Genomic DNA, 57,671 nt, shown 5'->3' on the forward strand with positions numbered 1-57,671 from the left:
TAATTAGATGGCTTTTGTATGTTACTCTATCGTTTCAACTTCACGTGGATTTTTCATCTCTTCCACATATACAACTCTAAATCCGTGATCTTCTAAATCTTTCAATAATGTCTCTAATTCACCGTCGTTAAACTCTTCTCCTAATGTAAACATAATTCTACGAACTAATAAGGCATCATTATCAAAAGTCATCAAACTTTGAATACCAGTGTATTTCTTTAAAACTGTCGATAACTTTTGGATTGCTCCATTATAGTCTTGCGTTCCAATCATGACAGAGTATTTACTAGAGTGAACGCCCCATGCATCCTCTAATAACTCAAAAACTTTTTTATGCGTTAAAATTCCAAGGAAAACCCCTTTTTCGTCAACTACTGATAAATAAGGCAATTTTTTTATTGTAAAAAATACTTTAAAGAAAGAAGAATCTTCTCTCACAAATCCCTCTTTATCGTTTAATAATTGCATTACACTCTCGTCAAGTGATCCTTTATATTCTAAAATATCTACTTTATATATATTCCCTAAAAATTTCTCTTTTTTTTCATCTAAAACTGGTACACAGCGATACCCCGTTTTATTTAAATGCTCTAACGCTTCCCCTATCGTAATCGAACTTGAGCACAGTAAAACTTCCCTTTTTGGCACGTAATTCCCTTTAATCCTCATAAAAAGCCTCCTTATGTTAAAATACTTTCTGTGCCATAACTATATTATATTTTCAGAAAAAAATAAATAATTATTTTATTTTTCTGAAAATTATTCATTTTCTTGTCATAATTTATTCATGAATCCTTCACTTGCACTTTCTTCCGCATCCAAAACCCTCCCTCTGAATTCTGAATCACTTCATTGTATCATTGTACGGACCTAATTGTTTTTTAGAAAAGTAATAATTTGTCTCCTTACTTTTCATTAACATATTTCCTTTTATAATTAAAAAATAGGTAGCTATTAGAAAGTAGATCACCCCAAATAACCAATCCAAATTTGTAGCCAGATTGTGTAAAAGAATATACCTCATATATACATAACCAATTGGAACATGTAGTAATACAACCGCACCTAATCCCGGATTATATATTGTTTTAGCTTTTATATTCGCAAAAATACCATGCCATATGAATTGAAAAAATCCCATTAAAATAGGTGCCAACCCAAGCCATATTATATTTTGAAAAAAAACCGGGAGTAAATAAAAAACATACGCAATCAAAATATTTATTACCATAGCAGATTGCGTATTTAATGGATAGCGGTCTGGTATATCACTTTTAAATATAACTACATTAAACAGACCAGCAAAATAACCTGGCCAACGATACTCTTCAAATTGATGCACTAAAATGGCCACAAAACTTAACCCTAACAGTACTTTTATTTCACTCATTTCTCCCAAATTCGCGACTAAAGAAACAACGACAACAATAGCGACAACTAACCCTATATCACACCAATGCTTTCTAAAGAAACTAGCCACCTCTATCACCCACTATCTCAATTTTTATAAAAATAGCGTTCAAATAGGAAATCAATCTGTTTTTCTACAGATGGTACTTTTATATCTGCCCCTGATTCGAGAATTGGCATCATTAATGTGGGAAGAAAAATGGATCCAAATATTTGCACCGTCATCATCATTAAAATTTCCTGATCCGTTTCATTTGTTATCTCGCTCAAAATATTCTTCACTTTACTGAAACCTAGCCTCTTCAAAAAATCCCCATATTCGTATTGAGATGTAAATACCGTAGTTCCCATTGCAATAATCTTCCTAACTAACTCCGGATATTGCCGAATTACTAGTACATAATCCAATAAAAATATTTTTAATCTTTCTTTTGCTGGCACTGTAATATTATCTAAAATAGAAAAAGTGCCTTGAAAGCTAATTAATAAAACTCTAATCGCCTCACTAATTAACTTTTCTTTTGAACCAAAATGGTAATTTACTAGCGCTATATTTATATCTAACAATGTTGCAATTTTCCTTATCGTTACTTTTTCAAAACCTTCTTTTTTAATTAATTCCAATGTTGTATTTAAAATCTTTTTTTTCGTTGATACGTTTTCATTCCCTCCCAATTTATCTCCCCCTCTAGAATGTATCAGTTAAACAACGATTTAAACATCGTTTAATTTTATGGTATCACTTTCCAATTGTAAAAATCTATTTAATACTTTCGACATTTCCCTACATTCTCTTCATTCCACACAAAAAATAGATTTCTAAATACAATTTAAAATTATCCATATGCCCATACATGAAGAAAAATATATTGTAACTTGCTCCAAAAACGGCTAAAATAAGAATAAGAATTTTCTGGATATTCCAAGAGTAGGTGGTTTATATGTCCTTATTACGCTCACATATATGTAAATTTATAATTGGTGTTATTGTTATTTTTGCCATAAGTCCTATTCCAGCTCTTTTTATTACACACAATTACTCTTATCAAAATGGATTTATTAGCATTTTTCAAAACTTCGCACAGCTTTCTTCTATATCAATTCCAAAGGTTGATTGGATGCATGAATCTATCTTTTTCTCAGCAAATCAAATGATACATACTTCTAATCATTCAACACCATTATTCCCTTACATATGGGAAATATATTTTATATCGATTGTTCGTTTTACTTTTACCCTTGCGATCGGATTTTTCATAAGTTTGGGTATCGGCCATTTATTTTTCAAAGTACCTAACTCGTTTAAAAAGTTTACTACTGTATTGAATTGGATACCTTACTCTTTTTGCACTGTAGTATTTCAATGTTCAGTCTTATTACTACTTCTATACGTCGCACAATTTATAAACCTTCCTTACTACTCATCTTTTATCATCGTATGTAGTACTTCCATGATTATCGTTATGCAAGCAGTAAAAAAATGGATTCCTTTCTTGAAAAACACAAATGAATATGAAATAAAACATGATTCTTTTCTTGTGGATACATTGTTTTTGGCGCTTACTTCGAACCATAAATCAATTTTAGGTTCCATCATTCTTTCATTCGTTTTTATGGAATGCGTTTTTCATGCAAGTGGACTGTTACAATTTATCGTTCAATTTGGCGGAAATTCACCCATAATTGTTACAATCGGCTTATTACTACTCTATATCCCATATAGCATACTTTCTTTCCTTCAAACACTATGGACCACAAACTACTCCAAGCAACAGTCATACACTTTAACGAGAAGCGTTCCAAAACCTTAATTGAAATAACCCTCTATAATCTAAAAGTAGGGGGTTATTCCTTTTGTATAGCGGACAAAATAACAGCAAATTCAAAAACTATTACAGAAACATACCAATATTTGCCCTTTTCCTTTGACTATTCTTTTCATTTAGATTTATTATAAAAGTATAACATAATTGCAGGAGGTGACATCTTTATTCCAAACCTTGGAATGGAGAACACACTTGGACATATTAAATATTTTTCTCATCTTTGTACTTATTCTTATTTCTGGCTTTTTCGTTGCATCAGAATTCGCTGTTGTAAAAGTACGAAAAAGTCGAATTGACCAACTTGCAAATGAAGGTAATAAACAAGCTTTAGCTGCAAGAAGCGTCCTATCTAATTTAGATGTTTATTTATCAGCTTGTCAGCTCGGAATTACAATCACTTCTTTAGGGCTTGGTTGGCTTGGTGAACCGACTGTGGAACATATACTACGACCGCTCTTTGAAAAAATTAATATTACTGGAACAATGGCTAACACTTTATCTTTTGTTATTGCTTTTAGTGTTATTACATTTTTCCACGTTGTATTAGGTGAGTTAGTTCCAAAGTCTTTTGCAATTCAAAAAGCAGAAGCAATCACACTCAAATTTGCAAGACCTCTTATTTTATTTGATAAAATTATGTATCCATTTATTTGGTTACTCAATAGTGCAGCTATATTTTTCACAAAACTACTCGGATTAGAACCTGCCAAAGAAAATGAACTTGCTCATTCTGAAGAGGAATTGCGACTCATTTTAGGTGAAAGTTTTAAAAGCGGTGAAATAAACCAAACCGAATATAAATATGTAAATAACATTTTTGAATTTGATGATCGAGTTGCGAAAGAAATAATGGTTCCTCGTACCGAAATGATTTGCTTATCTACTGAAAATACGTTAGAAGAAAATATGGATATCGTCGCAACTGAAAAATATACACGCTATCCAATCATTGAAAAAGATAAAGATGATATCATCGGGATGATTAATACGAAAGAAGTATTCCATGATCAAACGAAAGGTATTTATAAACCACTTGAATCTTATATACATCCTGTTTTAACAGTATTTGAAACAGTTCCAATTCGTAAAACGTTAGTCCATCTTCAAAAAAATCGCGTTCAGATGGCAATCGTTATGGATGAATATGGTGGCACTGCCGGACTTTTAACGATGGAAGATATTCTTGAAGAAATCATTGGAGAAATTCAAGATGAATTCGATGCGGATGAATCACCTATGATTGAAAAGCGTACACCTAAGCTTACTGTTTTAGATGGAAAGGTGCTCATTTCTGAAGTAAATGATATGTTTGGCCTACATATTGATGATAGTGATTTAGATACAATTGGAGGATGGCTTCTCTCTCAAGCAGTTGACTTAAATATTGAAGCTGGTTATTCCATTGAATATGCTGGTTTTCAATTTAAAGTATTAGAACTTGATGGACATCAAGTCAAAAAAGTTGCTGTACATAAACTAGATATTAAAAAGGAGCTATAAAGTGACTGTTTTATTAACAATTTGTATCATTGCCTGTTTCCTTGTTTCATTTCTCGCCTTTATTTATCCCATTATCCCTGGCATACTTGCTGTCTGGGCTGGATATTTAATTTACCATTTCGGTATAAATGGAGGAGAATTAACAACTTCTTTTTGGATTATTCAAGTCATTTTCACTCTTTTCATTTTCGTTGCTGATTTTATTGCAAATGGATATTTCTTAAAAAAATACGGTAGTTCTAAATGGGGCGAACGTGTCGGAATGATTTCTATCATTGTCGGATCGTTCTTCTTCCCACCATTCGGACTTATTATCATACCGTTTTTATCAGTATTTATAACAGAACTAGTGCATAAAAAAGCGCCAAAAGATGCCTTTCTAGTTGGAGTCGCTACTGTAGTTGGTTTTTTAAGCAGTACAGTAGCGAAAGCAATTCTCCAAATCATTATGATTGTCATCTTCTTGTGTTATATCATATTTTAACCATCCCGACTTCGGGATGGTTTTTTAATATGCAATACCTACTCGACTATTTTCATATATGTTTTTCTTACATAGATCCCATGCAAAGTGTGCTGTATCACCCACTGTAATTTTTGATCCACCTTCTGGCAATATATCTTTTTCAGTTCGATATACCTCTGTCGCCTCACCGTCTATTAAATGTGTCGGACAAACAACTGTCCAACATAAATTATTACTATTACTTAGTACCTTATATGCAGCCAAATGATCTTCTGCTGCTGTTGTCGTTTTCCTTTTTGATTCCGTTGATTGGAAACGATATAAATTTAGATCCGTTCTTGCTTGTAAAATACCAGCCGTTCCTATTGTTATGATCTTATGAACCCCTTCTTCTTCCATTTGCTTAATAATTTGTGGCATACTCTTCGCTAATGTTCCATTTTGATCCGTTCCAAGTGCACTAATTACTATATCGCTTCCTTCTATCGCTTTTTTTATATCATTTTCGTTCAATACATTGCCTTCTATCACTCGTAACCTTTCATGTTGTATTTCTATTCTATTAAAATCACGCGCTAATGCAGTCACTTCAGCTGAATCCTTTAATGCTAAATTAATTATGTTTGAACCTACTCGTCCTGTTGCTCCCAATATACATACTTTCATTTGTTTTCCCCCTCTTTCATTCTCTTTCTATTTTTCAATAATATCAATCAATTTACAACAAAAAAGCTTCCTCATATATGAGAGGAAGCTTTATTATTACTTTATTTTTTCTCTTTAGAATCAGTAGACTTCTCGGTTCCGCTTGTTTCTTTATCCTTTTTATCCTCTTGTTGTGTTGTTGTGTCGTCTTCTTTCTTCTTGTCTTCACCTTTACTACAACCTACCATTAATAAAGAACTTGCAAGTGCCATAGCAGTTAATGATTTAACCCATTTGTTCATTTGCGTTTCCTCCCTGTGATAGAATATGTACAACCTCATATTACTCTCTATTTTTAAAGGAGAGATTGAAAAACAGTAAATATACGGTAAATTTTTGTAAATCTTCTGATAACAAAAACTAATTTAAATTTACATATTTCATTTCCAATCGATACACAATAAAACTAATTTTTTTCTCTAAATGGACATAAAAAAACTAAGGCGCATACCATTCCGCCTTAGTTTCTCATGCAAACTTTTCATTTTCATATAGATGTGTAATCTTATATTCCTTCTTCATAACATATTGCCACACACTATAAGCGTAACGGTTCATTTTCAGGAAACAATTTTCCAAAAATGAGCGGAACTCCGGATTAGCAACTTCCACTGCAACTTGAGCAAACTTTAGAGCTAATCGTTTTAAGTGCGCAATATAACATGTTGCAATATGAATATCCCCTGTATATTTACTAACTGTTTCCTTTTCCATTTCATGCAAACCAAACTCCGTTGTTTCACAGGTTATATGTTGCACATTCTCTCCTTCTTGAAAATTTACTTGTTCATTATATGCTTGTAACATATATGGTAAATGGTGCTGTAATAGATTTTTTAATTCTTCGTCTCTGACCTTTCCAGCATACTCTCCAACCTTGTATATTAGCATATAACTATATCTCATTAACTCTTTCATACAATCCATGAAAGTGCCTCCCTTCTCTAGGGTCTATATGTTATAAATATGATGCTAAAACATTTGCTATTCTTGCTAAAAACCAATCCCATCTACTAATTTTCTCAAAATCTTCTTCAGAAAATCGTTTTGATTTATGAAAGTCTACCTTTAATCGACTCCATACTTCATCAACAACTGTTTTATCATATATGATACAGTTAGACTCACAATTTAAATAAAAACTTCTATTATCAAAATTCGCTGTCCCAATATCAACAATTTCTCCATCAATGATTGTTACTTTCCCATGAAAAAATCCATTTCGATATTGATAAATCTCCGCTCCAGCATGTAACATATCTTTCAAATATGGATAGGCAGCTTGTTTTAACAATATGGCATCACTTTTAAATGGCACGAGAATTTTCACATTAACACCACGATTTAATGCAGCTTTTAACTCTTTCACCATTTCTTTACTTGGTACAAAATATGGTGTAGCGATAATTAAAGACTTTTTAGCCTTTTTTAAAAGTGCCCCATACTTTTCCCATAAGCCTTTTCCATTTGAAAATAAATATTGATATTTTACATTCCCTAATGTCGGTATACTTTCATGTATAGGCATTTTTTCTCCTGTATCTTCTTTCCAATCTTCGGCGAACTTTCTTTCCATATCCGCTGCACCCTCACCATGGATGCGCACGTGATAATCACGCCATGGCCCAAACTTCGGATCTTGTCCAAGGTACTCCTTTCCGATATTAAAACCACCGACGTATGATACCTTTCCATCTATCGTAACAATACGTCTATGATTTCGTTGATGCAAAGAATAGAAAACATTTTTCAGTTTCGGTTTTTTACTAAATGTAAACTTCACACCGTTTTCCTTTAATCGGCTAATTACCTTTTTCTTCAGCTTATATCCACCTATCCGATCGACTGACAATTTCACTTCTACTCCACTAGATGCTTTTTTCTCTAATAACTGTAAAAACTCTTCGCTTATTTCATCTTTTCCTACAATATAAAAATGGATATATATATACTTTTCTGCTTCGTTTATATCCTCAAATAATTTTCTATATAACTCTTCACCGTTCGTATATAGTTGAAATTCACCTAATCGAACTTGTCCTAATTCATATTCACTAGCCATTTCGTTCCCCATTTCCACATCGATGTTCATCCAAATGAATACACCTATTAAACAAAGGATTATAGCGAAAAAGTGCTTCATGGATAAATTCCTTTCTCCACTTACTGTTATTTCTATATCTTCCCTTTTTTATTACATTATCATTCAAGAAAATATGTCATTGCATGATATATGTCCATATCAAACAATAGCTCATTTGCATATTGTATGTTGTATCTTAAAATAAAAGGAGGAAATAACAATGGGCTTCGCACATGGTAATGGATTTGCGCTATTAGTCGTATTATTTATCCTCTTAATCATCGTCGGTGCTGCTTGCTTCTGCTAAGTAGCTACTGTCATATGATATGTGGATGAAAAAACTATAAAAGCGGACACCTATTTTTAGGTGTCCGCTTTTCATTTTAAAACCATTTCCGCCTGCTATTGTAACTTAAATGGCTAAACATTTATCTCAAAAGGTTAACAATGTAGCTACTTTCTTACTCTCTGCCTTACGTATATGACGCTGCTCTGCACGTAACACTGCAATACGATGTAATTCTTTCTCTTCTTCTGTTTCAGGGATAACACGCGGTACTGGAACTGGATTATTTCCCTTACTAAGTGCAACAAAAGTAACGAATGACGTTGCCGCTATACGCTTCTCACCTGAAATTAAATCTTCAGCCACTACCTTCACAAACACTTCCATCGAAGTTCTTCCCGTCCAAATTACGAAAGATTCATAACTAACACAATCTGAAGAACGAACAGGATGTAAGAAATCAACCCAGTCCATAGATGCTGTGACACATTCCTTTCTCGAATGTCTGGATGCTGAAATAGAAGCAACCATATCCATCTCCGCTAATATCTTCCCACCAAATAGCGTGTTATGATCATTTAAATCTGTTGGGAATACCCGGCTCGTTTTGAACACCCTTGACTCATTGGCTGTTTTCCCCTTTACTTCTGTCATTGTTATCACCCCTTTAATGATCTATCCCTAATATTTCAATAATCCCTATACCAAATGAACTACACATTTAATATTAGCAACATTCAGAACTTTTAGTCCACAAAAAAGAACCGATTTTATCAATCGGCTCCTCTAAATACATATTGTTCTTTCGGCTGTTCAACTTTATTCCATTTTGTTACTTCTAATACAGGAATATTCGCATGAAACGGCTGATAAAACTCAGTAGTTATCTCTCCTTCTACTTGAATCCAGTCATCATTATTCCACTCTACGCCTTCTGGTTTTTTCACTAACATACCATATACACCAGAATCCGCTACACAGTGTATAATACCGAAACGGAATAAGAAATATTGTTCTTTTTTAGAAGAATCATCTCTAAAAACAAACCCTTTAAAAGATAATTTTTTCCCAGTAAACTCGCCAGGATAATTATAAATTGTTTCCATACCCTTTAGGAAGTCTTCATCTTTCAAATTAATATTGTCTTTCGTAACAAACTCTTTCTTCCCTTTTTCCATTACACCGCGGTATCCTTCTTTCCCGTAATAAATGCTCGTATCAGGTCTTAGAAATTGTCTTGTCATAAATGGATCCTTACTTTCTGCTTGTGCAACAGGAAAATGAAATCCTTTCGCCTTAACAATATCTGAATCTAACGTTGCAATCGGGAAAAATAAGCCTGAGATAATTGGAAAACAAAACAAGGAGTACGAAAATGCTTTTTTCCACCATGTATTCTCATCTTTTGAATGATCATGTCCGCAATGGCTATGGTCACAACTGCAATCATTTTTCTCTTTTTCCTTTTGGTGCTCTTTTTGGAAAACGACGATAATTTGTACAATCGTTAAGAAACCTAAAATAATTGCTGCTGTTGTTGATAAATAGGCATACTTCATATTGATATACTTCGTAATGTTACCGGAAATATGAAGCTGCGCAATTAATATTGTAAAACCTAATAATATATATGCTCGAAACATAACCTACCACCCCATCGCATAAATGAGTAGTGAGCTTGCATAAACAACAAGAGTAACTGTAACTATAACAACAATTACAAATTTAGTTTTAAATGTCGCAAGCATCATAAACATATTTTTAATATCCACCATCGGTCCGTAAACGAGGAACGCGACAAGTGAAGCTGTTGAAAACGTACTTTGGAACGAAGAAGCGATAAATGCATCTGCCTCTGAACAAAGTGATAATATATAAGCAAGTCCCATCATAACAGCTGATGAAGAAAACGGACCTTGTCCAATAGCAAGAAGTGTTGAAGTTTGTACAAACGTTTGTACCGCTGCTGCAATTAACGCACCTAGTACTAAATATTTTCCCATTGAGAAGAATTCCTCAACAGCGTGTGTACATACATCCCACATTTTTTTACGCAGTGGACGCTTATTATTCACTTCTGGGAAGTGATCATCTCTTAATTGATGTTCTTTAAACATAAAGGATAATATAATTCCAACGATAATGGCTACGATAATCGCTACAATAGAACGATACCATACCATGTGCATACTACTCCCAAAGGCAACGTATGTTGCAAATAAAACAACTGGATTAATAATTGGACCAGTTAACATAAATGCAATCCCTGCGTATGGTGGAACGCCTTTTCCGATTAATCGTCTTACAATCGGAACAATTCCACATTCACAACCTGGAAACAACATGCCTAAAAAAGTAGCTAATAAAACAGACAGAAATCGGTTCTTCGGCATCCATTTAGCCACCATATCTTCTGTCACGAACATTTGAATGAATCCTGAAATAAATACACCAATTAGCACAAACGGAAGTGCTTCGATCAATATGGAGATAAAAATTGTATTCATTTGCAGGAATGCTTTCGGTAATTGAAACAATTCCATGATGTATTTCCTCCAACTTTTCATTAACAATATGTAATTTTAACCCCATTTCATTAATTGGACAAGGATTATATGGCATACATAGCCTTTATATACATTACATTGTACAAGTTATATTCTATTCAAAATTTGAGATTTCATAGCAAAAAAGCTGCTCTAGCGTAGTTATATAACTATGCTAGAGCAGCTTTTTTATCGTTAAAAGTAACGTTTCTTCCAAAAAACAAAAGCTAACGTGAAAGATAGTGTTACACATATGATGAGTACAATTACAAAACCGTGGGCTTCCCCTTCAAACGGAACCTTTACGTTCATTCCAAAGAAACTAGAAACCATCGTCGGTAAAGATAAAATGATTGTAATTGACGTTAACAGTTTCATAACACTATTTAAATTATTTGATATAACGGAGCTAAAAGTATTCATCATTCCACTTAAAATGTGACTATATATTTCCGCCATTTCAATAGCCTGCTTATTTTCAATTAATACATCTTCTAATAAATCTTGATCGTCTTCATACATTTTTAAAAATGTACTATTACGCATTAACTTTTGAATTACAATTTTATTAGCCTTTAATGACGTTGTAAAGTATACTAAACTTTTCTCAAGGCCTAATAATGTGAAGATCTCTTTATTTTTCATTGACTGATTTAATTGATGCTCTAAATCAATTGTTTTTCGATTTATTTGCTTTAAGTATCTTAAATAATAAGTAGAAATCGTATATAAGAGCTGAAGTGCAAAGCGCGTCTTTTTAAACGTATAAAATTCTTTAATACGTTGATTAATAAAACGTTCAAAAATTGGATTCTCTTCTAAGCAGATTGTAACAAAACAATCCGGCATCACAATCATACCTATTGGAATCGTGTCATAAATCGAATTTCCTTCTTCGTCATGTCTAACTGTCGGAATATCCACGATAATTAAAGTATTATTGTCTTCCTTTTCAATACGAGAGCGTTCTTCATCATCCAAAGGGTCTTTAATGAAATCTAAGTCTACATTTAAAGTTTGTACTAGATATTGAATTTCTTCTTCTGTTGGATGAAGTACATTAATCCAGCACCCCTTTTGCATTTCCTCAATCTCTTGTAGTTTTCCGTTTCGGTCTGTTAAATATATATTTAACATACTATCACCCCGATTCTTTTTACATGTAGGAATCTACCTCTCTTAAATCACAGTTTTTAAACCGCCATTCTCAGCATATGAAACATACGTTTAAATTTCAATAGAAAAATTATTTTGAAAACGTTTTTATAGGAAAAATATTATAAAGTGAAACTTTAATCAGTGGGTGGCTTCATCCCCCACTGATTATTAGCCCTCACAAATCGGGCTTTTACGGGCTACCCGCCCCCAACCAAACTTCTTTTCTTTCACTGAATTTTGAGGTGAGGGTCTCACTGCCCGTTAAAGCGGGATAAACATAGAAAAAGACAGAGTGCTCTCTGCCTTAAAAGCTTATGTTGCCTTTATAACATATTTAGAAAGCATCCACAAGTTAAACCCGACTGAAATCGTATAGCCAGCGTATGTTGAAATGATAAAACTTACATAATCGAAATACGGAAGCAATACAATATTTAAAACTATCTTCACAATAATTCCAATCACTAGTCCTAGCACCGTCTTCTGCTGTTGATTGATTCCTTGTAGCATAGCAGCCGTTACTGTAAAAAGAGAAAATAATATGCAAGCAGGAGCATAATACTGTAAAATGATTCTCCCCATCTCTGGATCATTTCCAGCACCGAATAAAAGAGTATATACAGGCTTGGCTAACACCATCATTCCAATTGCCGCCGGTACCGTAATCGCTACTACTAATACATTTGTTCTCGTAAAATGTTTGTACAATAGCTTCGTATTTCCTGCTGTGTAAGCTTTCGTCATCTCTGGTACGAGAGACATACTAAAAGCTGTCGCAACGGATACCGGGATAAGCACAACCATTTGAACAAGACCAATTATCGCATTAATTTTTTCCGCTTCTCCTTGCATATACCCTATTTGTATAAGTAGTTTATTAATTGTAAATGTATCAATCGTCTGATACAACGGAATTGCTAAGCCCACCACAACAAAAGGAATAGAATATGTAAAGAGCTCCTTATAAAGCGAGAAAAAAGATTTCGTTGTTTGTGGTATACTTGCCATTTCTTTTTTCTTTAAGTGCCTTCTCCTTCTCATATAATACGCACTTAAAACAGTTAATCCACCTACCGCTCCCATAAAGGCACCAAATGTTGAAATACCAACTGCTAGCGAGACAGATGCTTTTAAAATATATAAAACGACAAAGCTTCCTATTAAAATGGTTAAAACCCGAAAAAATTGCTCTACAACGACACTTAATGCAGAAGGCCCCATCGATTGGAATCCTTGAAAGAAGCCCCTTAATAAACTCATTACTGGCACAAGTATTAACGCAAAACTTACAATTCGAATATTAGTAGTAACCGCTCCTACACTATTCCCCGTTTGATCATTCCCATCGATGACAAGCTTAGCTAAATGCGGAGCTAGCATATATAACGTAAAACACGAAATGACTCCCATTATAAACATAAACACGATTCCACTTTTCAACACTCTCTTAACCGTATGATAATCATTCAGTTGATCATATTTTGATACCATTTTTGAAACTGCAAGTGGTAATCCCATTGTCGCAATGCTGAGCATAATGGTATAGGGACGATATGCATACGTGTATAAAACATACCCACTCGTACCGACCATTGCTGTAAATGGTATAACATATATAAATCCTAACATTTTTGATATCATCGTTGCCATCGTTAAAAATATCGTTCCACGTATAAACGGTGACCCTTTCATCACATTCCTCCGCTACGCTTTATTATTACACATTATGGACAACTCCTTTTTTTTAGAACCGGAAACAAATAAAAAAGCCAATGAAAAATCATTGACTTTAACGCGCAGCTTTTTTCTTTTTGAAATACTTTAAACCAAAGTATAGAGCAATAAAAAGAACAGCTCCTATAATTATGTAATGTGTGTAATCAGATGCATACTCTTTAATTTGTCGCCAATTCCCACCAAGTTTTTCACCTAAGTATATAAATAGAATTGACCACGGAATGATCGCTACAACCGTATAAAGTGTAAATAGTTTTAATGGCATCTTAGCTAGTCCTGCTGGAATAGAGATCGCATGACGTACTACTGGGATAAAGCGCGCAGAAAATATTACGCCTGCTCCATAACGTTTAAACCAACCTTCTGCTATGTCTAAATGATGTTTATTAATAAGTAGATATTTCCCGTATTTCTCTACAACCGGACGCCCTCCGTAGTATCCAAGCCAGTATAAAAAGATTTGTGCTAAAGTACCACCAATCGTTCCGGCGATAACTGCACCAACAAAACTAATTTTACCATTCGCTACTAAAAAGCCAGCATACGAAAGTACAATTTCACTTGGGATTACTTCAATCATTAAAGCAAGAGCTACTCCAAAGTAACCTAAGCTTGCAAAAAATTGCAATAACTGATCTATTATGTTTGCTAACATGTTCTTTTTTATCTCCTTTTTTCTTCACATACCATCCCATTATTACATAAAGGCTGCAATCTGCCAATATCTTCATTTTAACAATATGTACAATTCAAGCAGGATTAATCTATTAATTTCTCTTTCTGTGGGTCTTTCATGTAGGCAAACATCTCTTTAATTTGGTCTTCTGTATTTCTAGCAATTGATAAATTAGGCAATTCATTTTCACAAAAAAACTCCACCTCTTCTGTTTCAATGCTAGTTTTCTTTTCTCCACCAATAATCTCGCATCCAATGAAAATCTTATATACATGCGTCGCCGATGGAGATGGTTGATGTTTTTCTTTATCAAATATAGCTAGTAACTTAAAATGATCTACCTCATAACCAGTCTCTTCGAAAACTTCTTTTGCTGCAACTTCGGTTGGCGTATAACCGACATCAGCCCATCCACCTGGCAATGCCCATTTCCCATCGCTTTTTTCTTTCACAAATAATAACTTTTCATTTTGAAAAACAACCGCTCTTATATCAACTTTAGGTGTTTGATAGCCTGTCTCACTTGCAAATAATTTCTCTACGACTTCCCAATCTGTTTTCGTGTAATGTGACATCATTGAAATAGAAATATCTCGTAATTGCTGGAAACGCTCAATATCATACACATCCTTAGAATACGTTAAACCCGCTTGAGCTATAGATTGTATTTGTTTTACCCAATCAATCCATTTAATCGTCATATATCCGCATCCCCATTCTCTATCAAATATATTACTTCATTTTTATTGATACATCTTTATTATACAAAAAAAAGAGATTGATAACGTTTCAATCTCTTTCAAAATTAATCCAATTCATGTAAGTGGTCTTGTATATACTTTCTTCTCTTATTTATATATTCATAAATCATATCAGCCTCTTGATCAAATGTTTCTAATTTTTCTTTCATGTATGGATCTTGTAGTAAATATGGACGAATCAATTCACACAACCCTTCTACTTTCGGCCTCATAAACGAAACTGTAAATTGATCTTCTAATATTTCTTCTAAAATACTTCGATACTGCTTTCTAAATACAGGTATGTCTAGCAATCTTGCACTTAACGTATTATACCCTTGAATGCGAATATATTCATGATTAAGTGGTCTTCCTTGTACATCTCGCCCCCAAGTCGCATCATAATCCCACGGTATAACTTCAAATAAATTTGTTTCATCGTTATGATATAGTGCGTAGTTATGAACGAAACCATCAAAGTTTTGTGTAAAAATAACTCCTGCTAACCATCTTAAATATTTATCGACATGTAGAAACTTCCCAATCTCTTTTTCATAGGCTTCCCTCGTCAAAGTATTCGCTTGAAATACAAATTCACTCAGTTGTTCTTCACTATTTTTATTCGAATATTTAAATTCATAACCCGTAAAGAGCTCTGTCTTAACATCTTTATCTCGTTCACTCATTAATGAAAAATTCGCATCATCATCTATCGCATAATAAATAGAACCACTCGGTAATCCTCTATTTTTCAAAAAATTTTCATCAACCGATTCTAACTGTAAATACACACCTTGAATTTGACCATTAATTTTTATAAATACATGTTGTGATTTTGGCGAAAGTACACCAATATCATGAAAAAAATCTAAAGATAATTTATTTCGTATGAGAGACGGATCCATAAACTCCGAATTCAAATGAAACTCTTTCGCACCTTGAAATTTTTTAGGCTTATAAAACATAACATGATAAGACTTTTTCTCAAATTCGCGAATATGAGCTCCTCGGTATACGATATCAATATCATACTTCTTTTTTCCATAAGTTAATTTTGCTGGCACTGGACTATCTGACCAAATGTCCTTTTTCAATTCCACTAAGTACATTGGATGAACAAAAAAATCATATGAAGGCAGCATGTTTTCTCATCCCTTCTCAGTTCTCTTCATTCAATGTATGCGCCTTGTCTTGTCCATACATCCGCAATCATCTATTTATATAAAATTACACTCTTGTCCTGTTCAGAAAGATGCCTACATACATATCATGTTAAGGAAAAAGAATACCTTTTCACTTTAATACATGATAAGGAGGATTTCTATGAAACGTGATATTAGAAAAGCTGTCGAAGAAATCAAAAGTGCTGGGATGGAGGATTTCTTACACCAAGATCCAAGTACTTTTGAATGCGATGATGATAAATTCACTCATCATCATTGTACAACTGGATGTAAATGTACAACTGGGGGTAAATGTCCAAGAACAAGATGTACTCGCGTGAAACATTGTACGTTCGTTACAAAATGTACGCATGTAAAAAAATGGACATTTGTTACGAAATGTACACGTGTACGTGTTCAAAAATGGACGTTCGTTACGAAAGTCACGCGTAGAAAAGAATGCGTATTAGTTACAAAACGTACTCGCAGAAAACATTGTACATTCATTACAAAATGCATACGCTTTGAAAAGAAATTTTTCTGGACAAAACGAAGTTTCTGTAAAAAATGCGAATTCTTCCCTAACAGACACGGTCACTCTTGCGATGATTCATGTGATCATGGTAAAGACTGTCACGATAGCGGACACAAATGGAATGATTGCAAAGGCGGACATAAATTCCCATCTTGCAAAAATAAGAAATTCGATCACTTCTGGTATAAAAAACGTAACTGCTAGTTTTTATACCACCCAAAAAAGGCCGTTTTGCGGCCTTTTTTACATTTATTGAAAGTGACTTATATCTGCAAATTGTTTCACTTTACCAATACCCTCTTCAAATTCTATTATGCTCAAACTGGCACTATGCATAAATGGATCATCCCACACATTTTCTATTTCAATTCCCGCGAAATGCCCTACAAGTAATTTTGCTGCTGCCGCATGAGAAACAATCAATATGTTTTGTCCTTTATGCCTCTCTAAAAGAAGCTGCATCCCTTCAATTACTCTTTCATAAACGGCCTCGAAATTTTCGCCTGATGTTGACTGAAAAAGATGTGGCTCATTCCAAAATAGATGTACTTCTTCTGGAAATTGCTTTTCTATATCCGCGATTGTTTGTCCTTCCCATATACCCATGTTGATTTCATAGAAATGCTCATCCGCTATAATGGGTATATCACGTTCCCCTTTTATTAACTCTGCCGTATGAAGTGTTCTTTCGCTCGGACTACTATAGATCGCATGGATTGGTAAATCTTTCATTCGATTCCCTAATTGTTTCGCCTGAACTATACCATTTTCAGTTAAAGCAGAATTTTTTCGTCCCTGCATTCGCTTCGCTACATTCCACTCTGTTTCACCATGCCTTGTTACATATATAGTTGTTTTCATTTCTTACTCCCCCTTACCATGTTGGTCGTAATTCCCACGGTTCAACTCTCCCTACAATCCACTCCGCTCGTTTACTTTCAATCCCTTTTATAACTCCATCAGCTATCTCTTCATGCGTAAGCCATCTTCCATATGTATCTTCTAAAATAAAACCTAAAATAATTCTATAATAAATACATCGCGTACTTCCTATTTTTTGTGCAGGCATACGTGATGCTTTACTACCTAAAATATGAAATAAACTATATGTTTTAGACGACAAATCTAGTTCTTTACAAATATTTGATAGTGCATGCTTTGCACTTGTGTGTACCCATGCAACAACTAATGTGATCGGGCCATTTTTCTTAATTGTACTTTTAATAGCTAGCTTTACATCTTCATCCTTATGATAATCTAACGAAAGGCATGTAATATTTTCTGGTGCAAAACTCATTCTCTTAACATTTTCTAAATTCACTTCATCTCGCCCGATAATAGAAACATAAAATCCTTTCTCACAAAGCCACATAGAAACTTTCTTTAGCATTCCTGTTCCACCAATTACAAGTGCATGCAAATGCTATCCCTCCCTAATAAAATGTCATATGAGGTTTCTCATCCCTATAATAATTTAAACGGTCTTGCAGTGTCCCTGAGTGAAACTCAAATTTATGACCGTCAGGATCAACAAAGTATATAGATTCACAATCTCTGATATCACGTTCTCTTCCTTGTAAAATATGAACATCATTTTCTTCTAATCGCTGTATTAAACATTTAAAGTCTTCTCGTTCAACAGAAAATGCAATGTGCGTATAGGATTGATGAATCTCATTTCTCGGAATATGCGTCTCTTCATTAAGCGCTATCCATACTCCACATATGTTAAAATAAGCCAATTTTCTTCCTTTAACTAATAATTCTCCTTCTAATACTTTTTCATAAAACATAATAGAGTTTTCTAAATTAGATACCGAAAAACAAATATGATTGATTCCCCTTAACAACTATAATTCCTCCTTATACAAATAAAAGATGAGCGAAAATTCACTCATCTTTTATTATACTATTTTTTTGTAATATATGCCCATTTATAACTGAAGTCCCCACCAAACGTATGATTAGCAATACCTTTTACAAATGGCTTCTCTAAATAAGCTGTACTTTGTTGGTACGTAGGAGAAATTGCTGCGTCTTGACCAATTAAGATTTTTTCAGCTTCCGCAAGTGCATTCCAGCGTGCTTTATCATCTTTTAATAGCTCTCCTTTTGATTTCGCTACTAAATCATCATACTTCGGATTAGAATAATCCATTTCATTAAATGAGCTTCCAGTAACAAACATATCAATATAAGTCATTGGATCCGGATAATCAGGGCTCCATGCAGATAATGAGAATTCATATTGGAATTTCTTTTCTAAATCTAGCTTCTGCTTGTATGGTTGCTGTTTCAAATTCACTTTAATACCAGGCAAGTTTTTCTCTAGTTCTTCCTTAATAAAGTCGCCCACTTTTTTACGGCTACCGTTATCATCGTTTAGTAATTCAACCGTAATTGTATCTTGACCAAGCTCTTTCTTCGCTTCTTCCCATAATTTTTTTGCTTTCTCTGCATTATCTTTACTATCACGGAAGTTTTTATTTACAGAGCGGAAATCTTTTCCATCCGGACCTGTCGTAAATTTTTCAGGTACTAAGAAATATGCTGGCAATGAACCGTCATTTAAAATGACATCAGCAATTCCTTTTTTATCGTATGCTAAATCAATCGCTTCACGTACTTTTTGGTTTTTAAATGTTGCATTTTTTTGGTTAAAACGCAAGAAATATATGCGTGGATCTAACTTCGTTTTAAATTCATCTGGCTTATTCTTTTTATATTTATCAACAAATTCAGAAGTTAAAATAACTCGATCTGCTTGATCACTATCATATAAATTTACTCCCGTGCTTGTTTCCTTCACAATACTTACATTAATTTCGTCTAATTTTACAGTATCTTTATCCCAATAATTAGGATTTTTCTTCAACTGATAATTTTGTTCATGTTTCCATTGACTCATTGTAAATGGTCCATTATATAATAATTTATCTGCTTCTAATCCGTATTTATCTCCTTGCTCTTTCACATATTTTTCATTTAATGGGAAAAATGTAGGGAACGACGTAAGCTCAAGAAAATAAGGTGCTGGTTGCTCTAATTCTACTACCAACGTTTTATCATCCTTCGCTTTAACACCCAATTGATCTGCTGGTAATTCACCTTTATTTACTTTCTGTGCATTTTTCACATCAAATAAAATGAATGCATATTCTGCCGCTAATGCTTTATCTAATGTACGTTGCCATGCATATACAAAATCTTGTGCTCGAACTGGATCACCATTTGACCATTTCGCATCACGTAATTCAAATGTATATGTCTTTTTATCTTCACTAATCTTCACATCTTTTGCCATACCTGGTGTTGGTTTATTATCTTTATCTAGACGATATAAACCTTCCATTGCATTTACAAATACACGGAAAGATACAGAATCCGTTGATTTAGATGTATCCATTGAAGGAATTTCAGCTGTTTCTAGCAAATTTAAAACTTGTTTATCGGCCATTCCCTTATTCGATTCTTTCTTCGTTGTCGAAGCCTTCTCACCATTCCCACATCCTGCAACCAATACACTTGTCGTTAACGCAAGTGCAGCAATTCTTGTTGTCTTTCTCTTCATTCTTCCTTCCCCCAATCTATATGTATAAGTTAAATCCTATATAATATATTTCATTATACAAAAGATTCTGATTATTTTAAATATTTATTTTAACAAACATAGAAAAAAGCGATCGGAAATTTCTTTCCAGTCGCTTTCTTGAATAGCATTTACTTGTAATCCATCCTCTATATCAAATGGATTTTGAACTTTAAATATTTCTTCCATCAGCTTCAAAAACTCTTCTTCAGTTTTAGATTCACCATTAACCATAAGTGAGTATGGTTCCACTTCACCTAATTTATAATCGACAACAAATTGAATCTTCACCTTTTGTCTTGGCGTTCCGGTGTTATATCCTTGGAATTCTACTAATTCTAACCCTTCCGTTCCACGATAATATATCCAACCTGAATTTTGAAAATAATTTTCGAAAGATTCACCTATTGAAAAGAAAGGATATTCATAAAGCGAGCTTGTACGAACCTTTTGAATAACGTCTCGATCAGTCGGAAAAAAGAAATGACTAAAAAATATGCTAGCAACTGCTAAAATAGTAACAATTGTCGCTCCCATTTTGCTCGTTCCGCCGCTATCATTGATTAGATAGTTTTCAACTGATTTATCTTTTATTTCTCTTGCTTTTATTCGGTATATACGTCTTTCCGCAAATTGATAGTATAATCCATTTGCAAAAATCCCCATTCCAAACAGAATAAAAATGAGTAATAAAAACGTCAGAGGCACCATATTAATGATTGGCAACGCTACATTAAATCCCATATAGTACGAAAATGCATCACAAGCTACTAATAACAGCATAAATAAAGCAGCTGGTATATAATATTTACGATATCCTAGCCAGCCTATATTGAAAATTGCAGCCCAACCATTCCAGCTCCACCTAGCAATCCGCTTATTCTCAAGCTCCCATTTCCTTTGATAATACGGATATTGTCTCCCTACATATACTTCCAGTTCTTTATCTATTAACGAGCTACCTTCATCTTGTTCATTATCCAAGTTTCGCTGACAACTTGCACAATTTAACTGTTCCTCCTCGCAAGGTTGCCCACAATTTATACATTTCAAAACAATCCCTCTTCCCATCCATACGTCATTTCAAAATACCTTCGTGTTTTAATAACCACTCTTTCCTCCATAAACCACCAGCATATCCAACAAGCTTTCCACTCTTTCCTATTACACGGTGACATGGAACAATTATTGAAATTGGATTCCGACTATTCGCCCCTCCTATTGCCCGTACAGCTTTTATATTTCCAACTTTCTCTGCAATATCTAAATATGAAGCACTTACGCCGTATGGAATAGTATAAAGTGCATCCCATACATTTTTTTGAAATGCTGTTCCCTCTGCAGACAGCGGGACCGTAAACTCTTTTCTTTTCCCTTTAAAATATTCATCTAACTCATTTATACATTGTTCTATCATTTCATTTTTATTTTCTTCTTGTCGTTCATCAACAAATATAACAGACGTAATTCCTTCTTGATTCGCTGTAATTTCAAGCAAACCTACTTCGCTCTCATAATAAGCCTGGTACATATGCCATCCTCCAATTCAGTTCATATTAGTCATTGTAACACGAATATACAAAATTTTTCGTATAAGCGTTTTATTAGAGAAACAAAAAAGAGAATGGTAAAATATAAGAAAATTCAATCAAGGAGGCTATTTGATGAATTCCAAGCTTTTTTCACCTTATACAATTAAGAACGTTACACTAAAAAATCGTATCGTTATGTCGCCTATGTGTATGTATTCATCAGGGAGTGAGGATGGCAGCGTTACGAATTTTCATCTCATTCATTATGGAACTCGCGCTGCTGGCCAAGTAGGTTTAGTTATGGTTGAAGCAACTGCGGTGTTAGCTGAAGGACGAATTTCTAACAAAGACTTGGGCATTTGGGATGACAACCTAATTGAAGGCTTACATAAAACAACTACTTTTATACATGATAACGGTGCAAAAGCTGCCATTCAACTCGCTCACGCCGGAAGAAAAGCTGAATTAGATACGAATGCTTTCGCTCCTTCTGCAATTCCTTTTAATGATACGATGAAAATACCAGTAGAAATGAATATACAACAAATCAAAGAGACTATATTAGCTTTTCAGAAGGCCGCGTTACGTTCAAAACAAGCCGGATTTGATGTTATCGAACTACATGGCGCTCACGGTTACCTTATCAATGAATTCCTATCACCACTTACTAATAAACGAACGGATGAATACGGCGGCTCACCTGAAAACCGTTATCGTTTCTTACGCGAAATCATCGACTCTGTAAATGAAGTTTGGGACGGACCAATATTTGTTCGTATTTCAGCAAATGATTATCATCCTGACGGGCTAACAGTTCAAGATTATGTTCAGTATACAAAGTGGATGAAAGAACAGGGAATAGATTTAATCGATTGTAGTTCTGGTGCAGTTGTACCAGCACATATTGATGTGTATCCTGGTTACCAAGTACAATACGCCAAACATATTAAAGAGCATACTAAGATTGCAACTGGTGCAGTTGGATTGATTACGACTGGGTCACAAGCAGAGCAAATTTTAAATAATAACGAAGCAGATTTAATTTTCATCGGACGTGAATTACTTCGCAATCCGTACTTCCCAAGAATAGCGGCCAATGAACTTGGCTTTGAATTGCAAGAACCTCACCAATATAAGCGAGCACCAGGAAAAATTCATACGAATAAATAAAGCCACGAAGAATATGTAGGACTGAACCTAAAATAATTAAAGATATACTACAGGACAACACATGTTGTTTAACAATGTAGTTTTAAGGTGTATCAACACTTTGCTTGATACACCTATTTTTTATGTTTTTATCACCCATTTATCACTACATTCATTAAGTCAACAAATATGTTATGTCCTTTCTTTTAAAACTGCCCTCTTTACTTTAAGTACAATACTTCACGATTTTTCCACCTAAATAAATTCACTCTCTTAAAAGTGTTATCCATGTGAAAAAATACCACCTTATTAAAGAAAGGCCTTTGATAGTGAGAGTAATAAAATAGATAAATAGAAACAACTTAGTTTATTCCTATTCAAATAACGCAACCGTTGTAGCTTGAAATTATTTATACTTGCTTTAATTGTAATATAAGTTTAGACACAGCACTGTCTAGAAAATATGTAGATTTGCAACGTTAAGAAAGTTTCAGTGAACTAAGGGGATCTAATAAGGTCAATCTCTATATACTAAAATATCATTCTCCTGGTAGGAGTCACTATATCAAAAAAGAAAATAGTAGCTTCGAACACAATTTAGACACAAAACATCCGATTCACAATTAAATATACCATTATGTTAAATGACTAAATAATACAAACGGTATGAAGAGAATTTCTGGTCTTTTCATACCGTTTTACGTTTGTTCTTAAGTTTCATACGAAATTCGTGGAAAGAAAGCAGCATCTATTTTTATAAATAAGGCTCAAAAGTTACCACACCTGACAACGGAAATATTAATGCAACCCTAGTTCCCTTATTAACTTCAGAATCAATGGTAATTTTCATACCTAATTTTGAGCACAGTTTTTCGCATAGATACAAGCCCATTCCTGTACTTTTGCTAAATCTTCTTCCATTCTCTCCAGTAAATCCTTTTTCAAAAACTCTATTTATATCTTTAGTTACTATCCCTACGCCATTATCCTCTATAGTTAATATTACTGAGTTAGTTTTCTTAATTGAGTATATACGTATCATTTGTTCTTTGTTATTTGAGTACTTTATAGAATTTCCTATTATTTGATTAATAATAAATTCAACCCATTTTACATCACTATATACAATCTCATCAATACCCTGTATATCTAATTTTATTCTCTTATGAATAAAATCCCTATAGTTTCTTTTAATTACATTCCTTACTACATTATCAAGTTTGATTGGCTTTATCATATAGTCTTTATTCACGTTAGAGCTTCGAGAATAATACAGAACCTGTTCAACAAACCCCTCAATCCGATCCATTTGAGAGTCAATTTTATTCGTTACTTCATTTTGATTATTTTCAATAATAAGCTTTGTAGAAGCTATTGGTGTCTTAATTTCATGCACCCATGTCTCTATATATTCTCTGTAATCCAATTGCATATCTCTATAATAATTTACATTTTCATGCATATCTCTACTTACTTCTTTCAGTATAGCGTTAAGCTTTTTCCCATGTATAAAGTTTGCTTCCTTTACTACCTCTGGAAGTAAGTATTTTTTCTCCAAGTTTTCTAATATACCGTTAATCTCATTATAATAAATTTTACATTTTATAAATTCTATAACCATATATGAAATCAATGGAAAAAACCAAATACAAAAGACAAAGAATATGATAATGAGCGGAACATGCGCAGTCAGCAATATACCTGCTAGTATGATATATACCAGTACATTAGATAGTATTACTACTATTTTATCTTTAATAAATTCACCTATATTCATGGCATTATATACCCTAAGCTTCTTCTTGTTGCAATTGGATTTTCTATACCTATCTCTTCAAGCTTTTTTCTTAATCTATTGATATTAACAGTTAAGGTGCTATCATCCACAAAATAATCAGATTTCCATAAAGTTTCTATGAGTGAATCTCTTTTTACAATATTTCCGCGATTATTTATTAAGCATGAGAGTATTTTAACTTCATTTTTAGTTAATTCTACAGACTTGTCTTGATAAGTAACTGTTGCATTTGAAAGATTTAAATTAAAATCTCTATAAATTAAGATATGATTCGTCTTGAAATCTCCAGTTGTTCTTCTTAAAATGTTTGTTACTCTTGCTAATAGTATTTCTGTATTATAAGGCTTTGTTATAAAATCATCTGCTCCTAAATTCATACTTATTAGTTCATCGACATCACTATCTCTACTTGTAACCATGATGATTGGAACAGCTGAAGTTTTACGTATTTCTCTGCATATATAATAGCCATCGAACACTGGAAGATTTATGTCTAGTAATATAAGGTCTGCATTCTCAATTTCTATATATTCGATAATATGATTAAAATCAGTAGGAGCCTTTACTTCATATCCATACTTTATAAAAAAATGTTGTAATTCTTCTCTGATGATTTCATCATCTTCAATCAGAATGATTTTTTTCATGATTTTTCCCTTCCTATATAGAATATAAGGCTATTACATCTTGAGAAACAAAGTGTAATAGCCTTAATGAGCATTATAAAATTAAGTATTACTTTTTACAATATTTTTATACCCGACATATGTCGTGTAGAAATATCCTACATACACTACAAGAAATACTAAGCCAGTCATCAATGCTGGTAAAATAATTTCTGTTTGTTGAAATGCGTTAATAAAATCATTGACTACATAAATTCCAACTACAGAATGAATTAGGGCAAGAATAACTGGAAGACTAAAGTATACGAAAGTTTGAATAAAAATCGTTTTGTCGATCATTGCTCCGTTTGAACCAATTCTCTTCAATGATTTATATCGATCTATGCTATCACTGGCTTCTGATAATTGTTGAAGAGCTAATACAGCCATACTCGTTATTAAAAATACAATACCTATATATATCCCAATAAACAGTATGATAGTTTTCAATCCCTTACTTTCTGCACAAACTTCATCCTTTGATTTGCCAGCTATACGATTAATATTTAATTTCGGGCCATTTTCGTCATAAAAGCCCCGTGCAACGTTATCATATTTTTTATTATATTCTTTTCTATTTCCATCTAAATAATTTACATTAAGTACGGATTCAGTAATTTTGTAGCCTGATAAAAACTCATCATTTATAACGATTGTGAAGTAATTAGTTCGCACATCAGAAGTGTAAAGATTCTCTTGTATAACTTTAGCGTTTTTTACCGAATATTCTTTTTCTTTAATATTAATCTTATTGCTATTTTTTAATCTATCATTTGTCGAATTAACAAACCGGCCTTCATTTGATAAAAGTAAAATTTCATTGTTATTTAAAGTGATTTCCTTTTCACCTTTAAGATTTAAAATTTTATTATAATCAGATACTTTAATAAAATCTATACTCATATTATAATCTTTAAGTTCTGGTACAAAGTCCACCACTTCCATCCCTGTTCGATATACATTATAAGATATATATTTTTCGTTATTACTTATTTTAAAATTAGCTTTCTTTAATACTTCTTCTATAGTATAACTTTCATCCTTATTCTCCAACGTAATACTGGCATCAAATGGTGTTACTTCTTTCGTTGTTGCGTCCATCATTCTGTTAAAGCTGATTCCTGTAGATAAAGCCACCATTGTGATGCATAACATTAAACAGATTACAGACATGGATATAAAATTTGTATTAACCTTACTATTTATTTGTTTGATGATAAATATATTTAAACCCTTAAAATAGACTTTTTTATTCTTCTTTACAACATATAATATAAATCCAGATAAACTAAAGAAAAACAGAAATGTACCTAATATGCCAAGAAGGATTGATACCACGAGCATAGGATTTTGATAATTCAATCCAATCCTTAGTACAGTCACATATGCATATCCAAGTGATGCTACACACATAATAAATGTGATTACATAGATAAGAGGATTTCTAAATTTTACATCTTCATTTTTTCTACCTGCTGTTAACATATCAATTATTTTGTATTTAGAAACAACATATATATTAAATAACATAACAAGCAAAAACATGATTCCAAAGTATAATACGCTTTTACCTATAGCACTTGTTGAAATTATAAATTTATATTTATTGATGGGCAATTCAAATAACTTTAATGCAAATGTAGATAATCCCTGCGATACTCCAATACCTATTATAAGTCCACTCACTAAAGATATAACGCCAACTAGAAATGTCTCTGTTACTAATATTCTGGATATGTTTCTTCTTCCCATACCTAAAGTCATATATATTCCTAATTCTTTTTTACGTTTTTTAATTAAGAAATTATTTGCATACAATATTAAACCACCTAATATTACTGATACAAATACTGACACATTTGAGATAGCGTTCATTACTGTTGGCACATACTTTCTATCTGAAGCGTTAATTTCCATAAGTGCCTTTTGTGATTCTATTGAGTTAAAGCTATAAAATATACAAACAGCCAGTGTTAGTGTTAAGAAATATATCGCATAATCTTTAAAACTTTTCTTTACATTCCCAATAGCAATCTTAGAGTACATTATTATCGTCACCTCCAAGAAGGGTTATAACTTCGATAATTTTAGTGAAGAATTCTTTTCTGGAATCATTTCCTCTTACCAACTCGATAAATATTTTGCCATCATTAATAAAAAGAATTCTACGAGCATAGCTTGCTGTAAATGCATCATGAGTAACCATAAGTATTGTAGCTTTTAAATCCTTATTAAGACTTTCAAATCTTTCGAGTAATAATCTAGCTGATTTAGAATCTAACGAACCTGTTGGTTCATCTGCAAGTACTAAAGATGGATCTGTTACGATAGCTCTTGCCGAAGCAACCCTTTGTTTTTGTCCACCTGATATTTGATAAGGGTATTTGCTTAATACTTGTTCAATGTCTAAATATTTTGCAACTGCTTGTATTTTGCCATCAATTTTTGAACTTTCCTCACCTTTTATAGTTAAAGCTAGGGCAATATTTTCATAAGCAGTAAGAGTATCTAATAAATTAAAGTCCTGAAATACAAACCCTAATTCATTTTTTCTAAACTTGTCTAGTGACTTTGATTTTAACCGAGTAATGTCACTATTATTGATTATTATTTTTCCCGTCGTAACATTATCAATCGTTGATATACAGTTAAGTAATGTCGTTTTGCCACTTCCTGAGGGCCCCATTATCCCAACAAATTCTCCCTCATCTACCTTAAAACTAATATTATCTATAGCCTTTGTTACATTATCTTTATTACCATAATATTTTTCAATTTTTTCTACACTTAATATATTTCGCATTAATACTTCTCCTTTTTCATTATAAAAATTCTTTAACTCCCCTTCATTTTATATAATTTCATTAATAGTATCGGTGGAATTACATTTCATTAACATTACATTTTTGTTATATTGAGTGATACCTCTACATGTAAGTTATCAGAAATCGCGATGGTAAACGTAAGGTCTATTCGATGCCTTAACCAAATGGGCTGATAAATGTAGGGATTATCGTTTCTGGTGCAAAAATGATAAAACTTATGTAATTATAGGTTATAAAAAAACTCTAGATTTTCTATGTAACATAGAAAATCTAGAGTTTTCATTCCGAATATTGATTAAACATACTTTATCTACGTTTGGCAAACATATTAGAGCAAGAACTTTACTATTAATAAAATATCATTAATTTTCTCCCAAAAAAATATTTTAGATCAAAGGACTAATTATCCATTTCTAATCTAACCTAATCTTAAAGTTCAAATTTTATTTAGAAACCCATATCTTTTTTGTTTTTTAAGCATAATTTTAATCCTAAACCAATTACCACAACCACAATTTTGGATAAGAAAATGTCATTTTCCCTAGCAATAGAGGCATCTATTGAAATTGTTTCTTTCAGCTTTTGAATCGCATCAGCTGACATTCGGATCATCTCAGATTTATGTTCTTTTAACATTTCTGTACCATAAAATCAGGCGTATTTGGGACGTATGAGGGATAAAAATAGAATTAAGATCATAAATTGGCGTGATAAAAGAAGTGGATTCCCCACTCTTCTTTCATTTTAGTATAAGTGTTAAACAACATGTATTTACTGTTAATCCAAGACTAAAACCCTATTTCCTTCGTCTTTCAGTAAAAGTCATTCTTCTCGGTTTTATTTATTCTATCGTTGTAATTTCATTTGAATTATAAGTATGGATACCCGATTCTTCTCGCAGCGCGGTTATATACATACCTTTCGCCACATCTTTAGCTGAAATTGGTTTATACTTTTTGAAAGCCCCTTTAAAAATAAAAGGAATAATACGAGATAACTTTTCAGCCATTCGTTCGCCGAAACGAAATTCTTGTCGGTTTCCTACTAATAATGATGGTCTAAAAATGTGAATACCACCGACCACTAACTTTTGCAATTCTTCTTCCATTTTTCCTTTCACTTGTGAATAAAAGAAAAATGATTTAGGATTCGCTCCCATAGAAGACACAACAAGGAAATTTTGCACCCCTTGTTTTTCAGCTAAACACGCAGCTCGTAACGTATATTCATAATCTACTTTTTTAAAATTTGCTTTTGTTTTTGCTTTTTTTATTGTTGTTCCTAAGCAACTAAAAACATCATCCACAGCAAAGAACTCTTTATATTCCTCTAATACCGAAAAATCAACTTGTTTCTGCTGTAACTTCTCATGTTGCATTTGCATTGGCTCTCTTACAAAAATAGTAACCGAATCGTAGTAATCTGATTCAAGTAATAGACGCGTTATCTCTTGTCCAACTAAACCACTTGCACCAAGTATTAACGCTGTTCGCTTATTCATATATGCATATACCTCTTATTTTACTTTTCTCTCCTTCAGTAAAATACAACCTTTAGGAGTTTCCTGCTCTTATTTTACCACAAGTAAAACACTATGCGTACGCATAGTGCTCTACTCACTCTTTTTTCTCATCTCTCTCTTGTAATTTCGTTATTGTTGTAGCGTCCCCTAAATTACTTATTAATCTTTTTAAAAAAATTAATACAAAAGATAATGGCAATACTACCGCTAATATTAATAAAATAGCTTCCATTAAGTAACCCAAGCGCTCATCCCCCTCTTTACCTCCTTTTCAATATATGAAAACATCGTTGTCACATATGCATGCATTTGCAAAAATAATACACCTATATTTGACAACTTTATAACAAAAACAAATCGGAATGATTATTATTTATTGCAACTTTATTAAAGATGTATTATACTAAGTTCGCAAACTAAAACGTAATTATTCCGTTTTGTATTAAAATGATATTTTTCTTCTATAATTGGAGAAAATATATCCGTAAAAAAGAAAAGAGGAGAAATTCATGCCTAAAAGATTGACTATATTTTCATTCTTACTTATTTTTACCTTAATTTTCGCTGGCTGCTCAAATAAAAAAGAAAGTAATGCCAAGAAAGATGGAAAGCTAACAGTTTATACAACGATTTTCCCACTTGCTGATTTCGCAAAGAAAATCGGTGGCGACTATGTAAATGTTGAAGCGATTTACCCACCTGGTGCAGATTCACATACATTTGAACCAAGTCAAAAACAAACAGTACAAGTTGCAAAAGCCGATTTATTCGTTTATAACGGCGCTGAATTAGAACCATTTGCTGAAAAAATGGAAAAAACATTACAAAAAGAAAATGTTAAAATTGTAAATGCATCTAAAGGTATTGAGCTTCGTGCTTCTACTGAAGAAGAGCATCATGATCATGGAGATGGCCATAAAGAAGATGAACATCATCACGATAAAGACCCGCATGTTTGGTTAGATCCTACTCTAGCAATGAAACAGGCAGAAAAAATTAAAAATGCACTTGTAGAATTACAACCTGAACATAAACAAGAATTCGAAAAAAACTTTGCAGCACTTCAAACTAAATTTACTGATTTAGACGATGGATTTAAGGCAGCTGTAGCGAACGCAAAAACGAAAGAAATTTTAGTTTCTCATGCTGCCTATGGTTATTGGGAACAACGATACGGCCTAAAACAAATTCCTATCGCTGGAATTTCAGCTTCTGATGAACCATCTCAAAAGCAGCTTGCTGACATTACAAAAACAGTAAAAGAACATAATCTAAAATATATTTTATTCGAAACATTCTCTACTCCAAAAGTAGCATCTGTTATTCAAAAAGAAACTGGTACAAAAGTTTTACGCTTAAATCACTTAGCTACTATTTCTGAAGATGATGCAAAAAATAATAAAGATTACTTTACTTTAATGGAAGAAAACGTAAATACATTGAAAGAAGCAACAAACTAATCCATTATATTTTCTAGGCAGCTGAATCTAGTATTCAGCTGCCTTTTTATGTATTTATCCTTGACTTGACCAAAATAACAAGTAAAATTATCCATATTAGCTTTAAAGCTATATTAATTTAGAAGGTGAGTTGGAATTATGAATCTTCACATTTGTGAAGTAACAGCAAAAAATTGGCGTTCAGTAGTTGCTTTAGACGTCGCAAAAGATCAGCAACAATTTATTGAAAGTAACGCGTTTTCTTTAGCAGAATCATTATATGAAGGAAACGGAACGTCAGTAGGTTTATATGATGGAGAAACACTTGTAGGATACGCAATGTATGGATGGTATTCAGTAAAATATAAAAGTGTCTGGCTCGATCGCTTTATGATTGACCAACAATATCAAGGAAAAGGATACGCAAAACGTTTCCTTCGCTTACTCATTCAATTCTTACAAGAAAAATTTGAATGCAAAATAATTTACTTAAGTTTACATCCAGACAACAAACTTGCAATGGGACTGTATGAATCATTTGGTTTCCGCTTAAATGGGGATATTGATGATGAAGGTCCAGTTGTAGGTGTTGTAATGGAGTTACTAATAGACGAAAATACAAGCCTGTGAAAACAGGCTTTTTATTATACATGTATCAATTTTTAGTTTCTTTCCCTTATTTAATTCTGTTTTGCAATCTAATAGAATGTTCATAAAAAATAAGTCTGCAATTTACGCAGACTTATTTCACACACTCCTCGAAATGTTCTTGGAACCACTCTTTATTAATATCTCTTCCGATAAAAACTACTTCACTTACTCGCTCTTCACCCTCTTGCCACTCTCTATCATACGAAGCAGCAAATAACGTATGTACGCCTTGGAAAACGATACGTTTATCTACTCCGTCTATCGATAAAATTCCTTTGTAACGATATAAATATTCCCCTAGCTCTTGAACGACAGCTGACATCCACTCATTAAGCTTTTGTAAATCCAGCGGACGTTCTTCACGTAATACAAATGATTTCACACCTTCTAAGTGGTTATGTTCTTTATGAGGGTAAATTTGCAACGTATCTTTCGTTTTAAACGTTTGGATTTGTAATAAAGATGGTATATCTACCTCACAGTTAGTCGCCTCAATTAACTTTGCAGTCGGGTTAATCCCTTGAATTTCATGCAAGAGATTTTCTTTCTCATTCTCTTCAATTAAATCTAATTTATTTACTAAAACGACATCAGCAAACGCAATTTGCTCTTTTGCTTCTAATCCTTTTTCAAAATGTTTATGTATATGATAACTATCTACCACCGTTACAACACCGTTAATTTGGTAAGCAGATTGGATGACTGGATCTAAAAAGAATGTTTGAATAATCGGCCCTGGATTTGCAAGGCCAGTCGTTTCAATTACTAAACCATCAAAATCCATTTTCCCTTCTGCTTTTACGTCCAGTAATTGTTTTAAAGCGACGAGTAAATCTTCACGTACAGTACAACATAAACATCCATTTGTCATTTCCATAATTTCTTCTTCCACATTCATAATCAACTGATTATCAATGCCAATTTGCCCTATTTCATTTACAATCACCGCTAATTTCTTACCGTGATTTTCTGATAAAATACGATTTAATAAAGTCGTTTTCCCTGATCCAAGAAAACCAGTTAATATTGTTACTGGAATCATTTCGTACCTCTCCTTATACCTATATGTTTCTACATTATAGCATATGAACACTCCCCCACTTAACAAAGCTTGAAGTGGGGGTTTCTAACGTTTCGACCTAACGGACGATTAACGTCAGGGGAGTTAACACATTAGCGAGCTGTTTCACGCCTAACCCCTCTATCCCATTTGTCCATGCATTTGGGATTACTTTTCGTAAAATGTTAGCCGCAGCATTTACATCTGCATTAATTAAAGTTTTATTTGCTGAACGATATATACCGCGCTTTATTCGTTTTCCTGAAAAAGTTGTATTTTGGTCATTTTCTCCATACGTTGGAATGAAGTCGTTATCCAGAAAACTTGCTTTCGATGTATATGATTCTTCAGTTACAACAACTTGAATGCCTACAGCATTTGCTTTGTATGTAATCATTTGAATCAGTAAATTATGCGGGATATGACAAAACGATTGGTTATTTCTTTTTCCCATATTCGTTTCTTGTTTCCAACTTTTGTTTTGACCAATAACGATTTTACAAACTTCTTCTTCTTGAGCTAGTTTTACGATGTGGTGACTAACTTTATGGAAGACGTCTTTTATTTTCAAGTAACGTTTTTGATGAAGTTTTTCTATCCTTTTAGAAGTAAAAGGTCCTTCATTCGTTTGTTTTCCATTTCTAAGAATGCTTGTAAAATGACTCTTCATTTTGTTGTAATATTGATTTATGCTTTTGACATGTTTGCCCTTAACAAGGACAGGTTTCATACCTGTGTTTGTTACGATGGTTGCAAGGTTATCAATCCCTAAATCAATACTCATATAACGAGCATTCGCTTCAATCATTTGTTGTTCAGAAGGAACATCAATTACCAATTCCACTACATATTCATTGTATTTTGGAATCACACGAACTTGTTTCAGTTTACCTTCAGTGAAACCCAGTTTCCCAATATTTAATTGCAATTTCGTCTTTGGAAACTTTAAAAATCTACCGTTTTTAATGATGCAATCTTGGTTTGTATACAGAATCTCTTTTTCAGAAGAACGAATATACTTTGGAATCCTAGGCATTCCATCATATTTGTTTGGATTCTTTTTATAGTCTTTTAAACTAGCAAAAAAAGATTTCCAATTTTGGAACAAACCTTTCATGATGGACTGGCTACATTGCGTAGGCAAAGCTCGATAATCATTTTGAATCATAGCCTTAAATAGTGCATCTAGAAAGTTGTAATCTACATAAGGTTTTTCAAAATTAGGTTCTGAAAACAAATTACATGTAATCTCTTTCTGTTCTTCTTTAGGCTTCACTTCCTCTTTTCCCAATTTCTTCCGATAGGCAAGGCGTTGTGTGTCATTCATCTTCCCAATATTTTTATGAATATTATCCAGAACTTCTTTTTGCAAAGGCTGCAACTCTTTTTCTTGTGTTAATCCAGTGTACACCTGGCGTATATAAAAGTTTGTGGTGTTGTACATATTCTTAGCGTTATGACAACATTCTTGAAAATAAGAATACATACGATGCCCTTTTTTTATCCAGATTTGAAGAGTTTTATAGTTTGATGGATTTTCTTTTGCCATTTTATTCACCTCCTTGTTAAGGATATTATAGCAAAAAAGAACATACGTTTCCGTTTTTTCTCAAAAATAAAATATTTCTTTCGATTCACCTCACCACCTTCATTTACGTTTAGAGATGGGAGTCCTCTCGAAAGGCATGATAGAAAAAATCGTTTTTATAGCAAAACATATTTATTGTCTGTACACCTAATTAACTATATAATAACATGTAGTAAGAAAGCCTTTTCAAAACAATATTATTCATCAAGGGGGTACTTATAATGGAACGAGTTCAAATGAATGAAACGCTAGAATTCTCTCGTATTATTCAAGGATTTTGGCGTTTAGCAGAATGGAATATGACAAAACAAGAATTACTTTCTTTCATTGAAGATTGTATGGATATGGGAATTACTACTTTTGATCACGCTGACATTTACGGCGGATATACGTGTGAAGGATTGTTTGGAGAAGCTTTACAATTAAAGCCTTCCTTACGAGAAAACATGCAAATTATTACAAAGTGTGGAATCGCTCCCCCATCACCGAAATTTCCAGAGCGATATGTTGCTCACTACAATACTAGTGCAGAGCATATTATGCAAAGTGTAGAAGCATCACTTAAAAATTTACATACAAATTATATTGACGTATTACTTATTCATCGTCCCGATCCTTTTATGGATCCAAATGAAGTGGCAAAAGCATTTTCACAATTAAAACAAGAAGGAAAAGTTCGTCACTTCGGTGTATCTAACTTCTTACCTTCACAATTTAATATGTTAAGTTCGTACTTAGATTTCCCGCTTATTACGAACCAGATTGAAGTTTCTGCATTGCAGCTTGAGCATTTTGAAAAAGGGACAATTGATTTATGCCAAGAAAAACGAATCAATCCAATGATTTGGTCACCTCTTGCTGGTGGGGAAATCTTTACTGGTCAATCAGAACGCGCCGTACGTGTACGTGAAACTATGCAAAAAGTTGCTACTGAGCTAGGTGTTTCTAGTATCGATACGGTTATGTATGCTTGGTTACTTGCTCATCCAGCTAATATGATGCCAATCGTTGGCTCTGGTAAATTAGATCGCGTAAAAACGGCTGCTCTTGCTACAAACGTTAACTTAGACCGTCAACAATGGTTTACAATTTTCGAAAGCTCTAATGGGCATCCTGTACCATAATGCATAAAAAGAAGAGCTGTTTTCTTACAGCTCTTCTTTTTCATATGTATTTCTAGTCATGGCAAATACACACATATCCCTTAATCCGTTTCCATCTACCGTAACACTCGCACTTTCTAACGTACCTTCTAACTTAAAGCCTAATTTCTCAGGTATCGCTCTACTCTTCTTATTTAAAGAATCACAACGAATTTCTACACGGTTTGCTTTCAATTCAGAAAAAGCATAATCCGTTATACCTTTCGCAGCCTCTACCATATAGCCTTTTCCGCTAAACCTTGTATCAATCCAATATCCGATTTCAAATTGAGGTATATCCCAATTAATACGATGTAATCCGGCTGAAGCAATAAATTCACCTGTTTCTTTCGAAAATACTAGTAATCTTAAATCCTCACGTTGCAAAAATTGAATATGTGATTTTCTAATACTTTCTTCTATTTCTTGCTCTGTTTGCTCTTTTTGTGCAAACACCATCCAAGGTTTTAGTTCTTGTATTGAAGCCTGAATTGCATCATATACAACTTTACCATCTCCTGGTTTCGGCATTCGAATAAAAAGCCTGTCAGTATAAAATTCAGAAGGAAAATCGAATAATAACGGATTCACTGTAAACACTCCCCATAATTCTTTTATATATAATAATATCCATCTCAAGTTATATAGTAAAGAATTTTCTGAATTGAAAACCTTTTACTCATTCACTTCCGCCGCTACACGAATTCCAGATTCAATCGCACCTTGAATCCATCCGTGATATAGCGTTGTATGATCTCCAGCGAAGAATATTCTCCCCCCTGGTTTGACAATCGCTGGTTGCAGCTCAGATTCTTGACCTGCTTGAAAAAGTGCAAATCCTCCAAGCGCATACGGATCCAATGTCCAGCTTTTTGATATTCCAGATATGAACTCATCATACACTTGACCACCTAATATTGTTGCTAAGTTGTGTAATGCGTAATAAATACGATCACCTTTTGATAAACCATCCCATAACAATGCGTCATAAGACCATGTATAGCTACCTAACATCATAGCCGGTCCTTTCTCACCAATTCCATAACTTGGATAATAGGCATAACGAATTGGCAAATCTGTTATAATTCTGCCACCTAATTGTCCTTGTTCTTCCCAAAATCGGCTTTTAAATTGAATTCCTATTTTCGTCGCAGGCATATAATGTAATTCACGAATTGCTTTCCATTTTTCATGAGATATAGAATCAAACGGATCTACTTCTACAAAACGCATTGTCGAAAACGGAATGGTAACAATAACTAAATCTCCTGTAATACTACTATATTCAAAAGTTTCCTCGTTCCGATAGAAAGCTGTCACACCATTATCGTGTTGATGTAGCTTCATTAATTTTTGATTATATATAATATTCTCTTCTAATTGCGGTAAAAATGACTTTGGCAATCTATCGTTCCCGCCCACAATTTCACAAAATCCGCTCTCCTCTTGCATAATGTATAGAAAGCGTAAAGTCTCTACAAACGATCGTTCCAAAAAACCTTCTAAATCTAATAGAACACCAATCATCTCAATTGTTACTGGCGAAAAGTAAGTATTATACTGATAAGGGTGATACTTCAAAAATTGTCCTGTGGAATATCTCCCAAAGTCCTTCACTACAACATCCCAATTTTTCTCTGGATTTCTTTTAATAAAATTTATTATCGGCTGTACTGCTAATAACAATAGTTCTTCAGACGTTTTTCCCACTTCATTCATTTCCACAGGATACCTTAAAATACTTGGATCCTTTTCATATTGTTTCAACGTCGTTTTTCGTCCATTTACGTATATAATATCCGTCTCATTTCTATTAATAAATGGACTCACCTGTAGCCCAAATTTTCTTATATAAGCCATCGTTAATGTATGCGAATACGGAATTCTCATTGCTCCGACATCTAAATATAATCCGGTATCTTCCATTCTAACCGTTTCTATACGGCCACCTACCCGATTGTTTGCTTCAAAAATTTTCACATCATGTCCTGCAGCCTTTAATAAAGATGCTGAAACTAATCCAGCCATACCAGCTCCCACTACAATAATTTGTTTTGGATTTATCGTCTTCTTCAATCCTTTATCTATAACTTTTAACGCTTCATCCATTTCAGTGTTATACATTATATCTTTCTGCACAATTCCACCCCTTACTTCATCAAATGGACGTTAGTGGTTTAGTGCATTTTATTCATAAATCTCCATAAACATAACACCATTGCAATTTGAATATTCACTAAAAGTACATAAGAGACAGATTTCATATTTCTTTATGCTTCGTATAATATAGCAACCGCAACGAAGGAGTGACTAAAAAATGAAACATACTTATGATTACCACGCTACAAAAAAGCATTTAGAATTAAAGAAACAAAACTTATGTAAAAAACTTAGCAATATAACACTATCTGAAAAAGAACGTGAACAGCTAAAATGTGAAATTGACAACTATGAATATATTTTAAATCTGGTCGAAATGAATCATTATGAACGCGGATTTTCTCGTTAAAAGTGGAAATAGGATTATCCGCTTTTCATTTTGAGCATTTCACTACGCATTTTTCATAAGTAAATATATAATAGGATGTACATTAAGATTGAGAGGTATATTCTATGATCAAGTTAAGTGTATTAGACCAATCACCTATTTCAGATGGTAGCACAGCAGCCCAAGCTTTTTCACATACAGTTACGCTTGCACAAGAAGTTGAAAAACTCGGATTCACACGTTTTTGGGTATCCGAACATCATAATTCCGTAAGCTTAGCTGGTTCAAGTCCAGAAATACTTATTTCTCATATTGCAGCAAAAACGGACCGTATTAGAGTCGGTTCAGGTGGTGTTATGTTACCACATTATAGCCCATATAAAGTTGCTGAGAATTTCCGTGTTCTAGAAGCACTGTATCCGAACCGCATCGATCTCGGTGTTGGTAGAGCTCCTGGTGGTATGCCAATAGCAACTCGCGCACTTCAAGAAGGGAAAATGGTCTCACTTGATCAATATCCAGAACAAATTGCAGACGTTGCAATGTACTTACATGATCAAATACCAGAAAACCATCACTATGCAAACTTAAAAGCTACTCCAGTTATCCCAACATCTCCTGAAATGTGGATGCTCGGTTCTAGCGGAGAGAGCGCTAAAATTGCTGCAAACAACGGAGCTTCTTTCGCATTTGCACAATTTATTAATGGCTTCGGAGGCCCTGAAGTTATGAGGGCTTACCAAGAACAATTTCAGCCTTCATTTTTAGGAGATAAGCCTAATTCAATCGTTGCCATCTTTGTTATATGCGGAGAAACAAATGAAGAAGCGGAAAAAATTGCTTCTAGTTTAGATTTATCAATCTTATTATTAGAGCAAGGAAAACGAACTACTGGTACACCTTCTATTGAAACTGCTCAAAATTATTCATACAGTGCTTATGATTTATTCCGTATAAAAGAAAATCGTCAACGTATGATTGTTGGTGATCCGTCTTCTGTAAAAGAAAAAATAATAAACTTAAGCAAAGCATACAATACTGACGAATTTATGATTGTCACGATTACCCATCAATTTGAACATAAATTAAAGTCTTATCGCTTACTAGCAAATGCTTTTAATTTATAACTCTAAAAAGAGATGCATCACATATGATGCATCTCTTTTTCTTACTACTTATTGTTTTTATTTCCTATATATTCAATAGCTTCTTTTAATAGCTCATCAAAGTTAATAGGATAATCATGATCTAAGTTAGGCACAACTTTATACTTATGTTCTATATTCTTATCTCTTAATAATCGTACAAATTGCTGCGTGGATTCGAAACAATCTTCATCTTGATCCCCGCATACTATATATCCTTTTATATGTTTATCCTGCAGCACTCTTAGCAACTCATCCCATTCTTCAATCTCAGGAAGCCATGGTGCCATAAAAATAAAACCATCTACATCTATATCTTTTTGTAAAATCGTATATAAAGCTACTCTTGCCCCTGCAGAAAAACCACCAATTATCACATTTTCTACTGTATGATTTTCTATAAACTTATTGTAATGCTCTTTTAATTCTTCTTTCCCTCTCTCTATATCATCCCAAACAAATCCATCTGAAAACTGAATTTGTGAAGACTGTGGTAAAGCTAACGTGTAATCTTGTGCCAAAACTGATTTCCAATATGGCTCTACTATTTGAATATTTTCTTGGTCACCATGTAATGTAAGTAGTAGTTTCCCCTCTTTCTTGCTGTATATATATTTCACATCTGGTCTTTCCTTTTTATGTGCTAATTCTTCTCTTTCTTTACATAATTGCACCATTGTATGAAATTCTTTAAATTTATGTAGTGATTTTAAATCTTCGTCGGAAATTAAATATTCATTTCCATACCAGAATCCCTTTTCTATAATGGCCTTCCTCATTAAATGTAATGCTTCTTTTTCAAGTCCTGATGCACTTGCGAGCGCATACTTAAAATTATATATTTGCGCCTCATTCCCTATTACACCTGTAGCGTTTTCCATTATATAATTGTACGCTTCAAAACTTCCTTTATTTGCATAACAACGTAACGTTTCATTTAATAATTGAATGTAAGTCATACTATTTTTCATGTACCAATTCCCCCGAAACTTTTTATAATATTTATTTTGCGAATCTTTATACCACTTTGTGAAGATTTTATATAACTCGCCCTAGCAATATCTTATTCTCCGAATGATACTTAATAGTTATCCTTCTCTGTCCAATACATTTAATATAAATATTAATAAACTGAAAAGTCAATATTTTAACAAACAAAAAAAAGACAACAATATATGTATTGTTGTTTTCATTACGTCTACCCGCTCTTTTGTTTTTTTCTATCTGGTTTACTTGAAACTAAATAATGTTTTTCTGAAATATATAAGTCTCTTTTTAAGCTACGATTTAAGTAAGGTCCTAGTTTCATTCCGCATATGAGGCGATCTTCGCTACCTTCAACAATTGGGAACATTTCTTTTTCTGTTACGTATTGATCTACTGCCTTTTGTACGACATCAATTTCTTTCACTAGGTTTAAATTTTCTGCTGTATGTTCAAATACCTCAAGCGTTTCCTTCGTTATGAGAAAATCATTTGTTGGAAATGCAGGTAAATACGGTTTTAACAAATCATAATTTACTGTATAATCTTCATTTACTAATACTGTATAAACGATATTAGCATTCGTTTCTAAAAACTGAGCCATCGCTTGTTCTAATTCATCTTTCGTAATTTCCCGCTCTTCTTTTCCAGTTCTGAAAAAGCGAAACATCGCATCGCCTCCTTTTTACTATATTATAGCATAAAAGAAAACTGAAAAATCATAAAAAAACCCATTGAAATAATTTTTCAATGGGTTTCTTTATATTTTTTATCGTTATTTTAAGAATGCACTTAGCATCCATACATGTTGTTCTAATGTTGTATGAATTGCTAACAGCATGTCAGCTGATGTTTCATCGCCAGCTTCGCCCGCAACTTCCATACCTTCTTTTAATTCTTGAATAAGTGCAGAATAATCATTCACTAATGTTTGCACCATTTCTTCTGCAGATTCTTTGCTTGTCCCTTCGCTGACACTAGATGTTGCGAGATATTCTTTCATTGTCGCTAATGGTTTACCTTCTAAAGCTAAAATACGTTCTGCTAACTCATCAATATACGTTCCAGCTTCATTATAAAACTCTTCAAATTTCTCATGTAATGTAAAGAAGTGTGGCCCTGTCACATACCAGTGATAATTATGTAATTTCACATATAACACATTCCAGTTTGCTACCTGCTTGTTTAATACTTCAACAACATTTGTTTTCGTACTCATACAATCCACTCCTCTTATCATTTTGTAATGTTTATCTTTTAATAACCTAATTACATTTTACCATACATTCCCTTTCCTTTCGAACAATCGGCTTATATGTAACAAAGTTTTAACACCTTTAATACTTCCCTAATATCATTTAATTCATGTATTTTTTCAAACACTTCATACGTCTAATTGTCCAAGCTCATACATATGCATAATAGTACATCAAGCTCATCATAGTAGAAAGAGGGATAACATGGACAATCAACAATGGCAAGTAGCAAAGAAAGTAGCTGCTACTTATATCGGAACTGTCGTTGGAGCTGGATTTGCTACTGGACGAGAAATTGTTGAATTTTTCACAGTGAATGGATTATACGGGACAATTGGCATATGTGTAAGTGGATTTTTTTTTATTTGGCTCGGCACAAAGATGATGTTACTTTCATCACAAATCGGGGCATTTTCAGCGCAAGAATTTAACAAATATTTATTTGGGGATGTATTTGGGAATGTTGTAAACACATTATTATTACTCGTTTTATTCGGTGTAACGAGCGTTATGTTATCAGGGGCTGGTGCAGTATTTGAAGAGCAACTTCGCTTACCAAGACAACTCGGTATTCTCATTACAGTTATCGCTTGTCTCATTATAAGTAGCCGCGGATTACAAGGTGTTTTTGAAGTAAATACACTTGTCGTACCTATTATGATGATTTTTATTATCGGACTTGCTATTACAACCTTTTTTCACGGTACACCTTCCATTAATAACACTATTCCTGCAGAGAGTTGGAATATGAAATGGATTACTAGCCCTATTACATATGTCGCCTTAAATCTTTCTCTCGCCCAAAGTGTTCTCGTCCCATTAGCCAGTGAAGTAAAGGATCGAAAAGCCATTTTTTGGGGTGGGATTTTAGGTGGTGCTGGACTTTCTTTAATTTTATTATGCAGCCATTTAGCAATCTTATCAGTCGATCAATTTTATCAATATAACATCCCAATGGCTGAAGTCATAAGAAGATTTAATGCAACTTTTCACTTCTTCTTCGTTCTCATTATTTTCGGTGAAGTTTTCACAACTTTAGTTGGTAATGTGTTCGGAATGACAAAACAGATGCAATCTATTACTGGGTGGAAAAATCACAATATTATTTTCTTCATTTTACTAATTAGTTATTGCTTTAGTTACATCGGTTACAGTGACTTACTTCATATTCTATATCCTATCATCGGATGGGTAAGTATTGTTATACTTCCAATCATTGCGTTTAAACAACTTCAAAAAACATAAAAAAGCATCCATGTTATTGGATGCTTTTTTATGTTCATTCACAATCATCACATACTTCCCAGTACGGTCCCATCTCTAATGCTAAATACGGCTTTAACTGCAACCGGATCATTCGACTAGGCATGCGCTCTAAAACAAATTGAATACCTTCTTCATCTTCGTCTAATTCAACTTTTGAAATCACAATTCTTTGTATAGTCGTAATGGGAATTCCATCTTTATATAAAGTGATTTTCACCTCATCGTATTCATTAAAATACAATTCGACACTCATTTGATTTTTCAGTATTTCATCAACAATTTTATATGTATCATTTTGTTCTTGGATTATATATTTCCATCCGCCTCTATCTTCTTTCGGAGCTGTTTGAAATAATGTCTCCAAATCCTCGTATAGCATAAGATAACCCCTCTCTTACTAAAAAACGATGAGTATTTTATATACCCTTTATCTCTATCACTATCCATAGCTATTGTACCATATATCACCGTTCTTACCGTATTCATTTGCTTCATAGATACTTATAAAATAACTAATTCTATCTCCATTATTATGTATATTACCTCATTACTCCATACACTCTTACAAGTTTAAATAGCGTCAGACTTTAATCCATGCAAATATTGTCTACTCTCCGCTTTTATTAGCTCACAGCATTCATACTTTTACATATAATAAGACTACCACAAATAAAAAAGGAGAGTGACTTATACCACTCCCCTTAAAAGAACTTCCCTATAGCTGCTAAAATTAATACGATTATTAAAATTGCAAATAATAATGAGACAATGAAACTAAAAATAGGTAACGCTTTCTTTTCATTCTTCTTAAATAGTAACTTTAAACTAAGAAAAATATTTACTGGTACAAGTATAAAATAAAAATATTTAACAATTTGTACCGAGCTATTCGAAAGTGTTTTTAATATAAACACTTCAATTAGAAAAACAATAAAAAATGAAATACTTAGCCAAAATGAGACGTAACTAAGCCAAGAATGTCTTTTTGTCCCCCAATACACTCCCATAATACTCTCCTTTTATTTGTATTCTATACGTTAATAATTATACACAAAGCTAACAAATACCTCTATTTTTCGACAAACATTATGTAAAATGCCATTTTAAACGTCATAAAGAAAGTCTACATCCCTATTTGATTTTACACAATAAAACAGACTACCCTCTAGTGGCATAACGCTACTAGGGGATAGTCTGTTCTCTATTAAACTTTAAATCTGTCAATTAGTCCTTGTAACTCTTCAGCCATTTGAGATAGCGTGCCCGCTGCGGATCCAATTTCCTCCATCGAAGCTAGCTGTTCTTCAGCTGAAGCCGCAACGTTTTGTGTGCTTGTCGCATTATTTTGCGCTGTCATTGCAATTTGTCCTACCGAAATAGATACTTCATTTGCCCCTTTTGACATTCCATTAGCCGTTTCAACCATCGTCTTAATTTGATTAGCTATTTCATTTGTAGATTGTAAAATTTCAGCAAAGTTTTGCTTCGTTTCATTTGCGATAACAAGTCCAGATTGAACTTCCTCATTTACATGATTCATAGATTTGACTGTCTTACCCATATCATCTTGTATTTCACATATTAATTTACTAATTTCACTAGAAGATACGCTAGACTGCTCTGCCAATTTACGCACTTCATCTGCAACAATTGCGAAACCTCTTCCATGCTCACCGGCTCTTGCGGCTTCAATCGCCGCATTTAAAGCTAGAAGGTTTGTTTGATCTGCAATATTTTGAATTACTTCTAAAATATCACCAATTTGTTTTGATTTATTATTTAGTAATTGTATAACTGCATCTGATTGTGACACAGATTCTGCAATAGACTGCATCTGGTTTACTGTTCTTCCTACTAGTTTCCCACCATCTTCTGCTTTTTCACGAGTATGTGCAGAAGCCGTATTAATAGATGATGAACTATTTGCTACATGCTGAATTCCTTCCGTTACATCAAACAGTAACATAGCGCCATTTTCTACGCTTGTTGTTTGCGTCGTTGCCCCACTTGATATTTCATCCATTGCGATTGTGATTTGCTCAGTCGCTTCACTTGCTTGCCTTACACTTGCAGTTAGCTCTTCTGATGCCGCTGCAACATGCCCAGCTGAATCGTTAATTCTTCCGATTAACGTCCGTAACGAATTCGTCATCTCATTAAATCCTTTAGCAAGTTGGCCGATTTCATCATTAGAATGAATTTCAATTGTTTGCGTTAAATCCCCTTCACTTATTTCTTTAGAGGTAACAACTAATCTCTTTAAAGGCTTCGTAATTGAAAGTGTTACAAAATAAATAAGTGCTCCACCTATTACTAATGAGATAAGCATAACAATTAACATATTATAAAATACAGGTTGAGCAGCTTCAATTACTTCACTTGAGTACATAGTCCCACCAATTTTCCAACCTGTTTTTACATTTGTAGCAAATACCATATTCTTTTCACTACCGCCATAAGAATATGAAAAAGCACCGTGATTATCTTCATAAATTTTCTTTGCCCAAGAATCAGCCGCTTTTTCCCCTGATTTTTCTTGTGGATGAGCAATTATTTTTTGCTTTCCATCTAAAATGAAGGCATATCCTTTTTTACCAATATTAATTAACTTTGATGTTTTTAATAAATTATCTAAACTTAAATCTAGCGCAACAACCCCATTTTTATCTTCTGTTTGTTTTGCGATTGTTACGACAATATGTCCATTTCCTTTTGCCTTATATGGCTCAGTAACAACAATACCACCTTGTTTTGCAACCGCATCTTTATACCAAGAACGCTCTGTTGGATCATAGTCTGTTGCCATTTGTATATTTGGTTCTTGTACAAATTTTTTATCATTTCCGGCAACATATACTTGTTCAACATCTTTATTTAAATTTATATATTGAGATAACATTTTTCTTAATTCATCCTGATTATCTCCTTGATACATATTCCCCTGAATCACCCGTGCAAAATTATTCACATCATTAAATTTTGCATCAATCATTTGATTGATTAAATTATCCAGTATTTTTATATTGTCGTTGGCACTACTCTTAATTTGCGATTCAAAATTCTTTTTGGCTGTTTGATAAGACATGCCTCCGATAATAGACACAGCCGCAATTAAAATTACAAAGAATGAAATTAATAGCTTTTTTGCTACTTTCATATCACGAAACAAATTTAATAGTTTATCCATTATGAACCTCCTAATTTTCAAATTTAAAAGTTAAATTGAGTTAATTATGAATATTTCCCAATCCCTAATTATTATTTTCATAACCTATTATGATGAATACTTTGTAAAGTTTAAACAATTAAATTCCCTTTGTCTATATATATGAATAATATTATTATAAAATTTACAAATAGAAAAAACCAAAGGGGCACCCTTTGGTTTTTACATTTTTTTATGTTGTTTAGAAAGCTTTTTCCACTTATCACGCTCTGCTCTGGCAAGGATTACATCTTGTTTTCTCATAAAATACGCCAGTTCTCTTTGTAATTTTTTATAGCTTTTCAAACGATCTATCGTAATAAGTCCGTTATCAATTGCACTATGCACCGCGCATCCTGGTTCATTCTCATGCTTACAATCACGAAAACGGCATGTTGTCGCAAGTTTTTCAATATCAGAGAATGTTGTTTGAATCGCTTCGCTTCCTTCCCACAGTTGCAATTCTCTCATGCCGGGAGTATCAATTACGAGAGCGCCACTTGGCAATTGAAATAACTCTCGATGCGTTGTCGTATGCCTCCCCCTACTATCCTCTTCACGTATATCTCCCGTTTTTGCTACCTCAATTCCTATTAGCGCATTTAACAAAGTTGACTTTCCTACCCCTGATGACCCAACTAAAGCAATTGTTTTCCCTGAAGAAACGAATTGTTTCAACGAATCAATACCTGTATGCTCTAAACTATCAACAACGAAAATAGGAACACCAATTGCTATAGCTTCCGTTTCTACAATTTTCCGTTCCACATCATTACATATACTACTCTTTGTTAAAACAATAACTGGCATAGCACCGCTTTCATACGCTAATAATAAATAACGTTCCATCCTTCTAACATTAAAATCATGATTAAGTGCATTCACTAAAAATAAATAATCTACATTTGCTGCTATTACTTGTTCTTCCGTTCGAGTACCAGCCTCTTGTCTAGAAAAAGAGCTTCTTCTCGGAAAAATACGATGAATGATAGCTTTCTTTTCATTCTCTATTTTCTTTATATACACCCAATCACCAACAGCTGGATAATCTCCCTTCGTTACTGCTTCATGCCGAAACTTTCCAGACAGTTCTGCCATATATTCACCATCATTACAAATAATTCGATATATATGCTTATGCTCAAGTAAAATACGCCCTACTTCAAAGTTCTCTACAGCTTGTTCCTCAAAAAAAGAATCCCAGCCATACGATTCTAAAATATTTTGATTCAAATTGATATCCTCCCTAGTTTAAGCTAAGTGGAAGGATAGTGCGCTCACTTATATCGTTTCGCCCTTTCCATCCACCTTTGTATTTGATTTATTATTCATATAAGTTATTTTCGCCATAATACATCACCCCGTTCTTATTTTAATTACTCTCATTATATGGAATTCTCCTATAAAAAGCTACATCATTTAACGTAATTTTCAAATAACTTGTTTTTGAGCATTCTAATTTGTCCTCGGTGACTAATTTCATCTTCTAGCACATGAAACCAAAGATAGTGCTGGTTATATACTACACCGTTAGGCCACTTTCTTTCTGACATGAGCCACTCATTACCTTGTTCACTTAAATACTTCAGAGATTCTTCTCGAACACTTTGTAGAAGTTGTACATAATACTGTATTTCATGACCACAGATTGCTCTACCCGCTTCCCCTAAATACAGTGCATCTTCCCATATTTCTAATTCTTCTTTTGTAAAGTCACGATCTTGAAATGAAATAAGCTGATGAACTTTTTCAATAGCTGCTATATGCTTTAATAAGGCGCCAATTGAATTTCCGCTGCTTTGCATAATTAAATCTAATTGCTCAACTGATAAATTTTTTACTTCGCCTAATGTTACAGCTCTCGTATGCTCAAGCAGGCTTACTAATTCCCCTATTTTTTTTGTATAACCATCTACACTTCTTATTCGATAATCTATATTCATATGACGCACCCCTTTCTGCATTCATATTATTGTAAAAATGATTCATATAATAGACTGAAATCTATCTAAATTTTCTGTTATAATTAATTTGAATACAAAATATACCCAAACAAACTTTCTCAATATGCTTATATGAAATATTAAAAGGAATCAATATAAAATAATCGAATCTTATTCACTAAAAGGAGTGGATTCGATGGAAATGTATCAATGGCTAACCGCTGTTCTCGTTGGTGGCATTACCGGCTTCGTTTCCCATCTAATCAATAACCAAGGTAAGTTATTGCTTCCACGCCGTTTGAAAACATTTTTTCATTTTGGATTTTTAACTGATATTTTTACTGGTAGCCTAGCCGCACTTCTTGGGCTCGTTTTATTCGATGTCACCGCAATAAAAGAAATTATAAAAGTATCCATTGTAACTGCTATTTCCGGTCAAACTTTTTTACTACATCAAGCTCTTGGTGGCGAACAGGCTAAAAATACGCAAATTGGGAAAGCTGATGAGAAGATTCAAGAAATTGACAAATTATTGCGACGTTAGTGTATACTTTCTTTTAAAATTATTGTTATAATGAGAAATAAATATTTTCTATTGCGTCGTTTGTCAGGAGAAAGGGTGTTTCGTATGACAAAAAAGAAAATAGAAGATTTCTTAACAAACTCCGAAAAAGAGGAACTGCTAGAAAACTATAAATGTTTACGAGAAGCCCGCACAAAAAGCGAAGCTAACTATTTTGGCGAAGCAGTAAACCATCTATTAAATAAAGCAAAACAACGAATTATTAAAGATGCAGGTATACATGATGAAAATGCTGCAACTGTTCAATCAAAGAGAAAAGCACTGTTTTAGCTACATTAGCTAAAACAGTGCTTTTTATTACAACATTTTTCACATTACTTTCACATCTATTTCACAATTATAAGTACTCCTATATGTTAAACTAGGTATATCCTTTTCCGAGGAGCTATATGCCGATATATAAACCCCTATCTATATAGGGGTTTTTTATTTTCCCATAATTTTATTACAAATCCTTTTCAATCATACAGCTCAACGACGAATTATTAAAAATACAGCAACTATGCAATCAAAAAGCACCTTTTTAACTTATCCTAAAAAATTGTTTTTTGATTTACTAAAACTTTATGATGCAATTCCTTTTTCATTATCTTTACTAATGTGTTCACCTTTTCTAAGCAGAAATAAAGCTACAACATATAATAACGCTGTAAAGCTACCTACTAGTATAAAATTGTGAGATGTTGCAAATAACATTCCTGCTATTACCGCACCAATCATTTGGCCAATGTACATCGAGGCGTTAGCAAGGGCAGCACCTGTTCCCCGTGCTATAGTAGACATGTTTTGTAAATGTCCCATCATTAATACAAACAAAATTCCTGTCACAAAAAATAAAACAAAGAAAAAGAATTCAACAAAAATAAGATTCTTTAAATAGGGAAGTATTACATATAACACTGCCGTAAATACAATTCCACCATAGAAAGAAAGATTGTATCCAATTTTATTTACAAGTCTAGGGCCAAAAATATTACCAGCTAAATTTCCTAATCCTAGTACAAGCATAGCCGTACCTACTTCATGAACCTGTAAGCCAAATTGAATGGAAAGCCATACACCAAAAAATGAAAATGCAGCAAAATTTCCGGTTTGAAAAACAAAGTATGCAAAATAAGAAAGTGAAACCTTTGAATCTGTAAGTAATTGTTTATAACGCTGTAAAATCACTTTTTTATTTCCATCTATATGAACCGACTGTATTTCTGGTAATACAACATAAATAAGAATAACAAGTAGTGCTGATAATATACCAATGAAATAGAATGGGATTGTATAATGTATCGTTGCTAAATAAGCTCCCAGTGGCAGCCCTAAAATTTGAGAGATTGATAACCCTGCTGTTGCAACCCCAATTGCTTTCACAATTTGCTTTTTCTCTATAAGGAGCGGAATGGATGCCCACACTTGTGGAGATACAAAAGCTGCACTTACACCTGCTAAAAATCTAAATGTTAGCATCCATAAAAAACTCGGTGCAATTCCACACAAAAACGTACTTATTGCAAAAAAACTCATACCTAGTACCATCACTTTTTTTCTGTTTAATCCATCTGATATAGGACCAGCAATAAGCGCAAATCCCGCATACCCTAAAGCATACGAACTCACCATCCATCCTGACAACTCGGTTGAAACATGATACACCTGTTGTAATGTCGGCAACAGTGGTGAAATTAAGAAAGTGTCTGTACCGATCATAAACATTATCGTGAAAAATACAGCTAGTACTCTATTCATTTAGACCTTCTCCTTATATAAACAGAGGGTACTATCCCTCTGTTTCACTAATCTTCTAAAATAGATTGGATTTCTTTCATGACTCTTTCATTCAATGAAACGTCTACCGCTTTCACACTTTCTCTTATTTGCTCTGCCCGCTTTCCACCAGGTATAACTGTATCAATTCCTTCTTTATTTAATAACCATGCTAACGCTAAATGAGACACTTCAATATCATTTTCTTTAGCTAGCCCTTTTAACTTTTCCACTTTCTTAAAATTACTCTTATATGTATTTTCTTCAAATAGATTTACATTTTGGCGCCAATCGACTTCGTTCAATTTAAAATCTTCTGTATATTTCCCACCTAATATTCCAAAAGCAAGAGGCCCATATGGAATAAATGAAATACCCGCTTCTATACAATACGGCAACAGTTCTTCCTCTGCCGTACGTTCTAACACATTGTACGGAGATTGTACAACATCTATATGACCATGTTGGTTCGCTTCTTTTAATTGTTCTATGTTTACGTTCGATATTCCAATTGAACGAATTTTCCCTTCTTCTTTTAAACGAGTAAGCTCTCCGATTGAATCTATGTAACTTGTTTCAGGATTTGTAAAATGTAAATAATATAAATCAATATAATCAGTCTGTAATCTTCTTAAGCTATTCTCCACAGCATTTCTTAAATAACTTGGTTCATTGTTAATATAAGTTTCTCCATTTAACAACGGTTGAATTCCACCTTTTGTAGCAAGTATAAACTCATGACGTTTTCCCTTTAATACTTCTCCTACTAATTCCTCTGATCTACCAAAACCATATGAATCTGCTGTATCAAAAAATGTAATCCCTTGCTGAATAGCTTCTTCTACTAATTGCTTTCCCTCTTCTTCATTCACATCAGCATATAAATTATGTCCCCCTACTGCATTTGTACCTAAACCCAACTTTGAAATATTTAGTCCTGCCTTTTGCAATTTTGTATACTTCATTTTTTCTCCCCCTATATTTCTATTGTTCGAATATATTTGAACAATAGAAATATATCACTTTATATGTTATAGTGCAAATATCTTAACTTATACAAGTAGGTGAAATATGCGTACACTCTATCATCCGAATCGAGAAGAAATTCAATTTTCTTCTGTCTTATATGCACTTAGCGATCAAATTCGTTTACAAATTGTAAATATGTTACTAGAGAAAAGTGAACAATCTTGTGGTGCTTTAAACATCCCTATTGCGAAATCAACTTTATCTCACCATTTCAAAGTTTTACGTGAGTCAGGTGTTATGTACACGCGCCTTGAAGGAACACAACGTTTCATTTCAATTCGTGAAGAAGATTTAAATGCTAGATTCCCAGGTTTGTTACAAGTTGTATTACATGCGACAAAGCCATATTAAAAAACATCTCATATTCATATGAGATGTTTTTTAATATGGCTATTCTTTTAATAAATCTATTAATCCATTCCCTTCAGATGTACGTTCGTACCCTAAAGGTACAGTTCTTTTAATAAGTTGTGCATATACTTCCGGCTCTGATAACTTTCGACCGTATTCTTTCTCACACTGTTTAATGAGCAAGGCGAGCGCCCCAGCAATATGCGGCGTCGCCATGGAAGTTCCACTTAACACAGCATATTTCCCATCTGGATACGTAGATAATATTTCATCACCTGGCGCTACTAGATCAATTTCTTGATTTGAATTACTAAAACATGCAATCTTCCGCTCTAAATTAACAGCACCAACTTCAATTACCTCAGAGTAAGCACCTGGGAAATCTAATTCCTCTGTTTCATCATCGCAATCTCCATTATTTCCAGCAGCACATACAACGAGAACATCCTGCTTTACCGCATTTTGAATTGCTTCATGTAATTCTGGAACATCTTGCGGACCACCAAGTGACATTGAAATAATTCTCACTTTCTCTTGATTCGGCCCTCTCCAATTTACAGCATAATGAATTGCCTCAATAATTTGCTCATAACTTCCAGAACCATCTCCCGCTAAAACTTTTAATACTAACATTTTAGCAAGTGGTGCAACTCCTAATACACCGACACCATTTTCAGTCGCGGCAATCGTCCCCGCTACATGAGTACCATGTCCGTTATTATCAAGATACACATTTGGATCAGCTTCATAATCTTTTGTGAAATTTCTTCCGTCGATAATACGATCTTTTAAATCTATATGATTAGTATCACACCCTGTATCTAATACGGCAACGACTACATCTTGCCCCTTCACACTCTTTTCCCATACTTGCGGAGCGTGAATCATTTGTACACCTGGTGGAATTTCATTTACTTGTTCTACCACCTTATTTACGGTAAACGGAATCAATTGTATACCTTTTTGTTTATTCACTGTACTACTCATCGTAATCCCTCCTGAAAATGTATTATTTTCATTTCAGACCACTTTTGAATACGTGTAAATGTAACATTCGTTTTATTCTTTTTGTTTTCCTTCATTTCAAATATTTCTCAACATCATTTACTAACTCTATACTACTTTTTTATTTTCCCTATGATTTGTAGGAAGTAACACCCCATGTCGTTCAACTACTAACCAAAATAAGAGAACCAATTAATGGTCCTCTTACAGTCTTTTAAAAGAATGATATGTAATTTGAAAAATAATATAAATTAAGACTAAACCTCACTCTTGTTTAAAAACTTTTCTATCTCTTTTACTAAATATTCCGCTCCCTCTATCCCAACAGTAATATTTCCATTTGCTAATGATATGTTCTGTTCTGAAACATCACCTGTGATTTGGCAAGCATTGTAAGGTTGATATTTTTGTAAAATGATTTTATCTGCTTCTACAAAAATTTCAAGCGGTGATTTGATTTGTATTCCCAATACATCGCGTAATTCTTTAGGGATAACAATTCGTCCTAATTCGTCTACTTTTCGAATAACTCCTGTTGCTTTCATATTTCTCCCCCCCTTACTCTATATTAATTTTTTCACCTCGCTTTTTCCATTTTATCACTTTTTGGCAATACTTGCCTCTTTTTAGAAAATTTTGTACTCGAGTTAAAAAAACACATTTAATGCATATGTAATCTCTCTTTCAATTGTTTTACATAACGGGATCTTATAAGTAAGAAGTATACAATTTGAATACCTATGAAAATACTTAATACAACTGTATTTTCTTTAAACAATGAGTACTCAAACATTTGCCCTAACGCAGTTAAGGCTACTGCCCCATGTAATGTTGCAACACCAATTGGAACGAAGAATAAAAGCGCCAATCGAATTGTAACTACCTTCGATAATTCCCCGCTCGTCAATCCAACTTTTCGAATCATTTCGAACAAGCGAACATCATCCTCCAAATCGGAGAATAAACGGAAGTAAAGGAAACTTCCTGCGCAAACGAAAAATACTATACCAATAAAGAAACCTACAAATAAAATCGGTCCTGCAATTTGTAAACTTTGGTTTTGTTCGTACTCTTCCGCACTAAACGTTGACTGTTCTTGATACGGTTTAATTTGATGAGTAAGCTCTTTACCAATTTCAATCTCATCTTTCGTTCTTTCAGTTTTATACATATAATCTTTTGTCTCTATAAATCCATCTTGTAATGAATCATATTGATTATTAGAGATTACATAAACATTTCCTCTTAATATTTTCCCCAATGAAGATGAAGTAACTTTTTTCACCTTTAAACTTTCATTCATATTGGGTAAAGTAATTTCTTTTCTTTCTTTCATCGCTGGCCCTGGTATATCAGCTGACAAAAATACAATCTCTTTATTGGCTACAGTATTAAATGGTTCTCCTGTTAACTTTGCATATTCCTTATAATCTGATTCTTTTATAAAAGTGGCGCTTCTTAACGACTGTTCCTCCGTTTTCTTTGTCGAAATATTAGTTTTTAAAGCTGCTATATTATGTTTCTTTAATCCTTTGTCAATCATTTGTATATGTTGTGATTCGTTACTATTCCCTTGCTTAGAATGGTAATGAAACGCAATTGGTCTCTCCATTATCCCTTTCGTCATGGATGCGAAGCCGACTAATGTCCCTATTGCGGAAAATGCTACAGTAGAAATAATGGTTACAATAAAGAACATTCTTGCGTTATCTCTCATGCGATACGCTAAATCTGATAACGTAATAATATTAGTCTGTGTCCAATAGAAACGTTTACTTTTTTTACATAATCGAATAATAAAGACACTCAGCTGCTTGTACAACAAATACGTCCCAATAATAACTACCGTTGTAACAGGAATCATCATAATAAATACCATTGCGCCATGCGATAGAAGAGCTCCTACATAGCCAGCACTAAGCAATACTACTGCTAATATTGAAGAAATGATTGATGCTTTCGGTTCCGGTTTTGCCTCTGCTGACCCTCTAAACAACTTCATAATTTTATTTTTACGAATCATTCCTGCACTAAACAATGATATGATCATAAATAATATGAAAAACATAATACTTGTTACAACAATTGCTTTCATCGGTATGTAATAGGATAAGGATATATCTAGTTTTAATATCATCGGGGCGACAAATAATAATACCCCTGAAAATAACATACCTGAAAGAATACCAAAAATAATTGCCCCTATTCCAATCATAATATTTTCAAAAAAGATAAGACGCTTTAATTGATATTTCGTCATACCTAGCATCATTAAAATTCCTAGCTCACGCTTTCTCGTTTTTAAAAACATTCCCATCGAATATAAAATAAAGAAGAATGTAAATAAGTAAATAATAGACTGTGCAAAAGACATACTTACGAATACGTACTGACCCAATTCTCCTGCACTTAATGCCGGATGAAACGCAAAAAATGAATACACAAAAAAGGCCATAATAGCAAATGCACTACTCAAAAAATAGGCTGAGTATGTCCGTCTATTTCGCGTTACATTCCGATATGCGAGTTCTCTAATGTTCATATTACTTCTCCGCCCTTCTTTCTACTAACTATGTTTTTATATTAGTAAAGTACGGAAATACCTTCCATCGATTCAAATGACAAAAACCTTACAGTTTTGAAAGGTTTAAAAAAATTGCTTATACGTAGTACTTTATTTATAATGACTACATTCATATTCATACACACATCCTATTGTATATTCGTTAGTTTTGCGAAATAATAAAGGATAGAAGTATGTACCATTATACATATAAACTTATTTACCGCTTTAATATGAATAGGAGGAAAACATAATGACATTACAAGAACAGATTATGAAAGCATTACATGTTCAGCCTGTAATTGATCCAAAAGTTGAAATTCGTAAACGAGTTGATTTCTTAAAAGATTATGTAAAAAAAACAGGCGCAAAAGGATTTGTACTTGGTATTAGCGGCGGCCAAGACTCTACTTTAGCAGGACGCTTAGCACAACTTGCAGTTGAAGAAATTCGTAACGAAGGTGGTAATGTAACGTTTATCGCCGTACGTCTTCCTTATAAAGTACAAAAAGATGAAGATGATGCACAATTAGCATTACAATTCATTCAAGCAGATCAATCTGTTGCATTTGATATTGCTTCAACTGTTGATGCTTTTTCAAATCAATATGAAAACTTATTGGGTGAATCATTAACAGATTTCAATAAAGGTAACGTGAAAGCACGTATCCGTATGGTTACTCAATATGCAATTGGTGGACAAAAAGGGCTACTTGTTATCGGAACAGATCACGCTGCAGAAGCTGTAACAGGGTTCTTTACAAAATTCGGAGATGGTGGTGCAGATTTATTACCATTAACGGGATTAACGAAGCGCCAAGGACGTGCATTATTACAAGAGTTAGGTGCAGACGAGCGACTTTACTTAAAAATGCCAACAGCTGATTTATTAGATGAAAAACCAGGTCAAGCTGACGAAACAGAGTTAGGTATTACTTATGATCAATTAGATGATTATTTAGAAGGTAAAGCAGTTCCAGCTGACGTTGCAGAGAAAATTGAAAAACGTTACACAGTGAGTGAGCATAAAAGACAAGTACCAGCGTCAATGTTTGATGATTGGTGGAAATAAAACATAAAAAAGAAGCTAATCTCATTTAGCTTCTTTTTTATATGTTAACGATATACCCCTACTCTTTTCTCCAATAAATCTTGCAGGCAATCTTCATGCTGTTTACAAAATAACGGTGGCATGTCGTCTAACGGGAAAAACTTCAAATCCAACGTTTCATCACCATCTACTTTTTTGTCGCCCCCAACTATTGAGCATGAAAAACACATCACAATTGACTGTGCCTTGTCTCCATTTGGATATGATTGAAAATATTTTGTATACACTCCAATAAGCTCATTTATTTCTACATCATACCCGGTTTCTTCTTTTATTTCTCGGATTGCAGTTTCCGCAGCCGATTCTCCTATCTCCATTGCGCCACCTGGAAAGCCCCAAGCGTTAAAGTCTCCTCTTTTTTGCAGTAATACTTCTCCTTCTTTATTAAATACACAACCACCGGCAAAGTTTAAGAAAACATAATCATGCCCTACTTTTTCACGTAATTCTTTTATATAATTCGCCATTCTCTTCCCCTTTTCATACTTCTTCTATCGCTATTTCTTATCTTTTTCAAGCAATTCAATAATTCGATCTAGCTTCTGGTTCATATTAATCACGTGGTGTTTCTTTGCAACGCTGCTTTGTAATACTCTTCTAATAAACAAAGTAAATGATATGAAAAACAAAACGATAAGTCCGATTACTAAACAAGTATATATCAATGTAAAAATATTACTTTCGAACAAGTTCATTCAGCATTCACATCCTCTCCTTTTTATTTTATCACATAATTCCCAATATTTTAAAGTGATCAACAAATATAAAAAGAGCATCTTTTACAGATGCTCTTTCTCATTGCTTAATACGTAAATGTAATTGTCGCCAATGAATAACCCGCCAGTGCACTATAAGGTGCTACTTGATAAGACACACGCTTTGCACCTTTTGGCCAATTTATTTCATTTAATACTTTCTTTATATCTTGCATCGTTCCATCCATGGACTGCTTATATCGTACTTCTACTTTTTCTGGTTTGGCTGCAAACTGTTGCTGCAACTTTTGCTTAAATTCATTATAATTTTCTGCTCCGTATTCTGCAGATAAGTATTGTAAATTTGTTTCTTTTAACATCTGCTCATATACAATAGTTTTTGAGCTACCAGCTTTTATTTTATTTGTTAATTCACCAAAATAACTTGTAGTTGCCGCTGGATATTTGCTACGATCCCATTCATGATCTTTACTTAAC

Annotated in this window: 64 protein-coding genes (1 of these 64 running past the window's edge); 16 read left to right on the plus strand and 48 right to left on the minus strand. The window is 33.4% G+C overall.

Going from position 1 to position 57,671, the window contains the following annotated elements:
• Positions 1 to 21: 21 nt before the first annotated feature.
• The 3 genes from cbpA to OXT04_RS26800 all read right to left on the minus strand — a co-directional run bounded on the left by cbpA (position 22) and on the right by OXT04_RS26800 (position 2,085).
• Positions 22 to 669, minus strand: a complete 648-nt coding sequence (gene cbpA, locus OXT04_RS26790; RefSeq protein WP_001220528.1) for a cyclic di-AMP binding protein CbpA — start codon at positions 667 to 669, stop codon at positions 22 to 24.
• Positions 670 to 844: 175 nt separating this feature from the next.
• Complete coding sequence (locus OXT04_RS26795) at positions 845 to 1,489, minus strand: HXXEE domain-containing protein (RefSeq protein WP_097912466.1); 645 nt, start codon at positions 1,487 to 1,489, stop codon at positions 845 to 847.
• Positions 1,490 to 1,497: 8 nt separating this feature from the next.
• Positions 1,498 to 2,085: a TetR/AcrR family transcriptional regulator gene (locus tag OXT04_RS26800; RefSeq protein WP_000509368.1), complete on the minus strand. Its 588-nt coding sequence runs from the start codon at positions 2,083 to 2,085 to the stop codon at positions 1,498 to 1,500.
• A 266-nt stretch (positions 2,086 to 2,351) separates the two neighbouring features.
• Here OXT04_RS26800 and OXT04_RS26805 point away from each other — a divergent pair, with 266 nt between their 5' ends.
• The 3 genes from OXT04_RS26805 to OXT04_RS26815 all read left to right on the plus strand — a co-directional run bounded on the left by OXT04_RS26805 (position 2,352) and on the right by OXT04_RS26815 (position 5,220).
• A complete protein-coding gene (locus tag OXT04_RS26805) occupies positions 2,352 to 3,221 on the plus strand; it encodes a hypothetical protein (RefSeq protein WP_065228705.1) in 870 nt (289 codons plus the stop codon).
• A 207-nt stretch (positions 3,222 to 3,428) separates the two neighbouring features.
• The gene (locus OXT04_RS26810; RefSeq protein ID WP_000353735.1) at positions 3,429 to 4,736 is read left to right on the plus strand and encodes a hemolysin family protein; all 1,308 of its coding nucleotides are present in this window, start codon (positions 3,429 to 3,431) and stop codon (positions 4,734 to 4,736) included.
• A 1-nt stretch (position 4,737) separates the two neighbouring features.
• Positions 4,738 to 5,220 carry a DUF456 domain-containing protein gene (locus OXT04_RS26815; RefSeq protein WP_000217336.1) on the plus strand — a complete coding sequence of 161 codons (483 nt, stop codon included), beginning with the start codon at positions 4,738 to 4,740 and terminating at the stop codon, positions 5,218 to 5,220.
• Between the two features lie 24 nt (positions 5,221 to 5,244).
• Here the strand turns inward: OXT04_RS26815 and OXT04_RS26820 are convergent, their stop codons facing one another.
• From OXT04_RS26820 to cls, 4 genes are all read right to left on the minus strand, one after another.
• Positions 5,245 to 5,868: an NAD(P)-dependent oxidoreductase gene (locus tag OXT04_RS26820; protein ID WP_053564686.1), complete on the minus strand. Its 624-nt coding sequence runs from the start codon at positions 5,866 to 5,868 to the stop codon at positions 5,245 to 5,247.
• Positions 5,869 to 5,969: 101 nt separating this feature from the next.
• Entirely contained in the window at positions 5,970 to 6,149 is a 180-nt protein-coding gene (locus OXT04_RS26825; RefSeq protein ID WP_001045960.1) for a hypothetical protein, read from the minus strand.
• A gap of 226 nt (positions 6,150 to 6,375) precedes the next feature.
• Complete coding sequence (locus OXT04_RS26830) at positions 6,376 to 6,834, minus strand: spore coat protein (protein ID WP_000340543.1); 459 nt, start codon at positions 6,832 to 6,834, stop codon at positions 6,376 to 6,378.
• A 31-nt stretch (positions 6,835 to 6,865) separates the two neighbouring features.
• On the minus strand, positions 6,866 to 8,050 hold the full coding sequence (gene cls / locus OXT04_RS26835) for a cardiolipin synthase (RefSeq protein WP_267418643.1): 1,185 nt from the start codon (positions 8,048 to 8,050) through the stop codon (positions 6,866 to 6,868).
• Positions 8,051 to 8,210: 160 nt separating this feature from the next.
• Here cls and OXT04_RS26840 point away from each other — a divergent pair, with 160 nt between their 5' ends.
• On the plus strand, positions 8,211 to 8,297 hold the full coding sequence (locus OXT04_RS26840) for a YjcZ family sporulation protein (protein ID WP_000505094.1): 87 nt from the start codon (positions 8,211 to 8,213) through the stop codon (positions 8,295 to 8,297).
• A 126-nt stretch (positions 8,298 to 8,423) separates the two neighbouring features.
• Here the strand turns inward: OXT04_RS26840 and OXT04_RS26845 are convergent, their stop codons facing one another.
• From OXT04_RS26845 to cotH, 8 genes are all read right to left on the minus strand, one after another.
• Positions 8,424 to 8,930, minus strand: a complete 507-nt coding sequence (locus tag OXT04_RS26845) for an acyl-CoA thioesterase (protein WP_053564687.1) — start codon at positions 8,928 to 8,930, stop codon at positions 8,424 to 8,426.
• A gap of 119 nt (positions 8,931 to 9,049) precedes the next feature.
• Positions 9,050 to 9,919, minus strand: coding sequence for a TIGR03943 family putative permease subunit (locus tag OXT04_RS26850; RefSeq protein ID WP_000488059.1), 870 nt, complete (start codon positions 9,917 to 9,919; stop codon positions 9,050 to 9,052).
• Positions 9,920 to 9,922: 3 nt separating this feature from the next.
• On the minus strand, positions 9,923 to 10,819 hold the full coding sequence (locus OXT04_RS26855) for a permease (RefSeq protein WP_000418716.1): 897 nt from the start codon (positions 10,817 to 10,819) through the stop codon (positions 9,923 to 9,925).
• Between the two features lie 198 nt (positions 10,820 to 11,017).
• Positions 11,018 to 11,959, minus strand: a complete 942-nt coding sequence (locus tag OXT04_RS26860) for a magnesium transporter CorA family protein (RefSeq protein WP_000932389.1) — start codon at positions 11,957 to 11,959, stop codon at positions 11,018 to 11,020.
• A 333-nt stretch (positions 11,960 to 12,292) separates the two neighbouring features.
• Positions 12,293 to 13,672: a putative polysaccharide biosynthesis protein gene (locus tag OXT04_RS26865; protein ID WP_000678842.1), complete on the minus strand. Its 1,380-nt coding sequence runs from the start codon at positions 13,670 to 13,672 to the stop codon at positions 12,293 to 12,295.
• 97 nt (positions 13,673 to 13,769) lie between these two features.
• Positions 13,770 to 14,372: an undecaprenyl phosphate transporter UptA gene (gene uptA / locus OXT04_RS26870; RefSeq protein WP_000880691.1), complete on the minus strand. Its 603-nt coding sequence runs from the start codon at positions 14,370 to 14,372 to the stop codon at positions 13,770 to 13,772.
• A gap of 104 nt (positions 14,373 to 14,476) precedes the next feature.
• On the minus strand, positions 14,477 to 15,094 hold the full coding sequence (locus OXT04_RS26875) for an NUDIX hydrolase N-terminal domain-containing protein (RefSeq protein WP_069355460.1): 618 nt from the start codon (positions 15,092 to 15,094) through the stop codon (positions 14,477 to 14,479).
• Between the two features lie 104 nt (positions 15,095 to 15,198).
• Positions 15,199 to 16,275 carry a spore coat protein CotH gene (gene cotH / locus OXT04_RS26880; RefSeq protein ID WP_267418644.1) on the minus strand — a complete coding sequence of 359 codons (1,077 nt, stop codon included), beginning with the start codon at positions 16,273 to 16,275 and terminating at the stop codon, positions 15,199 to 15,201.
• 181 nt (positions 16,276 to 16,456) lie between these two features.
• Between cotH and exsB the strand changes: the two genes are divergently transcribed.
• Positions 16,457 to 17,035, plus strand: coding sequence for an exosporium protein ExsB (gene exsB, locus OXT04_RS26885; RefSeq protein WP_000817498.1), 579 nt, complete (start codon positions 16,457 to 16,459; stop codon positions 17,033 to 17,035).
• Between the two features lie 45 nt (positions 17,036 to 17,080).
• On the opposite strand, the gene OXT04_RS26890 is transcribed toward exsB, so the two are convergent.
• The 6 genes from OXT04_RS26890 to OXT04_RS26915 form a co-directional block, all read right to left on the minus strand.
• Positions 17,081 to 17,692 carry a phosphoserine phosphatase 1 gene (locus OXT04_RS26890; protein WP_053564690.1) on the minus strand — a complete coding sequence of 204 codons (612 nt, stop codon included), beginning with the start codon at positions 17,690 to 17,692 and terminating at the stop codon, positions 17,081 to 17,083.
• A 13-nt stretch (positions 17,693 to 17,705) separates the two neighbouring features.
• The gene (locus tag OXT04_RS26895) at positions 17,706 to 18,251 is read right to left on the minus strand and encodes a short-chain dehydrogenase (protein ID WP_098235588.1); all 546 of its coding nucleotides are present in this window, start codon (positions 18,249 to 18,251) and stop codon (positions 17,706 to 17,708) included.
• A gap of 13 nt (positions 18,252 to 18,264) precedes the next feature.
• Positions 18,265 to 18,681 carry a FosBx1 family fosfomycin resistance bacillithiol transferase gene (gene fosB / locus OXT04_RS26900; RefSeq protein ID WP_053564692.1) on the minus strand — a complete coding sequence of 139 codons (417 nt, stop codon included), beginning with the start codon at positions 18,679 to 18,681 and terminating at the stop codon, positions 18,265 to 18,267.
• Positions 18,682 to 18,740: 59 nt separating this feature from the next.
• The gene (locus OXT04_RS26905) at positions 18,741 to 20,402 is read right to left on the minus strand and encodes a peptide ABC transporter substrate-binding protein (RefSeq protein ID WP_098235587.1); all 1,662 of its coding nucleotides are present in this window, start codon (positions 20,400 to 20,402) and stop codon (positions 18,741 to 18,743) included.
• 84 nt (positions 20,403 to 20,486) lie between these two features.
• A complete protein-coding gene (locus tag OXT04_RS26910) occupies positions 20,487 to 21,491 on the minus strand; it encodes a DUF2628 domain-containing protein (protein ID WP_097924402.1) in 1,005 nt (334 codons plus the stop codon).
• 7 nt (positions 21,492 to 21,498) lie between these two features.
• Positions 21,499 to 21,951: a methylated-DNA--[protein]-cysteine S-methyltransferase gene (locus tag OXT04_RS26915; protein ID WP_000283912.1), complete on the minus strand. Its 453-nt coding sequence runs from the start codon at positions 21,949 to 21,951 to the stop codon at positions 21,499 to 21,501.
• 133 nt (positions 21,952 to 22,084) lie between these two features.
• Between OXT04_RS26915 and namA the strand changes: the two genes are divergently transcribed.
• Positions 22,085 to 23,122 (plus strand): NADPH dehydrogenase NamA, encoded by a 1,038-nt coding sequence (namA, locus tag OXT04_RS26920; protein WP_053564694.1) that lies wholly within the window; start codon positions 22,085 to 22,087, stop codon positions 23,120 to 23,122.
• A 733-nt stretch (positions 23,123 to 23,855) separates the two neighbouring features.
• On the opposite strand, the gene OXT04_RS26925 is transcribed toward namA, so the two are convergent.
• The 7 genes from OXT04_RS26925 to OXT04_RS26955 form a co-directional block, all read right to left on the minus strand.
• Positions 23,856 to 24,878, minus strand: a complete 1,023-nt coding sequence (locus tag OXT04_RS26925; protein WP_267418645.1) for a sensor histidine kinase — start codon at positions 24,876 to 24,878, stop codon at positions 23,856 to 23,858.
• Positions 24,875 to 25,546 (minus strand): response regulator transcription factor, encoded by a 672-nt coding sequence (locus OXT04_RS26930; RefSeq protein WP_097821634.1) that lies wholly within the window; start codon positions 25,544 to 25,546, stop codon positions 24,875 to 24,877. The genes OXT04_RS26925 and OXT04_RS26930 overlap by 4 nt, the downstream gene beginning before the upstream one ends.
• 81 nt (positions 25,547 to 25,627) lie before the next feature.
• Entirely contained in the window at positions 25,628 to 27,610 is a 1,983-nt protein-coding gene (locus OXT04_RS26935) for an FtsX-like permease family protein (RefSeq protein WP_097821633.1), read from the minus strand.
• Positions 27,600 to 28,367 (minus strand): ABC transporter ATP-binding protein, encoded by a 768-nt coding sequence (locus tag OXT04_RS26940; protein ID WP_069604209.1) that lies wholly within the window; start codon positions 28,365 to 28,367, stop codon positions 27,600 to 27,602. The genes OXT04_RS26935 and OXT04_RS26940 overlap by 11 nt, the downstream gene beginning before the upstream one ends.
• Before the next feature lie 469 nt (positions 28,368 to 28,836).
• Positions 28,837 to 28,992 (minus strand): hypothetical protein, encoded by a 156-nt coding sequence (locus OXT04_RS26945; protein WP_170965743.1) that lies wholly within the window; start codon positions 28,990 to 28,992, stop codon positions 28,837 to 28,839.
• A 238-nt stretch (positions 28,993 to 29,230) separates the two neighbouring features.
• The gene (locus tag OXT04_RS26950) at positions 29,231 to 29,890 is read right to left on the minus strand and encodes an oxidoreductase (protein ID WP_097821632.1); all 660 of its coding nucleotides are present in this window, start codon (positions 29,888 to 29,890) and stop codon (positions 29,231 to 29,233) included.
• Positions 29,891 to 30,005: 115 nt separating this feature from the next.
• Positions 30,006 to 30,155 (minus strand): hypothetical protein, encoded by a 150-nt coding sequence (locus tag OXT04_RS26955; RefSeq protein WP_176520583.1) that lies wholly within the window; start codon positions 30,153 to 30,155, stop codon positions 30,006 to 30,008.
• A 265-nt stretch (positions 30,156 to 30,420) separates the two neighbouring features.
• On the opposite strand from OXT04_RS26955, the gene OXT04_RS26960 reads away from it, so the two are divergent.
• Positions 30,421 to 31,371, plus strand: coding sequence for a metal ABC transporter substrate-binding protein (locus tag OXT04_RS26960; RefSeq protein ID WP_001126151.1), 951 nt, complete (start codon positions 30,421 to 30,423; stop codon positions 31,369 to 31,371).
• Between the two features lie 138 nt (positions 31,372 to 31,509).
• The gene (locus OXT04_RS26965) at positions 31,510 to 31,980 is read left to right on the plus strand and encodes a GNAT family N-acetyltransferase (protein ID WP_097821631.1); all 471 of its coding nucleotides are present in this window, start codon (positions 31,510 to 31,512) and stop codon (positions 31,978 to 31,980) included.
• 112 nt (positions 31,981 to 32,092) lie between these two features.
• On the opposite strand, the gene OXT04_RS26970 is transcribed toward OXT04_RS26965, so the two are convergent.
• Complete coding sequence (locus OXT04_RS26970) at positions 32,093 to 33,043, minus strand: CobW family GTP-binding protein (RefSeq protein ID WP_000613422.1); 951 nt, start codon at positions 33,041 to 33,043, stop codon at positions 32,093 to 32,095.
• Between the two features lie 97 nt (positions 33,044 to 33,140).
• A complete protein-coding gene (locus tag OXT04_RS26975; RefSeq protein ID WP_267418646.1) occupies positions 33,141 to 34,610 on the minus strand; it encodes an RNA-guided endonuclease InsQ/TnpB family protein in 1,470 nt (489 codons plus the stop codon).
• A gap of 260 nt (positions 34,611 to 34,870) precedes the next feature.
• Between OXT04_RS26975 and OXT04_RS26980 the strand changes: the two genes are divergently transcribed.
• Positions 34,871 to 35,773, plus strand: a complete 903-nt coding sequence (locus OXT04_RS26980) for an aldo/keto reductase (protein WP_267418647.1) — start codon at positions 34,871 to 34,873, stop codon at positions 35,771 to 35,773.
• 24 nt (positions 35,774 to 35,797) lie between these two features.
• Here OXT04_RS26980 and OXT04_RS26985 read toward each other — a convergent pair whose 3' ends face one another.
• On the minus strand, positions 35,798 to 36,382 hold the full coding sequence (locus OXT04_RS26985) for a GNAT family N-acetyltransferase (RefSeq protein ID WP_001068747.1): 585 nt from the start codon (positions 36,380 to 36,382) through the stop codon (positions 35,798 to 35,800).
• Positions 36,383 to 36,466: 84 nt separating this feature from the next.
• Positions 36,467 to 37,930 (minus strand): flavin monoamine oxidase family protein, encoded by a 1,464-nt coding sequence (locus OXT04_RS26990; protein WP_142306361.1) that lies wholly within the window; start codon positions 37,928 to 37,930, stop codon positions 36,467 to 36,469.
• 178 nt (positions 37,931 to 38,108) lie between these two features.
• Here OXT04_RS26990 and OXT04_RS26995 point away from each other — a divergent pair, with 178 nt between their 5' ends.
• Together OXT04_RS26995 and OXT04_RS27000 are read left to right on the plus strand one after the other, a co-directional pair.
• Positions 38,109 to 38,300 carry a DUF3896 domain-containing protein gene (locus OXT04_RS26995; RefSeq protein WP_000683362.1) on the plus strand — a complete coding sequence of 64 codons (192 nt, stop codon included), beginning with the start codon at positions 38,109 to 38,111 and terminating at the stop codon, positions 38,298 to 38,300.
• A gap of 104 nt (positions 38,301 to 38,404) precedes the next feature.
• A complete protein-coding gene (locus tag OXT04_RS27000; protein ID WP_000594038.1) occupies positions 38,405 to 39,406 on the plus strand; it encodes an LLM class flavin-dependent oxidoreductase in 1,002 nt (333 codons plus the stop codon).
• A 44-nt stretch (positions 39,407 to 39,450) separates the two neighbouring features.
• Here OXT04_RS27000 and OXT04_RS27005 read toward each other — a convergent pair whose 3' ends face one another.
• From OXT04_RS27005 to OXT04_RS27015, 3 genes are all read right to left on the minus strand, one after another.
• Complete coding sequence (locus tag OXT04_RS27005) at positions 39,451 to 40,395, minus strand: alpha/beta hydrolase (RefSeq protein WP_098569991.1); 945 nt, start codon at positions 40,393 to 40,395, stop codon at positions 39,451 to 39,453.
• A gap of 227 nt (positions 40,396 to 40,622) precedes the next feature.
• On the minus strand, positions 40,623 to 41,078 hold the full coding sequence (locus OXT04_RS27010) for a DUF3939 domain-containing protein (RefSeq protein ID WP_000488209.1): 456 nt from the start codon (positions 41,076 to 41,078) through the stop codon (positions 40,623 to 40,625).
• 105 nt (positions 41,079 to 41,183) lie between these two features.
• Positions 41,184 to 41,627, minus strand: coding sequence for a Dps family protein (locus OXT04_RS27015; RefSeq protein WP_000105199.1), 444 nt, complete (start codon positions 41,625 to 41,627; stop codon positions 41,184 to 41,186).
• Positions 41,628 to 41,868: 241 nt separating this feature from the next.
• Between OXT04_RS27015 and OXT04_RS27020 the strand changes: the two genes are divergently transcribed.
• Positions 41,869 to 42,909: a YkvI family membrane protein gene (locus OXT04_RS27020; RefSeq protein ID WP_000370207.1), complete on the plus strand. Its 1,041-nt coding sequence runs from the start codon at positions 41,869 to 41,871 to the stop codon at positions 42,907 to 42,909.
• A 34-nt stretch (positions 42,910 to 42,943) separates the two neighbouring features.
• Here OXT04_RS27020 and OXT04_RS27025 read toward each other — a convergent pair whose 3' ends face one another.
• The 5 genes from OXT04_RS27025 to OXT04_RS27045 all read right to left on the minus strand — a co-directional run bounded on the left by OXT04_RS27025 (position 42,944) and on the right by OXT04_RS27045 (position 48,078).
• The gene (locus OXT04_RS27025; protein WP_000965063.1) at positions 42,944 to 43,309 is read right to left on the minus strand and encodes a DUF3979 family protein; all 366 of its coding nucleotides are present in this window, start codon (positions 43,307 to 43,309) and stop codon (positions 42,944 to 42,946) included.
• Between the two features lie 322 nt (positions 43,310 to 43,631).
• Positions 43,632 to 43,937 carry a hypothetical protein gene (locus tag OXT04_RS27030; RefSeq protein WP_065211650.1) on the minus strand — a complete coding sequence of 102 codons (306 nt, stop codon included), beginning with the start codon at positions 43,935 to 43,937 and terminating at the stop codon, positions 43,632 to 43,634.
• A 197-nt stretch (positions 43,938 to 44,134) separates the two neighbouring features.
• Positions 44,135 to 46,117 (minus strand): methyl-accepting chemotaxis protein, encoded by a 1,983-nt coding sequence (locus OXT04_RS27035; protein WP_097821628.1) that lies wholly within the window; start codon positions 46,115 to 46,117, stop codon positions 44,135 to 44,137.
• A 201-nt stretch (positions 46,118 to 46,318) separates the two neighbouring features.
• Positions 46,319 to 47,368 (minus strand): ribosome small subunit-dependent GTPase A, encoded by a 1,050-nt coding sequence (rsgA, locus tag OXT04_RS27040; RefSeq protein WP_065228694.1) that lies wholly within the window; start codon positions 47,366 to 47,368, stop codon positions 46,319 to 46,321.
• 182 nt (positions 47,369 to 47,550) lie between these two features.
• Positions 47,551 to 48,078 carry a DinB family protein gene (locus tag OXT04_RS27045; protein WP_065228693.1) on the minus strand — a complete coding sequence of 176 codons (528 nt, stop codon included), beginning with the start codon at positions 48,076 to 48,078 and terminating at the stop codon, positions 47,551 to 47,553.
• Positions 48,079 to 48,274: 196 nt separating this feature from the next.
• On the opposite strand from OXT04_RS27045, the gene OXT04_RS27050 reads away from it, so the two are divergent.
• Together OXT04_RS27050 and OXT04_RS27055 are read left to right on the plus strand one after the other, a co-directional pair.
• Positions 48,275 to 48,622: a DUF4257 domain-containing protein gene (locus OXT04_RS27050; protein WP_000426317.1), complete on the plus strand. Its 348-nt coding sequence runs from the start codon at positions 48,275 to 48,277 to the stop codon at positions 48,620 to 48,622.
• 84 nt (positions 48,623 to 48,706) lie between these two features.
• Complete coding sequence (locus tag OXT04_RS27055; protein WP_000162602.1) at positions 48,707 to 48,931, plus strand: hypothetical protein; 225 nt, start codon at positions 48,707 to 48,709, stop codon at positions 48,929 to 48,931.
• Between the two features lie 294 nt (positions 48,932 to 49,225).
• On the opposite strand, the gene OXT04_RS27060 is transcribed toward OXT04_RS27055, so the two are convergent.
• Positions 49,226 to 50,401, minus strand: coding sequence for an MFS transporter (locus OXT04_RS27060; protein WP_097821626.1), 1,176 nt, complete (start codon positions 50,399 to 50,401; stop codon positions 49,226 to 49,228).
• Between the two features lie 47 nt (positions 50,402 to 50,448).
• Positions 50,449 to 51,384, minus strand: a complete 936-nt coding sequence (locus tag OXT04_RS27065) for an aldo/keto reductase (protein WP_097821625.1) — start codon at positions 51,382 to 51,384, stop codon at positions 50,449 to 50,451.
• A 106-nt stretch (positions 51,385 to 51,490) separates the two neighbouring features.
• Here OXT04_RS27065 and OXT04_RS27070 point away from each other — a divergent pair, with 106 nt between their 5' ends.
• The gene (locus tag OXT04_RS27070) at positions 51,491 to 51,799 is read left to right on the plus strand and encodes an ArsR/SmtB family transcription factor (RefSeq protein WP_053564708.1); all 309 of its coding nucleotides are present in this window, start codon (positions 51,491 to 51,493) and stop codon (positions 51,797 to 51,799) included.
• Positions 51,800 to 51,838: 39 nt separating this feature from the next.
• Here the strand turns inward: OXT04_RS27070 and OXT04_RS27075 are convergent, their stop codons facing one another.
• The 3 genes from OXT04_RS27075 to OXT04_RS27085 all read right to left on the minus strand — a co-directional run bounded on the left by OXT04_RS27075 (position 51,839) and on the right by OXT04_RS27085 (position 55,346).
• Positions 51,839 to 52,786 (minus strand): S8 family peptidase, encoded by a 948-nt coding sequence (locus tag OXT04_RS27075; protein ID WP_000099763.1) that lies wholly within the window; start codon positions 52,784 to 52,786, stop codon positions 51,839 to 51,841.
• 275 nt (positions 52,787 to 53,061) lie between these two features.
• Positions 53,062 to 53,349: an AbrB/MazE/SpoVT family DNA-binding domain-containing protein gene (locus OXT04_RS27080; RefSeq protein WP_000648324.1), complete on the minus strand. Its 288-nt coding sequence runs from the start codon at positions 53,347 to 53,349 to the stop codon at positions 53,062 to 53,064.
• Positions 53,350 to 53,465: 116 nt separating this feature from the next.
• Positions 53,466 to 55,346: an FtsX-like permease family protein gene (locus OXT04_RS27085; protein ID WP_097821623.1), complete on the minus strand. Its 1,881-nt coding sequence runs from the start codon at positions 55,344 to 55,346 to the stop codon at positions 53,466 to 53,468.
• Positions 55,347 to 55,620: 274 nt separating this feature from the next.
• On the opposite strand from OXT04_RS27085, the gene nadE reads away from it, so the two are divergent.
• Positions 55,621 to 56,439: an ammonia-dependent NAD(+) synthetase gene (gene nadE, locus OXT04_RS27090; protein ID WP_000174904.1), complete on the plus strand. Its 819-nt coding sequence runs from the start codon at positions 55,621 to 55,623 to the stop codon at positions 56,437 to 56,439.
• Positions 56,440 to 56,483: 44 nt separating this feature from the next.
• Here nadE and OXT04_RS27095 read toward each other — a convergent pair whose 3' ends face one another.
• From OXT04_RS27095 to OXT04_RS27105, 3 genes are all read right to left on the minus strand, one after another.
• Positions 56,484 to 56,945, minus strand: coding sequence for an NUDIX hydrolase (locus OXT04_RS27095; RefSeq protein WP_000024996.1), 462 nt, complete (start codon positions 56,943 to 56,945; stop codon positions 56,484 to 56,486).
• 30 nt (positions 56,946 to 56,975) lie between these two features.
• Positions 56,976 to 57,173: a DUF4083 domain-containing protein gene (locus OXT04_RS27100; protein WP_001048104.1), complete on the minus strand. Its 198-nt coding sequence runs from the start codon at positions 57,171 to 57,173 to the stop codon at positions 56,976 to 56,978.
• A gap of 107 nt (positions 57,174 to 57,280) precedes the next feature.
• Positions 57,281 to 57,671: the end of a transglutaminase domain-containing protein gene (locus OXT04_RS27105; RefSeq protein WP_097821621.1), read on the minus strand. The gene runs 770 nt beyond the window's last position; 391 of the gene's 1,161 nt are visible here — the last part of the coding sequence; the start codon falls outside the window, past its right edge; it ends in the stop codon at positions 57,281 to 57,283.

It is taken from the genome of Bacillus sp. GC_Bacil_1 (assembly GCF_026540675.1).
Lineage (GTDB): Bacteria > Bacillota > Bacilli > Bacillales > Bacillaceae_G > Bacillus_A > Bacillus_A cereus.

Bases quoted from the DNA above. Each gene is read 5' to 3' on its own strand.
- nadE (WP_000174904.1), top strand. From the start codon at position 55,621: ATGACATTACAAGAACAGATTATGAAAGCATTACATGTTCAGCCTGTA.
- OXT04_RS27000 (WP_000594038.1), top strand. From the start codon at position 38,405: ATGATCAAGTTAAGTGTATTAGACCAATCACCTATTTCAGATGGTAGC.
- OXT04_RS27095 (WP_000024996.1), bottom strand. From the start codon at position 56,945: ATGGCGAATTATATAAAAGAATTACGTGAAAAAGTAGGGCATGATTAT.
- OXT04_RS26975 (WP_267418646.1), bottom strand. From the start codon at position 34,610: ATGGCAAAAGAAAATCCATCAAACTATAAAACTCTTCAAATCTGGATA.
- OXT04_RS27070 (WP_053564708.1), top strand. From the start codon at position 51,491: ATGCGTACACTCTATCATCCGAATCGAGAAGAAATTCAATTTTCTTCT.
- OXT04_RS26865 (WP_000678842.1), bottom strand. From the start codon at position 13,672: ATGAAAGGGTCACCGTTTATACGTGGAACGATATTTTTAACGATGGCA.
- OXT04_RS26915 (WP_000283912.1), bottom strand. From the start codon at position 21,951: ATGTACCAGGCTTATTATGAGAGCGAAGTAGGTTTGCTTGAAATTACA.
- OXT04_RS26960 (WP_001126151.1), top strand. From the start codon at position 30,421: ATGCCTAAAAGATTGACTATATTTTCATTCTTACTTATTTTTACCTTA.
- OXT04_RS27035 (WP_097821628.1), bottom strand. From the start codon at position 46,117: ATGGATAAACTATTAAATTTGTTTCGTGATATGAAAGTAGCAAAAAAG.
- cbpA (WP_001220528.1), bottom strand. From the start codon at position 669: ATGAGGATTAAAGGGAATTACGTGCCAAAAAGGGAAGTTTTACTGTGC.
- OXT04_RS26855 (WP_000418716.1), bottom strand. From the start codon at position 10,819: ATGGAATTGTTTCAATTACCGAAAGCATTCCTGCAAATGAATACAATT.
- namA (WP_053564694.1), top strand. From the start codon at position 22,085: ATGAATTCCAAGCTTTTTTCACCTTATACAATTAAGAACGTTACACTA.
- OXT04_RS26890 (WP_053564690.1), bottom strand. From the start codon at position 17,692: ATGAAAACAACTATATATGTAACAAGGCATGGTGAAACAGAGTGGAAT.
- OXT04_RS26905 (WP_098235587.1), bottom strand. From the start codon at position 20,402: ATGAAGAGAAAGACAACAAGAATTGCTGCACTTGCGTTAACGACAAGT.
- OXT04_RS26945 (WP_170965743.1), bottom strand. From the start codon at position 28,992: ATGTCAGCTGATGCGATTCAAAAGCTGAAAGAAACAATTTCAATAGAT.
- OXT04_RS26840 (WP_000505094.1), top strand. From the start codon at position 8,211: ATGGGCTTCGCACATGGTAATGGATTTGCGCTATTAGTCGTATTATTT.
- OXT04_RS27080 (WP_000648324.1), bottom strand. From the start codon at position 53,349: ATGAAAGCAACAGGAGTTATTCGAAAAGTAGACGAATTAGGACGAATT.
- OXT04_RS26950 (WP_097821632.1), bottom strand. From the start codon at position 29,890: ATGAATAAGCGAACAGCGTTAATACTTGGTGCAAGTGGTTTAGTTGGA.
- OXT04_RS26845 (WP_053564687.1), bottom strand. From the start codon at position 8,930: ATGACAGAAGTAAAGGGGAAAACAGCCAATGAGTCAAGGGTGTTCAAA.
- OXT04_RS27085 (WP_097821623.1), bottom strand. From the start codon at position 55,346: ATGAACATTAGAGAACTCGCATATCGGAATGTAACGCGAAATAGACGG.
- cls (WP_267418643.1), bottom strand. From the start codon at position 8,050: ATGAAGCACTTTTTCGCTATAATCCTTTGTTTAATAGGTGTATTCATT.
- OXT04_RS27005 (WP_098569991.1), bottom strand. From the start codon at position 40,395: ATGAAAAATAGTATGACTTACATTCAATTATTAAATGAAACGTTACGT.
- OXT04_RS27025 (WP_000965063.1), bottom strand. From the start codon at position 43,309: ATGCTATACGAGGATTTGGAGACATTATTTCAAACAGCTCCGAAAGAA.
- OXT04_RS27015 (WP_000105199.1), bottom strand. From the start codon at position 41,627: ATGAGTACGAAAACAAATGTTGTTGAAGTATTAAACAAGCAGGTAGCA.
- OXT04_RS27045 (WP_065228693.1), bottom strand. From the start codon at position 48,078: ATGAATATAGATTATCGAATAAGAAGTGTAGATGGTTATACAAAAAAA.
- OXT04_RS26830 (WP_000340543.1), bottom strand. From the start codon at position 6,834: ATGGATTGTATGAAAGAGTTAATGAGATATAGTTATATGCTAATATAC.
- OXT04_RS27010 (WP_000488209.1), bottom strand. From the start codon at position 41,078: ATGTTTCGCTTTTTCAGAACTGGAAAAGAAGAGCGGGAAATTACGAAA.
- OXT04_RS26925 (WP_267418645.1), bottom strand. From the start codon at position 24,878: ATGAATATAGGTGAATTTATTAAAGATAAAATAGTAGTAATACTATCT.
- OXT04_RS26930 (WP_097821634.1), bottom strand. From the start codon at position 25,546: ATGAAAAAAATCATTCTGATTGAAGATGATGAAATCATCAGAGAAGAA.
- OXT04_RS26860 (WP_000932389.1), bottom strand. From the start codon at position 11,959: ATGTTAAATATATATTTAACAGACCGAAACGGAAAACTACAAGAGATT.
- OXT04_RS26910 (WP_097924402.1), bottom strand. From the start codon at position 21,491: ATGGGAAGAGGGATTGTTTTGAAATGTATAAATTGTGGGCAACCTTGC.
- OXT04_RS27075 (WP_000099763.1), bottom strand. From the start codon at position 52,786: ATGAGTAGTACAGTGAATAAACAAAAAGGTATACAATTGATTCCGTTT.
- OXT04_RS26940 (WP_069604209.1), bottom strand. From the start codon at position 28,367: ATGCGAAATATATTAAGTGTAGAAAAAATTGAAAAATATTATGGTAAT.
- OXT04_RS26965 (WP_097821631.1), top strand. From the start codon at position 31,510: ATGAATCTTCACATTTGTGAAGTAACAGCAAAAAATTGGCGTTCAGTA.
- OXT04_RS26820 (WP_053564686.1), bottom strand. From the start codon at position 5,868: ATGAAAGTATGTATATTGGGAGCAACAGGACGAGTAGGTTCAAACATA.
- OXT04_RS27020 (WP_000370207.1), top strand. From the start codon at position 41,869: ATGGACAATCAACAATGGCAAGTAGCAAAGAAAGTAGCTGCTACTTAT.
- OXT04_RS27060 (WP_097821626.1), bottom strand. From the start codon at position 50,401: ATGAATAGAGTACTAGCTGTATTTTTCACGATAATGTTTATGATCGGT.
- uptA (WP_000880691.1), bottom strand. From the start codon at position 14,372: ATGTTAGCAAACATAATAGATCAGTTATTGCAATTTTTTGCAAGCTTA.
- OXT04_RS26980 (WP_267418647.1), top strand. From the start codon at position 34,871: ATGGAACGAGTTCAAATGAATGAAACGCTAGAATTCTCTCGTATTATT.
- OXT04_RS26875 (WP_069355460.1), bottom strand. From the start codon at position 15,094: ATGACGATTAAATGGATTGATTGGGTAAAACAAATACAATCTATAGCT.
- OXT04_RS26995 (WP_000683362.1), top strand. From the start codon at position 38,109: ATGAAACATACTTATGATTACCACGCTACAAAAAAGCATTTAGAATTA.
- OXT04_RS27100 (WP_001048104.1), bottom strand. From the start codon at position 57,173: ATGAACTTGTTCGAAAGTAATATTTTTACATTGATATATACTTGTTTA.
- OXT04_RS26825 (WP_001045960.1), bottom strand. From the start codon at position 6,149: ATGAACAAATGGGTTAAATCATTAACTGCTATGGCACTTGCAAGTTCT.
- OXT04_RS26970 (WP_000613422.1), bottom strand. From the start codon at position 33,043: ATGATTCCAGTAACAATATTAACTGGTTTTCTTGGATCAGGGAAAACG.
- exsB (WP_000817498.1), top strand. From the start codon at position 16,457: ATGAAACGTGATATTAGAAAAGCTGTCGAAGAAATCAAAAGTGCTGGG.
- OXT04_RS26935 (WP_097821633.1), bottom strand. From the start codon at position 27,610: ATGTACTCTAAGATTGCTATTGGGAATGTAAAGAAAAGTTTTAAAGAT.
- OXT04_RS26850 (WP_000488059.1), bottom strand. From the start codon at position 9,919: ATGTTTCGAGCATATATATTATTAGGTTTTACAATATTAATTGCGCAG.
- OXT04_RS26805 (WP_065228705.1), top strand. From the start codon at position 2,352: ATGTCCTTATTACGCTCACATATATGTAAATTTATAATTGGTGTTATT.
- OXT04_RS27030 (WP_065211650.1), bottom strand. From the start codon at position 43,937: ATGGGAGTGTATTGGGGGACAAAAAGACATTCTTGGCTTAGTTACGTC.
- OXT04_RS27065 (WP_097821625.1), bottom strand. From the start codon at position 51,384: ATGAAGTATACAAAATTGCAAAAGGCAGGACTAAATATTTCAAAGTTG.
- OXT04_RS27050 (WP_000426317.1), top strand. From the start codon at position 48,275: ATGGAAATGTATCAATGGCTAACCGCTGTTCTCGTTGGTGGCATTACC.
- cotH (WP_267418644.1), bottom strand. From the start codon at position 16,275: ATGCTGCCTTCATATGATTTTTTTGTTCATCCAATGTACTTAGTGGAA.
- OXT04_RS27055 (WP_000162602.1), top strand. From the start codon at position 48,707: ATGACAAAAAAGAAAATAGAAGATTTCTTAACAAACTCCGAAAAAGAG.